General features: G+C 45.4%; 58 protein-coding genes, 2 tRNA genes and 2 rRNA genes (2 of these 62 running past the window's edge). 61 read left to right on the forward strand and 1 reads right to left on the reverse strand.

Annotated elements, in window-relative coordinates:
* The 12 genes from MHH76_RS00205 to rsmI form a co-directional block, all read left to right on the forward strand.
* Positions 1-312, forward strand: the 3' portion of a protein-coding gene (locus MHH76_RS00205; RefSeq protein ID WP_020449788.1) for a 5-bromo-4-chloroindolyl phosphate hydrolysis family protein. It extends 306 nt beyond the left edge of the window; 312 of the gene's 618 nt are visible here — the last part of the coding sequence; the start codon falls outside the window, past its left edge; the stop codon is at positions 310-312.
* A 16-nt stretch (positions 313-328) separates the two neighbouring features.
* Positions 329-1522, forward strand: coding sequence for a toxic anion resistance protein (locus MHH76_RS00210; protein WP_026579007.1), 1194 nt, complete (start codon positions 329-331; stop codon positions 1520-1522).
* A 139-nt stretch (positions 1523-1661) separates the two neighbouring features.
* Positions 1662-3104 carry an aminotransferase class I/II-fold pyridoxal phosphate-dependent enzyme gene (locus tag MHH76_RS00215; protein ID WP_020449790.1) on the forward strand — a complete coding sequence of 481 codons (1443 nt, stop codon included), beginning with the start codon at positions 1662-1664 and terminating at the stop codon, positions 3102-3104.
* The gene (gene tmk / locus MHH76_RS00220; protein WP_020449791.1) at positions 3101-3739 is read left to right on the forward strand and encodes a dTMP kinase; all 639 of its coding nucleotides are present in this window, start codon (positions 3101-3103) and stop codon (positions 3737-3739) included. Before MHH76_RS00215 ends, tmk begins: the two co-directional genes overlap by 4 nt.
* Before the next feature lie 74 nt (positions 3740-3813).
* Complete coding sequence (locus MHH76_RS00225) at positions 3814-4143, forward strand: cyclic-di-AMP receptor (protein ID WP_003178156.1); 330 nt, start codon at positions 3814-3816, stop codon at positions 4141-4143.
* A gap of 11 nt (positions 4144-4154) precedes the next feature.
* Positions 4155-4595 carry a YaaR family protein gene (locus tag MHH76_RS00230; RefSeq protein WP_020449792.1) on the forward strand — a complete coding sequence of 147 codons (441 nt, stop codon included), beginning with the start codon at positions 4155-4157 and terminating at the stop codon, positions 4593-4595.
* Positions 4596-4606: 11 nt separating this feature from the next.
* On the forward strand, positions 4607-5596 hold the full coding sequence (holB, locus tag MHH76_RS00235; protein WP_020449793.1) for a DNA polymerase III subunit delta': 990 nt from the start codon (positions 4607-4609) through the stop codon (positions 5594-5596).
* A gap of 2 nt (positions 5597-5598) precedes the next feature.
* Entirely contained in the window at positions 5599-6426 is an 828-nt protein-coding gene (locus MHH76_RS00240) for a stage 0 sporulation family protein (RefSeq protein WP_020449794.1), read from the forward strand.
* Positions 6427-6440: 14 nt separating this feature from the next.
* Positions 6441-6803 (forward strand): DNA replication initiation control protein YabA, encoded by a 363-nt coding sequence (gene yabA / locus MHH76_RS00245; RefSeq protein ID WP_020449795.1) that lies wholly within the window; start codon positions 6441-6443, stop codon positions 6801-6803.
* A gap of 64 nt (positions 6804-6867) precedes the next feature.
* Complete coding sequence (locus MHH76_RS00250; RefSeq protein ID WP_020449796.1) at positions 6868-7611, forward strand: tRNA1(Val) (adenine(37)-N6)-methyltransferase; 744 nt, start codon at positions 6868-6870, stop codon at positions 7609-7611.
* Positions 7598-7891, forward strand: coding sequence for a GIY-YIG nuclease family protein (locus MHH76_RS00255; RefSeq protein ID WP_023855982.1), 294 nt, complete (start codon positions 7598-7600; stop codon positions 7889-7891). The genes MHH76_RS00250 and MHH76_RS00255 overlap by 14 nt, the downstream gene beginning before the upstream one ends.
* Entirely contained in the window at positions 7866-8741 is an 876-nt protein-coding gene (gene rsmI, locus MHH76_RS00260; protein WP_025809575.1) for a 16S rRNA (cytidine(1402)-2'-O)-methyltransferase, read from the forward strand. Before MHH76_RS00255 ends, rsmI begins: the two co-directional genes overlap by 26 nt.
* A 49-nt stretch (positions 8742-8790) precedes the next feature.
* On the opposite strand, the gene MHH76_RS00265 is transcribed toward rsmI, so the two are convergent.
* A complete protein-coding gene (locus MHH76_RS00265) occupies positions 8791-9081 on the reverse strand; it encodes an AbrB/MazE/SpoVT family DNA-binding domain-containing protein (RefSeq protein ID WP_085959887.1) in 291 nt (96 codons plus the stop codon).
* Between the two features lie 507 nt (positions 9082-9588).
* Between MHH76_RS00265 and metG the strand changes: the two genes are divergently transcribed.
* From metG to MHH76_RS00510, 49 genes are all read left to right on the forward strand, one after another.
* Positions 9589-11577: a methionine--tRNA ligase gene (gene metG, locus MHH76_RS00270; protein ID WP_020449799.1), complete on the forward strand. Its 1989-nt coding sequence runs from the start codon at positions 9589-9591 to the stop codon at positions 11575-11577.
* Between the two features lie 83 nt (positions 11578-11660).
* The gene (locus tag MHH76_RS00275; RefSeq protein ID WP_020449800.1) at positions 11661-12428 is read left to right on the forward strand and encodes a TatD family hydrolase; all 768 of its coding nucleotides are present in this window, start codon (positions 11661-11663) and stop codon (positions 12426-12428) included.
* Positions 12429-12672: 244 nt separating this feature from the next.
* A complete protein-coding gene (locus MHH76_RS00280; protein ID WP_020449801.1) occupies positions 12673-13869 on the forward strand; it encodes a G5 and 3D domain-containing protein in 1197 nt (398 codons plus the stop codon).
* Positions 13870-14036: 167 nt separating this feature from the next.
* Positions 14037-14597: a ribonuclease M5 gene (gene rnmV, locus MHH76_RS00285; protein WP_020449802.1), complete on the forward strand. Its 561-nt coding sequence runs from the start codon at positions 14037-14039 to the stop codon at positions 14595-14597.
* Positions 14590-15468 carry a 16S rRNA (adenine(1518)-N(6)/adenine(1519)-N(6))-dimethyltransferase RsmA gene (rsmA, locus tag MHH76_RS00290; protein WP_020449803.1) on the forward strand — a complete coding sequence of 293 codons (879 nt, stop codon included), beginning with the start codon at positions 14590-14592 and terminating at the stop codon, positions 15466-15468. Before rnmV ends, rsmA begins: the two co-directional genes overlap by 8 nt.
* 159 nt (positions 15469-15627) lie before the next feature.
* Positions 15628-16509, forward strand: a complete 882-nt coding sequence (yabG, locus tag MHH76_RS00295; protein ID WP_023855980.1) for a sporulation peptidase YabG — start codon at positions 15628-15630, stop codon at positions 16507-16509.
* A gap of 224 nt (positions 16510-16733) precedes the next feature.
* Entirely contained in the window at positions 16734-16994 is a 261-nt protein-coding gene (locus tag MHH76_RS00300) for a Veg family protein (protein ID WP_003178187.1), read from the forward strand.
* A 156-nt stretch (positions 16995-17150) separates the two neighbouring features.
* Positions 17151-17336, forward strand: a complete 186-nt coding sequence (locus tag MHH76_RS00305) for a small, acid-soluble spore protein, alpha/beta type (protein WP_003178189.1) — start codon at positions 17151-17153, stop codon at positions 17334-17336.
* A 295-nt stretch (positions 17337-17631) separates the two neighbouring features.
* Positions 17632-18501 (forward strand): 4-(cytidine 5'-diphospho)-2-C-methyl-D-erythritol kinase, encoded by an 870-nt coding sequence (gene ispE / locus MHH76_RS00310; protein WP_025809574.1) that lies wholly within the window; start codon positions 17632-17634, stop codon positions 18499-18501.
* A 56-nt stretch (positions 18502-18557) separates the two neighbouring features.
* Entirely contained in the window at positions 18558-19391 is an 834-nt protein-coding gene (gene purR / locus MHH76_RS00315; RefSeq protein WP_020449806.1) for a pur operon repressor, read from the forward strand.
* Positions 19392-19408: 17 nt separating this feature from the next.
* Positions 19409-19786, forward strand: coding sequence for a 2-iminobutanoate/2-iminopropanoate deaminase (ridA, locus tag MHH76_RS00320; RefSeq protein WP_020449807.1), 378 nt, complete (start codon positions 19409-19411; stop codon positions 19784-19786).
* A 180-nt stretch (positions 19787-19966) separates the two neighbouring features.
* Positions 19967-20260, forward strand: coding sequence for a septation regulator SpoVG (gene spoVG, locus MHH76_RS00325; RefSeq protein WP_003178198.1), 294 nt, complete (start codon positions 19967-19969; stop codon positions 20258-20260).
* Between the two features lie 301 nt (positions 20261-20561).
* A complete protein-coding gene (gene glmU, locus MHH76_RS00330; protein WP_020449808.1) occupies positions 20562-21932 on the forward strand; it encodes a bifunctional UDP-N-acetylglucosamine diphosphorylase/glucosamine-1-phosphate N-acetyltransferase GlmU in 1371 nt (456 codons plus the stop codon).
* Between the two features lie 20 nt (positions 21933-21952).
* Complete coding sequence (locus tag MHH76_RS00335; RefSeq protein ID WP_020449809.1) at positions 21953-22903, forward strand: ribose-phosphate diphosphokinase; 951 nt, start codon at positions 21953-21955, stop codon at positions 22901-22903.
* 80 nt (positions 22904-22983) lie between these two features.
* Entirely contained in the window at positions 22984-23610 is a 627-nt protein-coding gene (locus MHH76_RS00340) for a 50S ribosomal protein L25/general stress protein Ctc (protein WP_020449810.1), read from the forward strand.
* Between the two features lie 116 nt (positions 23611-23726).
* Positions 23727-24293, forward strand: coding sequence for an aminoacyl-tRNA hydrolase (gene pth / locus MHH76_RS00345; RefSeq protein ID WP_020449811.1), 567 nt, complete (start codon positions 23727-23729; stop codon positions 24291-24293).
* A 56-nt stretch (positions 24294-24349) separates the two neighbouring features.
* Positions 24350-24580: an anti-sigma-F factor Fin family protein gene (locus MHH76_RS00350; RefSeq protein WP_003178210.1), complete on the forward strand. Its 231-nt coding sequence runs from the start codon at positions 24350-24352 to the stop codon at positions 24578-24580.
* A 64-nt stretch (positions 24581-24644) separates the two neighbouring features.
* Entirely contained in the window at positions 24645-28178 is a 3534-nt protein-coding gene (gene mfd, locus MHH76_RS00355) for a transcription-repair coupling factor (RefSeq protein WP_020449812.1), read from the forward strand.
* A 137-nt stretch (positions 28179-28315) separates the two neighbouring features.
* Complete coding sequence (gene spoVT / locus MHH76_RS00360) at positions 28316-28852, forward strand: stage V sporulation protein T (RefSeq protein ID WP_020449813.1); 537 nt, start codon at positions 28316-28318, stop codon at positions 28850-28852.
* Positions 28853-29076: 224 nt separating this feature from the next.
* Positions 29077-30669 carry a polysaccharide biosynthesis protein gene (locus MHH76_RS00365; protein ID WP_020449814.1) on the forward strand — a complete coding sequence of 531 codons (1593 nt, stop codon included), beginning with the start codon at positions 29077-29079 and terminating at the stop codon, positions 30667-30669.
* The gene (mazG, locus tag MHH76_RS00370) at positions 30659-32128 is read left to right on the forward strand and encodes a nucleoside triphosphate pyrophosphohydrolase (protein WP_020449815.1); all 1470 of its coding nucleotides are present in this window, start codon (positions 30659-30661) and stop codon (positions 32126-32128) included. The genes MHH76_RS00365 and mazG overlap by 11 nt, the downstream gene beginning before the upstream one ends.
* A 6-nt stretch (positions 32129-32134) precedes the next feature.
* The gene (locus tag MHH76_RS00375) at positions 32135-32398 is read left to right on the forward strand and encodes an RNA-binding S4 domain-containing protein (RefSeq protein ID WP_003178218.1); all 264 of its coding nucleotides are present in this window, start codon (positions 32135-32137) and stop codon (positions 32396-32398) included.
* A gap of 76 nt (positions 32399-32474) precedes the next feature.
* Positions 32475-32783 carry a sporulation protein YabP gene (gene yabP, locus MHH76_RS00380; protein ID WP_011197470.1) on the forward strand — a complete coding sequence of 103 codons (309 nt, stop codon included), beginning with the start codon at positions 32475-32477 and terminating at the stop codon, positions 32781-32783.
* A complete protein-coding gene (gene yabQ / locus MHH76_RS00385; protein ID WP_020449817.1) occupies positions 32780-33406 on the forward strand; it encodes a spore cortex biosynthesis protein YabQ in 627 nt (208 codons plus the stop codon). Before yabP ends, yabQ begins: the two co-directional genes overlap by 4 nt.
* 16 nt (positions 33407-33422) lie before the next feature.
* A complete protein-coding gene (locus tag MHH76_RS00390) occupies positions 33423-33800 on the forward strand; it encodes a septum formation initiator family protein (protein WP_020449818.1) in 378 nt (125 codons plus the stop codon).
* Between the two features lie 79 nt (positions 33801-33879).
* Entirely contained in the window at positions 33880-34278 is a 399-nt protein-coding gene (locus tag MHH76_RS00395) for a S1 domain-containing RNA-binding protein (RefSeq protein WP_003178226.1), read from the forward strand.
* Positions 34279-34428: 150 nt separating this feature from the next.
* Positions 34429-34502, forward strand: a tRNA-Met gene (locus MHH76_RS00400).
* 10 nt (positions 34503-34512) lie between these two features.
* Positions 34513-34584, forward strand: a tRNA-Glu gene (locus MHH76_RS00405).
* Positions 34585-34794: 210 nt separating this feature from the next.
* Positions 34795-37284, forward strand: a complete 2490-nt coding sequence (gene spoIIE, locus MHH76_RS00410; protein ID WP_020449819.1) for a stage II sporulation protein E — start codon at positions 34795-34797, stop codon at positions 37282-37284.
* A gap of 76 nt (positions 37285-37360) precedes the next feature.
* Positions 37361-38098 (forward strand): VWA domain-containing protein, encoded by a 738-nt coding sequence (locus MHH76_RS00415; protein WP_020449820.1) that lies wholly within the window; start codon positions 37361-37363, stop codon positions 38096-38098.
* A complete protein-coding gene (locus tag MHH76_RS00420; protein WP_020449821.1) occupies positions 38067-39101 on the forward strand; it encodes a serine/threonine-protein kinase in 1035 nt (344 codons plus the stop codon). Before MHH76_RS00415 ends, MHH76_RS00420 begins: the two co-directional genes overlap by 32 nt.
* Before the next feature lie 102 nt (positions 39102-39203).
* On the forward strand, positions 39204-40634 hold the full coding sequence (gene tilS / locus MHH76_RS00425) for a tRNA lysidine(34) synthetase TilS (protein ID WP_020449822.1): 1431 nt from the start codon (positions 39204-39206) through the stop codon (positions 40632-40634).
* A complete protein-coding gene (hpt, locus tag MHH76_RS00430; RefSeq protein ID WP_003178236.1) occupies positions 40618-41157 on the forward strand; it encodes a hypoxanthine phosphoribosyltransferase in 540 nt (179 codons plus the stop codon). The genes tilS and hpt overlap by 17 nt, the downstream gene beginning before the upstream one ends.
* Before the next feature lie 96 nt (positions 41158-41253).
* Positions 41254-43173 carry an ATP-dependent zinc metalloprotease FtsH gene (gene ftsH, locus MHH76_RS00435; RefSeq protein ID WP_020449823.1) on the forward strand — a complete coding sequence of 640 codons (1920 nt, stop codon included), beginning with the start codon at positions 41254-41256 and terminating at the stop codon, positions 43171-43173.
* Between the two features lie 200 nt (positions 43174-43373).
* Entirely contained in the window at positions 43374-44150 is a 777-nt protein-coding gene (locus tag MHH76_RS00440) for a type III pantothenate kinase (RefSeq protein ID WP_003178242.1), read from the forward strand.
* Between the two features lie 11 nt (positions 44151-44161).
* Positions 44162-45031 carry an Hsp33 family molecular chaperone HslO gene (gene hslO / locus MHH76_RS00445; RefSeq protein ID WP_020449824.1) on the forward strand — a complete coding sequence of 290 codons (870 nt, stop codon included), beginning with the start codon at positions 44162-44164 and terminating at the stop codon, positions 45029-45031.
* 52 nt (positions 45032-45083) lie between these two features.
* A complete protein-coding gene (locus MHH76_RS00450) occupies positions 45084-45974 on the forward strand; it encodes a peptidyl-prolyl cis-trans isomerase (protein ID WP_020449825.1) in 891 nt (296 codons plus the stop codon).
* A 75-nt stretch (positions 45975-46049) separates the two neighbouring features.
* Positions 46050-46973, forward strand: coding sequence for a cysteine synthase A (gene cysK / locus MHH76_RS00455; RefSeq protein WP_020449826.1), 924 nt, complete (start codon positions 46050-46052; stop codon positions 46971-46973).
* A 197-nt stretch (positions 46974-47170) separates the two neighbouring features.
* Positions 47171-48601 (forward strand): anthranilate synthase component I family protein, encoded by a 1431-nt coding sequence (locus MHH76_RS00460; protein WP_041817136.1) that lies wholly within the window; start codon positions 47171-47173, stop codon positions 48599-48601.
* Positions 48598-49182 carry an aminodeoxychorismate/anthranilate synthase component II gene (gene pabA / locus MHH76_RS00465; protein ID WP_020449828.1) on the forward strand — a complete coding sequence of 195 codons (585 nt, stop codon included), beginning with the start codon at positions 48598-48600 and terminating at the stop codon, positions 49180-49182. Before MHH76_RS00460 ends, pabA begins: the two co-directional genes overlap by 4 nt.
* Positions 49179-50048 carry an aminodeoxychorismate lyase gene (gene pabC / locus MHH76_RS00470; protein WP_020449829.1) on the forward strand — a complete coding sequence of 290 codons (870 nt, stop codon included), beginning with the start codon at positions 49179-49181 and terminating at the stop codon, positions 50046-50048. Before pabA ends, pabC begins: the two co-directional genes overlap by 4 nt.
* A 5-nt stretch (positions 50049-50053) precedes the next feature.
* Positions 50054-50911: a dihydropteroate synthase gene (gene folP, locus MHH76_RS00475; protein ID WP_020449830.1), complete on the forward strand. Its 858-nt coding sequence runs from the start codon at positions 50054-50056 to the stop codon at positions 50909-50911.
* Positions 50904-51266: a dihydroneopterin aldolase gene (gene folB, locus MHH76_RS00480; RefSeq protein ID WP_023855968.1), complete on the forward strand. Its 363-nt coding sequence runs from the start codon at positions 50904-50906 to the stop codon at positions 51264-51266. Before folP ends, folB begins: the two co-directional genes overlap by 8 nt.
* Positions 51263-51763, forward strand: a complete 501-nt coding sequence (folK, locus tag MHH76_RS00485) for a 2-amino-4-hydroxy-6-hydroxymethyldihydropteridine diphosphokinase (RefSeq protein ID WP_020449832.1) — start codon at positions 51263-51265, stop codon at positions 51761-51763. Before folB ends, folK begins: the two co-directional genes overlap by 4 nt.
* Entirely contained in the window at positions 51715-51924 is a 210-nt protein-coding gene (locus tag MHH76_RS00490; protein ID WP_031304995.1) for a helix-turn-helix transcriptional regulator, read from the forward strand. Before folK ends, MHH76_RS00490 begins: the two co-directional genes overlap by 49 nt.
* Before the next feature lie 16 nt (positions 51925-51940).
* A complete protein-coding gene (dusB, locus tag MHH76_RS00495; protein WP_020449833.1) occupies positions 51941-52942 on the forward strand; it encodes a tRNA dihydrouridine synthase DusB in 1002 nt (333 codons plus the stop codon).
* 84 nt (positions 52943-53026) lie between these two features.
* Complete coding sequence (lysS, locus tag MHH76_RS00500; RefSeq protein WP_026578986.1) at positions 53027-54526, forward strand: lysine--tRNA ligase; 1500 nt, start codon at positions 53027-53029, stop codon at positions 54524-54526.
* A 295-nt stretch (positions 54527-54821) separates the two neighbouring features.
* Positions 54822-56371 (forward strand): 16S ribosomal RNA (locus MHH76_RS00505).
* 170 nt (positions 56372-56541) lie between these two features.
* Positions 56542-57500, forward strand: a 23S ribosomal RNA gene (locus MHH76_RS00510) (it continues 1971 nt past the right edge of the window).
* The 16S and 23S rRNA genes sit together here, the layout of an rRNA operon.

A 57500-nucleotide genomic window follows, 5' to 3' on the forward strand; every position in this document is an offset into this window, starting at 1 on the left:
AATATAGAAATTCTCCGTATCGTCAGAAAAATTTACAGCATCACAAAGAACGAACCAAAGCGTTTTTACAAGGTTGAACGCTTTTATTATCAAAGCCTTGATTCAATTGTTGAACTGACGGAAAAGCATGCGTTTTTGGCGTCACAGCCAAAACGTAATGCGAAGATTGAAGTTTCTTTAAGCGAAACACGCATGATGATCGATAAGCTTGCCAAGCAATTGGAAGACGACCTTTATGACTTGCTGAAAACAGACATTGACCACTTGGAGTTTGAACTGGACGTCGCAAAGCATTCAATGAAAAAAGGCTGACGGAGGAAAGCTGAAAATGAGCGAATATAAACCATCGTTACACAAAACTGGCGCACAGCTTAAAATTGATGATTTGCTTTCCGATCCTTTTGGACAAGGAGAAAAGTCTGTTTCCGGCATGGAGGAAGAACACCGCGGGCAGCAAGTAAATCTGGTTGATACGTTATCCGAAGAAAAACGCCGGCAGGCATTCCAACTGGCCGAACAGATCGATCCAAAACAACATGACAGCATGACTCTGTATGGAACGCAAGCTCAATCCAAACTCTTGAATTTTTCACACGAGATGCTTGAGCACGTCCAAAAAAAAGATATTGGTGAAATTGGGCAGGTCTTAAGCGACCTAATGAAAAAGCTTGAACAGGTCAGCCCTGATGAATTGAAAACTGAAAAAAGGAACTTTTTTTCCCGTTTTTTCGGAAGAGTATCCCATTCTGTTCAAGAAGTCTTATCAAGGTATCAAAAAACCGGCGCCCAAATAGACAGAATCAGCGTAAAACTTGAGCATTCCAAAAGCGCGCTGATCAATGATAATAAGATGCTCGAACGGCTGTATGAAAAAAATAAAGAATATTATGAAGCGCTGAATGTCTATATTGCAGCCGGTCAGCTGAAGCTTGAAGAATTAAAACATCAAACCATACCCGAATTAAAAGAGAAATCGAAAACAGAACATCATCATATGGCCGTTCAGGATGTAAATGATATGATTCAGTTTGCCGACCGGCTGGAAAAGCGGGTTTATGATTTAACATTGAGCAGACAAATTACACTGCAGAGCGCCCCGCAAATCCGTTTGATCCAACACACAAATCAAGTGCTGGCGGAAAAGATCCAATCATCGATTATGACAGCAATTCCTCTTTGGAAAAATCAGGTTGCTATTGCGCTTACTCTGTTGAGGCAGCGCCGAGCCGTAGAAGCTCAAAAAAAGGTTTCAGCCACAACAAACGAACTGCTCTTGAAAAATGCCGAGATGCTGAAGGCCAACACGATCGAAACTGCCAAGGAAAATGAGCGCGGCTTTATCGATATCGAAACATTGAAACAAGTGCAGGACAATCTGATCGGAACGCTTGAGGAGACGCTTAAAATTCAAGAAGAAGGCCGTTCAAAGCGCCTTCAGGCAGAAGAAGAAATAAGGGCAATGGAAGATGGTCTCAAGGCTAAGCTGCTGGACATGAAAGAAAACCAAAACCGTTTATCATAAGCAAGATAAACATTTACCAAAACGTCCGCCCTTTATGTAATCCGCCTTGAAGGGTATAATAAATGCAGAATGTCATACCGTCACCAGGGAGCACGAGGGTGACGAAGAAAATAGAGAAGATGACTAAAGGATCGGTTATATGAAGACACCTTTATATACAGCATTGGTGAACCATGCTGAAGGACATCATTATTCTTTTCACGTTCCGGGACATCACAATGGAGATGTCTTTTTTGATGAAGCGAAAACCTTTTTCGAAACGATTCTCAAAGTTGATCTAACTGAACTGACGGCTCTGGATGATTTGCATGAGCCATCAGGCGTCATCAAAGAAGCGCAGGATTTAGTTTCGCGGCTTTATGGCGCGGAAGAAAGTTTTTTTCTCGTCAATGGTTCGACCATCGGGAATCTGGCGATGATCATGGCTGTTTGTCAGCCGGGTGACACGATACTTGTTCAGCGGAACTGCCATAAGTCTGTATTTCATGCGATTGAACTTTCAGGCGCCCATCCGGTTTTTTTGACGCCGGAAATTGATGAGGCGATGGCCGTTCCCACACATATACTGTACGAAACGGCAAAAGATGCAATTTCACAATATCCGCACGCTAAAGGAATCGTGCTGACATATCCCAATTACTACGGACATGCTGTTGATCTGAAGCCGATCATAGAAGAGGCCCATCAACACGACATTCCCGTTCTAGTCGACGAGGCTCACGGCGCCCATTTTGTGCTGGGCCATCCATTTCCCCAGTCGTCGCTGAAAGCGGGCGCCGATGTTGTCGTTCAGTCTGCGCACAAAACGCTCCCGGCGATGACAATGGGATCTTATCTGCATATTAACAGCCGCAGGATGAACAGGGACAGACTGGCATATTATCTCTCTGTACTTCAAAGCAGCAGTCCTTCTTATCCAATCATGGCATCTTTGGATATAGCCAGGGCATACGCCGAAAATATCTTGAAAACAAATCGAACAGCCGATATTGAGAAAGAGCTCCTCAACATGAGAGAAGCCTTTTCTCAAATAAACGGAGCCGAGATCGTCGAGCCGGCTGAAGCCGGTATCCAGCAAGATCCGCTTAAGCTGTCTGTCAGATCAGCGTATGGCCACTCCGGTTTTGAACTGAAATCCATATTTGAAGCAAACGGCATCCATCCTGAATTGGCAGATGAAAGGCAAGTCCTGTTGATCCTGCCGCTTGAAGCAAAAAACAAGCCTGCGCCGGAACTGATCAGCACAATCAGCAAAGAAATCAAAGATACAGCTGTTCAACACGATCATCCTGCCGGAATCGGAATCCCTTCTGAAAAAGTCACAGCTTTGCCTTACCGGAAAAGCAAGTTGTCAGCCTTCAAAAAAGAATCGGTTCCTTTTACGGAAGCCGCGGGCAGAATAAGCGCGGAACCGGTCATACCGTACCCTCCGGGTATTCCGTTGATTATGGCGGGTGAGAGAATAACAAAAGAGACGATCAGCCGGCTGACGCGGCTCGTCGACCTGAATGTACACATTCAGGGCAGCAATCAGCTCAAACAAAAGCAATTAACTGTATATATAGAAGAGGAGAAATCATGAACGGATTATTTATTACTTTTGAAGGGCCTGAAGGTGCGGGGAAAACGACAATCCTTCAGGCTGCGGCAGACCAATTGACGAAAAACGGCTATTCTGTTCTCGCGACAAGAGAACCGGGCGGCATTGAAATATCTGAACGAATTCGCGAGGTTATTTTAAATCCAAGTCATACGGCTATGGACCCGAAAACAGAAGCCTTATTATATGCAGCCGCAAGAAGGCAGCACCTTGTCGAAAAAGTAAAACCGGCGCTTGAAAAAGGAAAAATCGTCTTATGCGACCGGTTCATCGACAGTTCACTTGCTTATCAGGGGTATGCCAGGGGACTCGGCATTGATGAAGTATTTTCTGTTAATCAATTTGCGATCGGCAATATGATGCCTAATATGACGATTTATTTCGACATCGACCCGGAAGAGGGAATGAAGCGGATCAATATAAATCATGCCAGAGAGAAGAACCGGCTTGATCTGGAAAAACTCCATTTTCATCAGCTTGTTCAAAAAGGCTATAAAGAAGTTATGAACCGGTTTCCCGGCCGATTTCGGATCGTGGATGCCAGTCAGAATGTTGAACATGTGTTAAAAAGGGTAAATAACATCATTAAGGAAGCATTAAAAGAAAATCAGTTGTGACCTGTTTACCATTCATTGTTATAATGGTAGCAAGAGTATCCTTAAGTGTTTCCATCCAAAAGGGGGCTTTTCATATGAAGTTAATTATCGCTGTTGTTCAAGACCAAGACAGCAATAGGCTTTTAAAGGCGTTAACCGATCACAATTTTCGCGTGACTAAACTGGCGTCAACCGGCGGCTTTTTGAAATCGGGAAACACAACCTTCATGTTGGGTGTAGATGATATTCGAGTAGACAAAGCTTTAAGCTTGATAAAAGAAAACGGAAGCAAGCGCGATCAGCTGATTGCCCCTGTTTCTCCAATGGGCGGAAATGCCGATTCATATGTTCCTTATCCCGTTGAAGTTGAAGTGGGCGGAGCAACCGTTTTTGTACTGCCGATCGAGCAATTCCATCAATTTTAAGGGTTGAGGATATGAAAATAAGTCAAGAACTGCGTACAATGATAGAGAAACAGCAGACTCCGCCTGCAAGAGGAGAAAACGTTTCTGCTTCATTTAAAGAGAAGATGAATATACAAAGCGGCAAGCTACGAGTTGAACAGTTGACAATGCTTTTAACAGATATTGAAGCGTTCGGAAAACGCTTATCAAAGTCGAGGAACTTCAAGGATTTGGCCAGATTCAAAGGCTTGATCAAACGATTTGTAAAAGAGACCGTTGAAAACGGGCTGACGGTGGAGAATTCAAGAAGCTTCGATCTGTACGGAAACAGCCGGACATTGAGCATTGTAAAAGAACTGGACGAAAAGCTTGTGCAATTAACAGAGGACCTGATGGACCAAGAAAAATCTTCTATCGAACTTTTAGAACAGATTGGCGAAATCAAGGGTTTACTGATAAACCTTTACACATAGAGAGTGATGGTATGGCTACAACCTGGACAGAAATGCAGAAGCTTCAGCCACGGGTCATGAAGCTTTTGCAAAATAGTATAGAAAGAAACCGGCTTGCCCATGCCTATTTATTTGAAGGGCGCAAAGGGACGGGCAAATTAGACGCGGCAACCCTTCTGGCAAAAAGCTTTTTTTGCCTTGAAGACGGGGCGGAGCCATGTGAGTCGTGCCGGAACTGCCAGCGGATTGAATCAGGAAACCATCCGGACGTTCACGTCGTGCATCCGGACGGACTTTCGATTAAAAAGGGACAAATTCAGGCGCTTCAGGAAGAGTTTTCAAAGACCGGTTTGGAATCGCATAAAAAGCTGTACATTATCTCCCATGCCGATCAAATGACGGTCAATGCGGCGAACAGCCTTCTGAAGTTTTTAGAGGAGCCGAGCAGCGATACAATCGCTGTTCTTTTAACGGAACAGCCGCAAAAATTGCTCGATACGATCATATCGAGATGCCAAGTTTTATCCTTTCAGTCGTTGCAGCCCGAATCAATTGAAAAGGAACTGATCAAACAAGAGGTCTCACCGAATATTGCTGCCCTTTTGTCGAATATGACAAACAATTTATCGGAAGCGCTCGAATTGAGTCGAAATGATCAGTTTGCAGAGTCGCGAGCGAAAGTGATAAAATTGTATGAAGTCTTACACCAGCGAAAAGGACATGCTTTTTTCTATATTCAAGATCAGTGGATGCCCTTTTTCAAGGAGAAAGACCACCAAGAAATGGGTCTTGATATGCTTTTATTTATATATCGCGACGTGTTGTCCATTCAGTTGGGACATGAAGATAAAATACTATTTCAGGACTTATTCCAATCATTAAAACAGCATGCGCTGCAAACAACACAACAAAGAGTGACAAACCAGATACTTGCTGTTTTAGAAGCAAAAAAACGGCTTTATTCCAATGTGAATGCTCAAGGATTAATGGAGCACTTGGTTTTAATGCTGCAGGAGGGATAAGCTTGTACAACGTTATTGGTGTCCGTTTTAAAAAAGCGGGCAAAATATATTATTTCGATCCGAACGGATTTCAGATAGATAAAGACAGCTGTGTGATCGTCGAAACGGTTCGCGGTGTTGAATACGGGCAGGTTGTCATCGCCAACAAGAAAGTAGACGAGAACGATGTCGTGCTGCCTTTAAGAAAAGTGATCAGAGTTGCGGATGAGCGCGACCGCCTGATCGTTGAAGAGAATCAAGAAGCTGCGCTGTCCGCCTTTGATGTCTGCCAGAAAAAGGTTAACGAGCACGGCCTTGAGATGAAGCTGGTCGATGTGGAATTCACTTTTGACCGCAACAAAGTCATTTTTTATTTTACGGCTGACGGAAGAGTCGATTTTAGAGAACTCGTCAAAGATTTGGCGTCAATCTTTAAAACGAGAATCGAACTGAGGCAAATCGGCGTCAGGGATGAAGCGAAGATGCTGGGCGGCATCGGACCGTGCGGAAGAATGCTTTGCTGTTCCACATTTTTAGGTGATTTTGAGCCCGTGTCTATTAAAATGGCAAAGGATCAAAATCTGTCGCTGAATCCGACGAAGATTTCCGGACTATGCGGACGGCTGATGTGCTGTCTGAAATATGAAAACGATGAATACGAAACAGCAAAAGAACAGCTTCCGGATATTGGGGAAGTGATCGCCACGTCCAACGGCCCGGCAAAAGTCGTCGGCTTGAATATTCTTGAACGCATTCTCCAAGTTGAACTGACAGACTGTGACAAAGTCGTTGAATATACGTGGGATGAGCTGTTGCAAGAAGGTGTCGTATCTGCACAAACCACAGATTAACGAGGTGTGAAACCTTGGATAAAAAAGAATTGTTTGATACAGTGATAAGTTTAGAAGAACAAATCGGGTCCCTTTACCGCCAGCTTGGAGATCTCAAGCAGCATATCGGGGAAATGATTGAAGAAAACAATCATTTACAGCTTGAAAACGAGCATTTGCGCAAGAGGCTGGAGGAAACGGATCAAAGGCTAAAAAACGCAAAATCCGATGAAAAAGAGATAAAAGCAGAAAAGACAGGGCATGCTGATATTGGAGAAGGCCATGATAATTTGGCGCGCCTGTATCAGGAGGGTTTCCATATTTGCAACATCCATTACGGAAGTGTTCGCAAAGAAGGAGACTGCCTGTTCTGCCTCTCGTTCTTAAATAAAAAATAAGAAAGGCTTCCGGCGGAACGGAAGCCTTTTTAACGGTACAATGTGTTTAGGAAAGGGAAAAGACATGATTCAATTAAAAGACGATGAACGACTGGATTATTTACTTGCAGAAGATATGAAAATCGTGCAAAGCCCGACAGTTTTTGCGTTTTCCTTAGACGCCGTTCTGCTGTCGAAATTTGCATATGTTCCGATACAAAAAGGAAACATCATTGATCTGTGCACAGGGAACGGGATTGTTCCGCTGCTTCTCAGCACCCGCACAAAAGCCGCGATCACCGGGGTGGAAATTCAGGAAAGGCTGTATGACATGGCTCTCCGCAGCGTGGAATACAACAACCTGCAAAAACAGATTCATCTCATCAGGGACGACTTGAACAATATGCCGCAGGTGCTCGGATATAATAAAGCTGATGTCGTCACATGCAATCCTCCTTATTTCAAGACGCCGCAAAAAACGGAGCAAAACTTAAATGAACATCTGGCCATTGCCAGACATGAAATTTACTGCACGCTTGAAGACGTCGTTCGCGTCAGCAGCAAGCTGTTAAAGCAGGGCGGCAAACTCGCTCTCGTTCACCGGCCGGGGAGGCTGCTCGAAATCTTTGAATTGATGAAGGCCTTCCAAATCGAGCCGAAGCGCGTCCAGTTTGTTTACCCGAAAAAAAGTAAAGAGGCCAACACCATTTTAGTGGAAGGAATAAAAGACGGCCGGCCTGACCTGAAAATTCTGCCTCCTTTATTCGTATATGATGAACAAGATCAATATACACCTGAAATAAGGAAGATTTTATATGGAGACGAGTAGCCATTATTTTTATGTGCTTTCGTGCCGGGACGGTAGCTTGTACGCCGGCTATACAAACAATATCGAGAAGCGCCTGAAAACCCATAATGAAGGGAAAGGCGCGAAGTATACGAGGGCAAGGCTGCCGGTAAAACTCCATTATGCAGAGTGCTTTTCAACAAAGCGAGAGGCGATGCAGGCCGAATACTATTTTAAAAAATTATCGAGAAAGAACAAAGAACGTTATATAGAAGAAAAAAGACGGGAGGGTGTTGATTATCAACCGGCAAAAGAGCTTTGACCAAAAATCAGACATGGGCATGTTATATCTCGTTCCGACACCCATCGGCAATTTGGAGGATATGACATTTCGAGCGGTTTCTGTGTTGAAAGAGGCGGACATTATCGCTGCGGAGGATACGAGGCAGACGAAGAAATTGTGCCATGTATACGAAATCGAGACACAGCTTGTCAGCTACCATGAACACAATAAAGAAAGCAGCGGACACAAAATTTTGGAATGGCTGAAAGAAGGTAAAAATGTCGCGCTGGTCAGTGACGCCGGAATGCCGACAATATCTGACCCCGGGGCTGAAATCGTCCGCGATTTTATTGAAATGGGCGGCTATGTCGTGCCTTTGCCCGGTGCAAATGCCGCTTTGACCGCACTGATAGCCTCAGGCATTGCGCCGCAGCCGTTTTTCTTTTTCGGTTTTTTGGACCGTAACAAACGGGAAAGGAAAAAACAGCTCGAGGCTTTGAAAAACAGACAGGAGACGATGATTTTTTACGAGTCCCCGCATCGGCTGAAAGAAACCTTGTCAGCCATCAGAGAGGTATTCGGCAACCGGCAAATCGCATTGACAAGGGAACTCACGAAAAAATTTGAAGAGTTTATCAGAGGTTCGATCGAAGAAGCACTCACATGGGCTGAACAGGAACAGGTGCGCGGAGAGTTTTGCCTTGTGGTCGAGGGAAGCCGTGAAGAAACGATCGAAGAATCGTTCTGGTGGGAGAATCTTTCAGAAAAAGAACATGTCGAGCATTATATCAGCGAAGGATATCATTCAAAAGAAGCCATTAAAAAAACCGCGGTAGACCGCGGCGTTCCGAAACGGAAGATTTATGACGCTTATCATATTCAAAACTAAAAAAACCGCCCTTGCTTCGGCAAGAGCGGTTTTTGTATAATCAAAATAATTATTTTTGAGATTGAAGTTGTGCTTGAATTTCGTTAATGATTTGCTCAGCGCCTTCAGGGCTAAGAACCAATTTACCGCCTGCAAGTTTAAGGTTGTCATCAGAAACTTCACCTGTAACTTGGCAAGTCATGTTTGGTTTATATTTTTTCAAGATGATTTTTTCGTCATCTACATAGATTTCAAGAGCGTCTTTTTCCGCGATTCCAAGCGTACGGCGAAGTTCGATCGGAATCACCACGCGTCCTAGCTCATCAACTTTACGTACAATACCTGTAGATTTCATATTCATTCTCCTCCCGAAAGATTGTTATTTTTATAGGTGTTTATTATCTTCGTCATTATTCGACAAAATCCTTACAGTCCTAGCATAACAAGGTTTCCAATAAACGTCAATCATTTTCTTTTCTATTGTTTGTAAAAATTAGATCATATAGTCAAAAGACCTTGGAAGAACTGATGTAACAAGGGAAATGAAGATGATAAAACAGTAGGATCAATCAAAAAAAAGCCCTTAAATCAAGACTTTCGAACTAAGGTTTTTCCTCATATCGATTATATACGACATTATTCGACAATGAAAGCATTTTTTTGTCGAAGTATAATATTTCTTTCTGTTAAAAAATTTGTAATCGACCGTATTCATGATGGATCGACAATGTATATTTTCTTGAACTTGAAGGCTAAGATGGTATCATATAAAGAGGGATTATATATTGAGTATATACTGAATGAATACACATGCCGCTCTCGTCCTTTGGGCGGGAGTTTTTTGACATTTTAATTGGGAGGTTCCATCATGCCGCAAGAAAAAAATACGTTTTACATCACTACACCCATTTATTACCCAAGTGGAAAGCTACATATTGGACATGCCTACACAACCGTTGCCGGTGATGCGATGGCTCGGTATAAAAGACTGAGAGGCTTTGATGTCAGGTACTTAACAGGTACAGATGAGCACGGACAAAAAATCCAGCAAACGGCGGAGAAGGAAAATATTACTCCGCAGGAATTGGTCGATCGTGCGGCAGAAGACATTCAGCAGCTTTGGAAAAAGCTCGACATATCCAATGACGATTTCATACGGACGACAGAGGAACGTCATAAAAACGTGATCGAAAAGGTTTTTCAGAAGCTGCTTGACAATGGTGATATATATCTTGATGAATATGAAGGCTGGTACAGCATACCTGACGAAACGTTTTACACCGAAACCCAGCTCGTTGATGTTGAGCGAAACGAAAAAGGCGAGGTAATCGGAGGAAAAAGTCCTGACAGCGGCCATCCCGTTGAGTTAATCAAAGAGGAATCTTACTTCTTCCGCATGGGAAAATATGCGGACCGGCTGCTCGCTTTCTATGAAGAAAATCCTGAATTCATTCAGCCTGAATCCCGCAAAAATGAAATGATCAACAACTTTATTAAACCGGGTCTTGAGGATTTGGCTGTTTCCCGGACGACGTTCGACTGGGGAATAAAAGTGCCCGGCAACCCGAAGCATGTCATCTATGTTTGGATAGACGCGCTGTTTAATTACATTACGGCACTTGGCTTTAATACGGCAAACGATGAAAATTATCAAAAATATTGGCCGGCAGACGTTCATCTTGTCGGTAAAGAGATCGTCCGTTTCCATACCATTTACTGGCCGATTATGCTGATGGCATTGGACCTTCCGCTGCCGAAAAAAGTTTTTGCCCACGGATGGCTGCTGATGAAAGACGGAAAAATGTCTAAATCAAAAGGAAATGTGGTCGATCCAGTCACATTAATCGACAAATACGGACTTGATGCATTGCGTTATTATCTTCTCCGCGAAGTGCCGTTCGGTTCTGACGGCGTATTTACACCGGAAGGATTTGTCGAGCGGATTAACTATGATTTAGCGAATGATTTAGGCAACCTGTTAAACAGAACGGTCGCCATGGTCAACAAATACTTTGACGGCCGGGTTCAGTCATACGAAGGCCCGGTTACCGCTTTTGACGAACAGTTGTCATCATTCTCACAAAAGACAATTGAAGCGTACGAACAGGCGATCGAAAATATGGAGTTTTCTGTAGCGCTTTCTTCATTGTGGCAGTTTGTCAGCAGAACGAATAAATACATTGACGAGACAGCCCCATGGGTACTGGCAAAAGATAAGGACAAAGAAAAAGATCTTCAATCGGTCATGTACCATTTGGCAGAGTCGTTGCGCATCACTGCTGTATTGCTGCAGCCGTTCTTAACACAGACGCCTGAAAAGATTTTTGCACAGCTCGGTGTTACGGATGCGTCATTGAAAACCTGGGACAGCATTAAAAGCTTCGGCCAGCTGAAATCGGTCAAAGTTCAAAAAGGAGAACCGTTGTTCCCGCGTCTTGAAGCGGAAGATGAAGTCGCTTATATCAAATCAAAAATGCAGGGAACGGCTCCAAAAGAAGAACCGAAACAAGAGGAAAAAGCAACTGAAAGGCTTCCGGAAATCACGATAGACGATTTTATGAGCACGGAGCTGAGAGTGGCTGAAGTCATCCATGCCGAACCCGTCAAAAAAGCGGACCGTCTGTTAAAGCTTCAGCTTGATTTGGGCTTTGAAAAACGCCAGGTCGTTTCAGGAATTGCCAAGCACTACAAACCTGAAGAGCTTGTCGGCCGGAAAGTCATTTGTGTAACAAACTTAAAACCGGTCAAACTAAGAGGAGAACTTTCTCAAGGCATGATATTGGCTGGAGAAGACAACGGCGTTCTGTCGCTTGCAGCGGTAGACAGTTCATTATCAAACGGAACGCGAATCAAATAAATGTTGGCAAAGGGTGTTCCACGTGTAACATTTCGTCGAACACCTTTTGTTTTTCGACAATATCTAAAAAAGGTGGCATTTTGATGTTATTTGATACACATGCACATTTAAATGCCGAGCAATTTAATGAGGATTTGGAAGAAGTCATTGCTCGGGCAAAGGAAGAAAAAGTGGAGCACATTGTTGTTGTGGGATTCGATCGTCCGACGATTAAGCGCGCAATGGAATTGATTGAAGCATACGATTTTATTTATGCTGCCATCGGGTGGCATCCGGTTGATGCAATTGATATGACCGATGAAGATTTGGCTTGGATCAAAGACCTCTCTGCCCATGAAAAAGTTGTGGCGATCGGTGAAATGGGACTTGATTATCATTGGGATAAGTCGCCGAAGGACGTTCAAAAAGAGGTGTTCAGAAAACAGATTGCTTTGGCAAAAGAAGTCGGCTTGCCAATCGTGATTCACAACCGTGATGCAACAGAGGATGTCGTTTCTATTTTGCGGGAAGAAGGGGCCGAGGAAGTCGGCGGGATCATGCACTGTTATACCGGAAGCGCCGAAATTGCACAAGAGTGCATAAATATGAATTTCTACCTATCTTTCGGCGGTCCCGTCACATTTAAAAATGCCAAAAAGCCGAAGGAAGTGGTCAAACAAATACCAAATGACCGACTTTTAATTGAGACGGACTGCCCGTATTTAACGCCGCATCCATACAGAGGAAAGCGGAATGAACCAAGCTATGTGAAGCTTGTCGCCGAACAGATTGCTGAATTGAAAGGGATGACTTATGAAGAAATAGCGGCCATCACCACAGAAAATGCAAAAAAACTTTTCGGCATCAGCTGACACGATTTGATATCGAGCCTTGTTCAAGCTTGTCTCTTCGGGGGACGGTTCTAAAAAGTTCTACATGTCTGTTTGCACTCATAGGATATCTTTGTCGACAAGTCTTTCTTTCTTTTATGAGGTGGTTTTCCCATAATAAAAGAGATGGCGGGCTTGCGGAGAAATAGAGAGGAGGGTTGACAGGCTTGTAGATACTCTATATAATCTCCCCGAGGAGAAGGAGGCGTTTTTCATCATACAAAAAATGAAAAAGCTGTTTTCCGTAAAGCTTAGCAAAAGCAGATGGATACTGATTGCTGCTGGACTGCTTGTCGCAGGAAGCGGAACTGCTTACGGAGCACATGAGCTCGCTAAACAGCAAGTCACCATTTCGATAAACGGGAAAAAGCAGGATGTTCGCACGAATGCGGAAACCGTAGGTGAACTGCTGAAAAGCTTAGACATCGAGACGAGGAAAGAAGATCACATCTCTCCCGCTGAAGATACAAAATTAACGGCGAACACGAATGTTGAGTATGTTGCCGCAAAACCTGTTCATTTCGCGGTCGACGGACAGGAAAAAGAAATCTGGACAACAGCGGGTACTGTCGGCAAACTGCTGAAAGATTTAAATCTAGAGTTGGCGGAACACGATCAAATTGAACCCTCAGTTGATAAAGAAATAACGAAAGACATGAAGCTGACTTTGCAAAGGGCTTTTAAAGTAACCGTAAAGGATGCCGGTAAAGATAAAGATATATGGACGACTTCGACTACGGTCGCTGACTTTTTAAAACATCATAAGATCAGCATAAAAGGCGATGATGAAGTTAAGCCTGCGCTTGATAAAAAGCTGACAAAAGATCAGGCGATTCACATTACTCGTATCAAAAAAGTCACCGATGTAGTGGAAGAGAACATCCCTTTTGAAGTCCGCAAAAAAGAGGACGATTCACTTGAAAAAGGGAAAGAAAAAGTTGTACGGGACGGTAAACATGGCAAGCTTAAAAAGCACTATGCCGTTGTTATGAAAAACGGCAAGGAAGTTTCCAGAGAACTGGTTAAAGAGGAAACAGCCGCTGAAAGCAAAGCCAAAATTATTGCTGTCGGTACAAAGCAAGCCGCAGTGGCTACAGTCAGCGCGAATGTATCGCGCGGAAATCAATCCTCAGGAAAAGAATTTTATGTATCCTCTACAGCTTATACGGCAAGCTGCAACGGATGCTCTGGCCACACTGCGACCGGCGTTAACTTGAAAAATAATCCGGGTGCTAAAGTGATCGCTGTCGATCCGAGCGTCATTCCGCTGGGTTCTAAAGTACATGTAGAAGGATATGGCTACGCGGTTGCAGCCGATACAGGCTCAGCCATCAAAGGCCGTAAAATCGATGTATTCTTTCCGAGTAAGTCTACAGCTTACCGCTGGGGTAACAAAAGAGTTAAAATCAAGGTGTTGAACTAAATATCATTTATTACGCTTCTTATATAAGCAGAGGGATTTTGCGCCCTCTGTTTTTTTGGTTATAATAGATCCATCTTGTTTTCTAATTAATTAGACGGTTTTATTACAAAAAGGTTTCAATAATTTTAAAAATGTAATAAAAGGTTTTTCACTATACGGAGGAAGAAATGAAGATTAAAGAAATCATTGTTGTCGAAGGCCGTGATGACACAGCAAAAATCAAATCGGCTGTTGATGCTGATACGATTGAAACGAACGGATCTGCCATAGGGGAAGACGTCATCAAACGGATTCGGCTTGCCCAGGAAACGCGCGGGGTCATTATTTTAACCGATCCTGATTTCCCGGGGGAAAAAATCAGAAAAACGATTGCAGAAAAAGTCCCCGGCTGCAAGCATGCATTTTTACCCAAGCATTTGGCAAAGCCTAAAAATAAGCGCGGAATCGGTGTTGAACATGCTTCGCTTGAGGCAATCCGCGAATGCTTAAAAACCGTTCAGGAGGAAATGGAGGCGACGGAACCTGAGATTGAGGCTCGGGATTTAATCGAAGCCGGCCTGATCGGGGGCCCTCTGGCAAAACAAAGGCGGGAGCGGCTCGGCGAGATATTGAATATCGGCTATACAAATGGGAAACAGCTTCAAAAGCGGCTGCAAATGTTTCAGATCAAAAAGAGTGATTATTTAAGCGCACTGGATGTTGTGCTGCGGGAGGAAGAGCATGAATAAAGATATCGCCACCCCAATTAGAACTAAGGAAATTCTCAATAAATACGGATTTTCATTCAAAAAAAGCCTGGGGCAGAACTTCTTGATTGATACGAACATATTGGACAGAATTGTCGACCATGCGGGAGTGACGGAGCGTACCGGCGTGATTGAAATCGGTCCGGGGATCGGGGCATTGACCGAGCAGCTGGCAAAGCGTGCGAAGAAAGTGACGGCCTTCGAAATCGACCAAAGGCTCCTGCCGATTTTAAAAGATACGCTTTCTCCGTATGATAATGTGACTGTCATTCACCAGGATGTCCTGAAAGCCGATGTCCGGGCGGTAATGGACGAGCAGTTTCAAGACTGCGATGAGGTGATGGTTGTCGCCAACCTCCCGTATTACGTCACGACTCCGATCATCATGAAGCTTTTAGAAGAAAATCTGCCGCTGAAAGGGATCGTCGTCATGCTTCAAAAAGAGGTGGCGGACCGAATGGCTGCGAAACCTTCTACAAAGGAATACGGGTCCCTTTCCATCGCGGTTCAGTTTTATACCGAAGCCAAAACGGTCATGAATGTGCCAAAGACTGTATTTGTCCCTCAGCCTAACGTGGATTCCGCGGTCATCAGGCTGACGCTGAGGGGAGAACCGGCTGTCGCGGTTCAAGATGAAGCCTTTTTCTTTCAAGTCGTAAAATCCAGCTTTGCACAGCGCCGAAAAACGCTTTTCAACAACCTCGTTAACAACCTGCCGAATGGCAAAGAGAATAAATCAAAAATTGAAAGAGCGCTTCAGGATTCACAAATCGACGGAAAACGACGCGGAGAATCGCTGAGCATTGAAGAGTTCGCCGTCTTATCTGACCGCTTGAGAGCAGTCCTTCTTTAATGGAGGGCTTTTTTTATTTGAAGCCGGGCTTTAAGCCTGATCAGGCTTGTCATCCGTTCACCACTTGAAGGGCGGGCACATAGGCTAAAGAAGCACCTTTACTTTTCATTGCTTTATATTCATCAGGATGGGGCTTAGTCTATGTGTGGAGTGAAAAGCATGCAATTTAAAATAGGCGATATGGTCGTCAGAAAATCTTATCGAAGAGATATCTTATTTCGAATTATACGAATTGATCAATCGGCAAATGGAGAACCTGTGGCCGTTTTGCACGGAGATGAGGTCAGATTAATCGCTGACGCATATTTAACGGACTTGGAGATGGTCCGCGAGGCTGAGCGGCAGATGAGAAAGCGGGAAGAAGAATCGAGAATGAAGGAATCCCTCGATCTTCTCCGCCAGGATTACAAACTCCTTCACAATAAACATGAGTACCGCGCCACAAACCAATATAACAATCAACAGCAGTACTTTCATATGCCTGGAAGAGTCCTTCATTTAGACGGGGATTCGGCTTATTTAAAAAAATGTCTGGCGCTCTATGAAAAGATCGGGGTTCCTGTATACGGCATTCATTGTTATGAAAAGAAAATGTCATCGGTCATCGAGGAACTGATCGATGAGTACCGCCCGGATCTTCTCGTCATCACCGGACACGATGCCTATTCTAAGCAGAAGGGTGATATTAACAATCTGGATGCCTACAGGCATTCAAAAGATTTTATCGAAACCGTTCAAAAAGCGAGAAAAAAAATTCCCCATCTTGATCAGCTTGTCATTTTTGCAGGCGCATGCCAGTCCCATTTTGAATCACTGATCAGAGCCGGTGCAAATTTTGCAAGCTCTCCGTCAAGAGTCAACATCCATGCGCTTGATCCGGTCTATATAGTCGCAAAAATCAGCTTCACTCCGTTTATGGACCGCATTAACGTCTGGGAAGTGCTCAGAAACACCCTGACGAGGGAAAAGGGACTCGGAGGCATTGAGACGCGAGGCGTATTGAGAATCGGAATGCCATATAAAACAAAAGAAAACGATTAAACGAGCCCGCCGGATGGCGGGTTTTTGCCATACAGCCGAATGTTTTTACCTTTTTTTAAAAAAACATACATAATGAAACGAAAAATGAGGAAAATAAGGGAAAGTCGGCGTATAATTTGTCACAAATATTTTATTGACAGAGGCTTATGAACGTTGATATAATTTAAATTTTATTTGACAAAAATGGGCTTCTGGTGTATACTGAATATAGTGAGGTGGATGCAATGGCGAAAACGTTGTCCGATATTAAAAGATCGCTTGATGGACATTTGGGAAAAAGGCTGACGTTAAAAGCAAACGGTGGCCGCCGAAAAACGATTGAGCGTTCGGGCATTTTAGCTGAGACGTACCCTTCTGTTTTTGTGATACAACTAGACCAAGACGAGAATTCGTTTGAAAGAGTTTCATACAGTTATGCGGATATTCTTACTGAGACGGTTGAATTGAGATTTTCTGATGATAAAACCAGCTCAGTAGCCCTTTAATAAGCAGCGGACTTTATGTTTGCTGCTTTTTGTTTTGCCTTTTTTTATCCAGAATTTTTCGGGGAAGTTCTGCCCAAATCGAGCAAAGCTAATACATGTCACTTGTTTTATGATGAGTCAGACGGATGGTATGATACTTGAAAGGGGCTGTTTCGCATGGGCAGACGTCGAAGCATCATGTCAGAGGAATTCAAAAATGAATTGGCTAAGGATCTTGGATTTTACGACACGGTAAAAACCGAGGGCTGGGGCGGAATTCGGGCCAGAGACGCCGGTAACATGGTGAAGAGGGCCATTGAATTAGCCGAACAGCATATGGCTCAAAACCAGCAAAATCATTAAAACAGTGACATACGGAGGGCGCTTCTGTCCTCCGTTTTTTTCATTGATCTGCATTCAGCCGATCAGGTGCTGCAAACGCCTTGAGGATTCGCTGAAGGGGGCAATCGCGATCTGCGGGAATGACCGCATGCTAAGAGCGCGGCGTCTTGCACGGGCGCATGCATTTGTACTTGTAAGGATGACCGCATGCTAAAGGCGCGGCGTCCTGCGCGGGCGCATGCATTTGTACGTCCTGTACTTCAAAATATGTTACAATGTGGATACTTATGTTTAGATGGAGAAGTAGGTGAATGGATTGCGTATTTTAGAGAAGGCGCCGGCTAAAATTAATTTGTCGCTCGACGTTCGCCGCAAACGTCCAGATGGGTATCATGAAGTAGAGATGGTCATGACGACAATTGATTTGGCGGATCGGATTGAATTAACCGAGCTGGCAGAAGATAAAGTAACGGTTTCCTCGCATAACCGCTTTGTTCCCGACGATCAGCGAAACCTTGCTTATCAGGCTGCAATGCTCATGAAAGAACGATACGGCATTAAAAAAGGTGTTTCTATATTTATTACGAAAGTGATTCCCGTTGCTGCGGGGCTTGCGGGAGGAAGCAGCGATGCGGCTGCCGTCTTCAGAGGGCTGAACCGGCTGTGGGATTTGAAGCTTTCGATGAATGAACTGGCTGAGCTTGGCGCTGAGATCGGATCTGATGTCTCCTTTTGCGTACATGGAGGAACGGCTCTTGCAACGGGAAGAGGAGAGAAAATCCGTCATATCGAGACTCCGCCGCACTGCTGGGTTGTGCTGGCAAAGCCGACGATCGGCGTATCAACTGCAGAAGTGTACAAGCAGCTGAAAGTCGATGAGATTGAACATCCGGATGTTCAAGGTATGATTTCTGCGATCGAAGAGAAGAATTTTCAAAAAATGTGCGACAAACTCGGCAATGTTCTCGAATCTGTTACATTGAATATGCATCCCGAAGTCGCGATGATCAAAAATCAAATGAAGCGGTTTGGCGCCGATGCTGTGCTGATGAGCGGGAGCGGCCCCACTGTGTTCGGATTGGTTCAATACGAATCAAAAGTACAAAGAATCTATAACGGATTAAGAGGGTTTTGCGATCAGGTTTATGCGGTGCGGATGATCGGAGAACAAAATGAACTTGATTAAATCCGTATGTTAAGTTATATTATTTTTAAAAATATTCGGATTTTGGAGGTAAGTGCATGAAGTTTCGTCGAAGCGGCAGATTGGTGGATCTGACAAATTATTTGTTGACCCATCCGCATGTCTTAGTGCCATTAACCTTCTTTTCAGAACGGTATCAATCTGCTAAATCATCCATTAGTGAAGATTTAACCATTATTAAGCAGACCTTCGAGCAGCAGGGGATCGGGACGCTTCAGACCGTGCCGGGAGCAGCAGGCGGCGTTAAATACATTCCAAAGGTAAAACGCGATGAAGCGGAGGAATTTGTAAAGTCGCTCGGTGAGTCATTGATCGATTCGGAACGGATATTGCCCGGCGGATATTTGTATTTAACCGATATCCTTGGCAAGCCCTCTGTATTAACGAAGGCCGGCAAGATTTTTGCTTCAGCTTTTTCAGACAGGGAGATCGATGTCGTGATGACGGTGGCGACAAAAGGAATTCCTCTGGCATATGCGGTAGCCAGCTACCTTGATGTGCCGACGGTGGTCGTCAGAAAAGACAATAAGGTAACTGAAGGTTCAACGGTCAGCATTAACTATGTGTCTGGATCTTCCAACCGCATTCAGACGATGTCTCTTGCAAAACGCAACTTGCAGACGGGCTCGCGCGTTTTGATTATAGACGACTTTATGAAAGCGGGAGGAACGATCAACGGTATGATCAATCTTCTCGAGGAATTCAATGCCCATGTAGCAGGCATCGGTGTTCTTGTGGAGGCTCAGGGAGTCAAGGAGCGGCTGGTCGATGAGTACATGTCCCTTTTGACTCTTTCTGAAATTGATATGAAGGAAAAAAAGGTGGAAATCCAAAACGGAAACTTTCAGCGTTTTTTTGCAGACAATGAATAGGAAATGGGGAGTTTGAGATGACAAAGGTTGTTCAGACAAAAGAAGCACCGGCGGCGATCGGACCGTATTCACAAGGAATTGTTGTCAATAATATGTTTTACAGTTCAGGGCAAATTCCACTGACCCCGTCGGGTGAAATGGTGACTGGAGACATCACAGAACAGACGCATCAAGTTTTCCGCAATTTAAAAGCCGTGCTGAAAGAAGCGAACGCCTCTCTGGAGACTGTCGTCAAAGCAACTGTGTTTTTGGCGGATATGAATCAGTTCGCAGAGGTGAATGAAGTTTACGGACAGTACTTCGATACCCACAAACCGGCGAGATCATGTGTTGAGGTGGCAAGGCTGCCGAAAGACGCGCTCGTTGAAATAGAAGTCGTCGCATTAGTAAAATAGAAAAAACTCCGAAAAGATGGTTTTGGTCTCCAAAATCATCTTTTTTGTTTGGAAAATTTGTCAATTCAGTGTTTTTTTATCCCAATATTACAAAAATATTTTTAATTATGCAGGAAAACAAAAAAAACCGTTGAATAGTTACACTAATGTTTTTATATTGGGAAAAGGTGGTGAACTACTGTGGAAGTTACCGACGTAAGATTACGCCGCGTGAATACCGATGGTCGCATGAGAGCGATTGCATCCATCACGCTGGATCACGAATTTGTAGTGCATGATATTCGTGTAATTGATGGAAACAATGGTCTTTTCGTTGCGATGCCAAGTAAGCGTACACCTGATGGAGAATTTCGTGATATCGCTCATCCAATCAACTCAAGCACCCGCGGAAAAATTCAGGACGCGGTGTTAAATGAATATCATCGTTTGGGTGACGTTGAGGAAATAGAATATGAAGAAGCTGGAGCTTCTTAAAAAAAGAAGGGCTTATGGATAAGCCCTTTTTGTTTTGAAAAAAAATAATCTTATCATAATAAAATGACAATATATGGTTTGTGATTGCGTATAACAGAAACAGGAGGTAAAACATATGGCGGTTTGAGAATCCCATCCCGAAGGAATCAATTTGTCTCCCTGATCAGTGAATCCTAAATATACTCTGAATATCCAAAATATGCTGTCTTGATTTTCCGATTTCTCATTTTGGCTTGCTTGAAATCAACTCATATTTAGGATATATTTTTCTATGGATAATAGGGATAATGGAGGCCAATACATGGATAAGCGGTTTGCAGTTGTGTTAGCAGCTGGTCAAGGAACAAGAATGAAATCAAAGCTTTATAAAGTTCTTCATCCGGTTTGCGGAAAACCTATGGTCGAGCATGTTGTCGACGAAGCTCGCAAGCTATCATTAGAAAAACTTGTCACAATAGTTGGACATGGAGCCGAAGATGTCAAAAAACACCTCGGGGAAAAAAGCGAATATGCCCTGCAGGCTGAACAGCTCGGAACAGCCCATGCCGTTAAGCAGGCCAAGTCGATTCTTGGAAGCGAAAAAGGAACGACTATCGTCATTTGCGGAGATACACCGCTTTTAACTGCCGAAACGATGGAAGCCATGCTCAATGAGCACCAGAAAAAAGCAGCAAAAGTGACGATTTTAACCGCTGTAGCGGAGGATCCGACAGGCTACGGACGCGTTATTCGCAATGAAAACGGCGATGTTGCAAAAATTGTCGAACATAAAGATGCAACAGACGAGGAAAGACTTGTCAAAGAAATTAACACAGGAACTTATTGTTTTGACAACGAAGCTCTTTTTCAAACGATCGAGCAGGTTTCCAATGACAACGTACAAGGGGAATATTATCTTCCGGATGTCATTGAGATCTTGAAAAATCAAGGTGAGACTGTAGCCGCTTATCAGACTGGCAACTTCCAGGAAACGCTCGGAGTCAATGACAGAGTCGCCCTTTCACAAGCGGAAATTTATATGAAGCAGCGGATCAATAAACGCCACATGGGAAACGGCGTAAGCTTAATCGACCCCGACAACACATATATTTCACCGGAAGCCGTCATCGGCAGAGATACCGTGATTTATCCCGGCACCGTTATTAAAGGGCGGGTTGTCATCGGTGAGGACGCGGTCATCGGACAGAACAGCGAACTCGAAAACAGTACGATCGGCAGCAGAACGGTTATTAAGCAGTCCGTTGTCGTGAACAGTGAAGTCGGTGACGATGTTACAATTGGACCGTTTGCTCATATCAGACCCGATTCAAAGATCGGCAATGAGGTAAGGATCGGGAATTTCGTCGAAGTGAAAAAATCGGAATTTGGTGATCGCAGCAAAGCATCTCATTTAAGCTACATAGGGGACGCGGAAATCGGAACGGATGTCAATCTCGGCTGCGGGTCGATTACCGTAAATTATGATGGGAAACATAAGTTCAAAACGAAGATTGAAAATGGGGCATTTATCGGCTGCAACTCCAATTTGGTCGCTCCGGTGACAATCGGCGAAGGCGCATACGTAGCTGCGGGTTCAACGATTACCGACGATGTACCAGGCAGGGCTTTGTCTATTGCCAGAGCAAGACAAGTCAACAAAGAAGACTACGCTGAGAACATACACAAAAAATAATCCTAAATCGGAGGTTTACCATGTCTAAATATGAAGACGACAATTTGAAGATTTTTTCTTTAAACTCAAATCCGGGTCTTGCGAAGGAAATCGCAGATATCGTCGGAGTTGAGCTGGGAAAGAGTTCTGTTAAACGCTTTAGCGACGGTGAGGTTCAAATTAATATTGAAGAAAGCATCCGCGGCTGCGACTGCTATGTCATCCAATCGACAAGCGCACCGGTGAACGAGCATATTATGGAGCTTTTGATTATGGTAGATGCGCTGAAACGCGCATCGGCGAAAACGATTAATATCGTGATGCCTTACTACGGCTATGCCCGTCAGGACCGTAAAGCCCGTTCCCGTGAGCCGATCACAGCCAAACTGGTGGCAAACCTGCTGGAAACCGCCGGAGCTACCCGTGTGATTGCACTTGATCTTCACGCGCCGCAAATCCAAGGTTTCTTTGATATACCGATCGATCATTTAATGGGTGTTCCGATTTTAGGTAATTATTTTGAAGAGAAAAATTTCAAGGATGTCGTGATCGTGTCCCCTGACCACGGCGGTGTGACGCGTGCCCGCAAATTGGCGGACCGCTTGAAAGCGCCGATTGCGATTATCGATAAACGCCGACCTAAGCCGAATGTAGCCGAGGTTATGAATATCATCGGACATATTGAAGGGAAAACAGCCATTTTAATTGATGATATTATTGATACGGCAGGAACGATTACGCTTGCGGCTAATGCGCTCGTCGAAAGCGGCGCAGAGGAAGTGTATGCATGCTGTACACATCCGGTTCTTTCCGGTCCGGCGATCGAAAGAATCGACAATTCGAAAATTAAAGAGCTCGTTGTGACCAACAGCATTGAGCTTCCTGAAGAAAAGAAAATCGCGAAGTTCAAGCAGCTTTCTGTTGCACCGCTTCTGGCAGAAGCGATTATTCGTGTGCATGAAAAACAATCTGTCAGCTTCCTGTTCGATTAATTTGCTGATTCTGGTTTAAAGTTTTGTCGTTATGGGTATGGTTTTAGAAAGACCAATCTAACGATAGGATGGTGCTGAACATGGCAATTTTAAAAGCGGAAGAAAGAACGGATTCCAGACGGTCTTCTTTAAGAAAGATCCGGCAATCCGGGTATGTGCCGGGTGTCATTTACGGAAGAAACCTGGAAAACAAATCCGTTGCGTTAGACAGTATTGAGCTTTTAAAAATTTTGCGAGCTGAGGGCAAAAATACGATTATCAACTTGGATATAAACGGAGACCAGCACTCTGTTATGGTGACTGAGCTGCAGACGGATCCATTAAAAGATTCAATTGTACATGCCGATTTTAAAGTGGTTGATATGGAAGCGGAAATGGAGGCGACGGTTCCTGTAAACCTTACGGGTGAAGCAGAGGGGATTAAACAGGGCGGTGTTCTTCAGCAGCCGCTTTACGAGCTGTCTGTCACAGCGAAGCCGAAGAACATTCCGCAAACGATCGAGGTCGATATTTCCAGTCTCGAAGTCAACGATGTTCTAACCGTCGGCGATATTCCGTCTAAAGGCGATTATTCATACAACCATGAGCCTGATGAAGTTGTTGCATCCATTCTTCCTCCTCAAAAGCAGGAAGAAACGGAAGCCGAATCAGCCGCTCAAGACGTTGAGGAACCAGAAAAAGGCACTGAAGAGGAAAAAGAAGAATAAGTACGTAAGACGTAATCCTCCCGCGGTTACGTCTTTTGTGCTAGAATGAGGGGAAATTAGGATGCTCCCCCTCAGTATGCTGAGGCAGGGTTTTGCTTAAGGGAGGATATAGAATAATGCTTGTGTTTGCAGGATTGGGCAATCCGGGTAAAACATATGAAAATACGAGACATAATGTAGGATTTATGACGATCGACGAGCTTTCAAAAGAGTGGAACATTCCGCTTGATAAAACAAAGTTCAACGGTCAATACGGAATCGGATTTGTTTCCGGCAAAAAGGTTCTACTTGTTAAGCCGCTTACATATATGAATTTATCGGGAGAATGTTTGAGGCCGCTTTTGGACTATTATGAGATCCCTGTTGACAATTTGAAAGTGATTTACGATGACTTGGATCTTCCGACCGGAAGAATCCGTCTGAGGACGAAAGGAAGCGCAGGAGGCCATAACGGCATCAAATCGATGATTCAGCATCTGGGAACAACTGAGTTTAACCGGATCAGAATCGGAATCGGCCGTCCGGTCAACGGCATGAAAATCGTCGATTATGTGCTTGGCGCTTTTACAGATGAAGAAGAGCCGGTGATACAAGAGGCCGTCAGACAATCGGCCAAGGCCTGTGAAGCTTCTCTGGAAAAACCTTTTTTAGAAGTCATGAATGAATTTAATGCTAAGGTATAAGGCAGAAGGGAACGGAACATACTAGTTTTAAAAAGACTCGGTATGGAGGTTCCTTTATGGCTTTACATTATTATTGCCGGCATTGCGGCGTTAAAGTCGGAAGTCTTGATCATTCTTATGTAAACAGTGAACAGTTAGGCTTTAACCACTTAACAAACGATGAAAGAAACGATATGATTTCTTATATGGATAATGGGGATTTACACGTGAAGACGATATGTGAAGATTGTCAAGAAGCGCTTGAGCGAAACCCGGATTATCACCAATATCATTCGTTTATTCAATAAATAGCTTTGGTGTAGAGACTAGACCAAAGCATTTTTCTATTTGAGGAAGAGAGGAGGGGCTCATTTGAACAATATTCAATCCTATATCACAAAAAGCGATGATTTTAAATCCATCGTCAACGGCTTGAACGAAGGGCTGAAGGAACAGCTGCTTGCGGGGCTCTCCGGATCTGCCCGGTCGTTATTTACAGCCGCTCTTACAAAAGAAACGAGACGGCCGGTATTTTTAATTACGCATAACCTTTATCAGGCTCAAAAAATTACAGATGACTTGACAGGGCTGATAAAAGATCAGCCTGTCCTTTTATATCCTGTCAACGAATTGATTTCTTCTGAAATTGCGGTGGCAAGCCCTGAGCTGCGCTCGCAAAGGCTTGATGTCTTAAATCGGCTTGCAAGCGGTGAAACGCCTATCGTTATTGCTCCGGCAGCAGCCGTCAGAAGAATGCTGCCCCCTGTCGAAGTATGGCAAAACAGTCAGATTCGCATTGAGACGGGGCGCGACATCGACCCGGAACAGCTGCTTCAGAAGCTTGTTCAAATGGGGTATGAGCGTACGGATATGGTGGCGGCTCCAGGCGAATTCAGTATTCGCGGGGGGATTATCGATGTCTATTCATTGACCGAAGAAAACCCTGTCCGGATTGAATTGTTTGATACAGAAGTTGACTCGATTCGTATATTCAATACGGATGATCAGCGCTCACTGGAAACGCGCGATGAAGTAACGATCGGCCCTGCGAAGGAACTGATCGTGCGGGATGAAGATCGGCAAAGAGCGCTTGAACAAATCGATAAAGGTCTTGCCAACAGTCTTAAAAAGCTGAAGCTTGATAAACAAAAGGAAATTCTCGATCAAAATATAGCGGAAGATAAAGAGCGGCTCAAGGAAGGTCATATCGGCCAGGAAATGGTTAAATACCTTTCTTATTTCTATGAGAGGCCTGCTAGTTTACTAGATTATTTCCCGAAAAATACTTTGCTGATACTAGATGAGATCAGCCGTATTCATGAAATGGAAGACCAGCTTCAAAAGGAAGAGGCAGAATGGATTACGAGCCTGCTGGAAGAAGGGAAAATCCTTCATGATACAGCAATGTCATTTCCTTTTCACAGCCTCATTTCAAAACAGTCCCGCCCGATTTTGTATTACTCGCTGTTTTTAAGGCATGTGCAGCACACCAGTCCGCAAAACATCGTCAATGTTTCAAGCAAGCAAATGCAGAGCTTTCACGGACAAATGAATGTGCTCAAAAATGAGATTGAACGGTTTAAGAAATCGAAATATACAACGGTTTTTCTAGGGGACAGCAAAGAACGCGTCGAAAAACTTGCGTCTGTATTGTCCGATTATGAGATCGAAGCCGCCCAGGCCGACCAGGATGCAGCGCTTGCCCAAGGCCAGATTTACATTATGGAAGGCGGTCTTCAATCCGGCTTTGAACTTCCGATGATCAAGCTGGCCGTCATTACCGAAGAAGAACTGTTTAAAAAGCGTGTCAAAAAGCAGGCGCGCAAACAAAAACTGACCAATGCCGAACGGATCAAAAGCTACTCGGAGCTTCAGATCGGCGATTATGTCGTCCATGTGAACCACGGTATCGGAAAGTATTTAGGGATTGAAACGCTGGAGATCAACGGCATTCATAAGGATTACCTGAATATTCACTACCAGGGAAGCGACAAGCTTTACGTACCGGTTGACCAAATTGATCAGGTGCAAAAATACGTCGGTTCCGAAGGCAAAGAGCCGAAGCTTTATAAACTCGGGGGAAGCGAATGGAAACGGGTTAAGAAAAAGGTTGAAAGCTCTGTCCAGGATATCGCCGATGACTTGATCAAGCTTTATGCCGAAAGGGAAGCAAGCAAAGGTTACGCGTTTTCTCCCGACCATGAAATGCAGCGTGAGTTTGAAGCCGCATTTCCTTATCAGGAGACAGAGGACCAGCTGAGATCGATCCATGAGATTAAAAGAGACATGGAAAAAGAAAGACCGATGGATCGGCTCCTTTGCGGCGATGTGGGCTACGGCAAAACGGAAGTGGCGATCCGCGCCGCCTTTAAAGCGATTGCAGACGGAAAACAGGTCGCGATCCTCGTGCCGACTACGATCCTCGCACAGCAGCACTATGAAACGATATTGGAACGTTTCCAGGACTACCCGATTAATATCGGTTTGCTCAGCCGGTTCCGGACGAGAAAAGAAGCAAATGAAACGATCAAGGGCTTAAAAAACGGAACGATTGACATCGTAATCGGCACTCACAGGCTGTTGTCCAAGGATGTCGTGTACAAAGATCTTGGACTGCTTATCATCGATGAAGAACAAAGGTTTGGTGTCACGCACAAGGAAAAAATTAAACGCATTAAAGCGAATGTCGACGTTTTGACGTTAACGGCAACTCCGATACCTCGAACCCTTCATATGTCCATGCTCGGTGTCAGAGATTTGTCAGTCATTGAAACGCCTCCGGAAAACCGCTTCCCTGTACAGACGTACGTTGTCGAATACAACGGGGCCCTAGTCAGAGAAGCGATAGAACGCGAGCTGGCCAGGGGCGGTCAGGTTTACTTCTTGTACAACCGGGTGGAGGATATTGAAAGAAAAGCGGAAGAAGTCTCGATGCTTGTGCCTGATGCCAAGGTGACGTATGCCCATGGGAAGATGACAGAAAACGAACTCGAATCGGTCATGCTGAATTTCTTAGAGGGAGAATCGGATGTGCTCGTCAGCACAACGATTATTGAAACGGGCGTTGATATTCCAAACGTCAATACCCTAATTGTATTTGACGCAGATAAGATGGGGCTTTCCCAGCTGTACCAGCTGAGGGGCCGTGTCGGGCGCTCAAACCGTGTAGCTTACGCTTACTTTACGTACCGGAAGGACAAAGTCCTTACGGAAGTGGCCGAAAAAAGGCTTCAGGCGATTAAAGAATTTACAGAACTCGGGTCAGGATTTAAAATCGCGATGCGCGATTTAACGATCCGCGGCGCCGGAAACCTTTTAGGTGCGCAGCAGCACGGGTTCATTGATTCTGTCGGTTTTGATTTATATTCGCAAATGCTCAAGGAAGCAATAGAAGCTCGCAAGGGAGATGTACCGCAAGCTGAAAAATTTGAACCGGAAATCGATTTGGAGCTTGACGCATATATTCCGCAGACTTATGTGACAGACGGCAAGCAAAAAATAGATATGTATAAACGGTTCAGAGCGATTTCAACCATTGAAGAAAAGAGCGAGCTTCAAGACGAGATGATCGACCGCTTCGGCGAATACCCGAAAGAAGTCGAATATTTATTCGCCATCGCAGAGGCGAAGGTATATGCCATCACCGAACGCGTCGAGCTGATCAAGCAGGATAAAGACGCCGTCAGACTGACGATTGACGAAAAAGCTAGTGCCGAAATAGACGGCCAAAAACTGTTTGAACTCGGCAGTAAGTACGGCAGACAGATCGGCCTCGGGATGGAAGGAAAGAAATTGAAAATTTCGATTCAAGTGAAAAACCGAAATCCGGAAGAGTGGCTGGAAACGCTTCTCGAAATATTGAAAGGCCTTCAAAACGTTAAAAAGCAAACGATCGCTTCATCATAAAAATTTGTTGTTTCTCGCGTATATTACATTTGATGTGAAGGATACTAAAACCAATCAAGAGTGGAGAGTGTTACATAAGTACACAGCTCTGTTTATATCCACCAGATATATCATCAAATGAAAGAGAGGCAGCAGAGATGAAAGCAACTGGTATCGTACGTCGAATTGATGATTTAGGCCGGGTCGTGATCCCGAAGGAAATCCGCAGAACTTTGCGCATTCGTGAAGGAGACCCTTTGGAAATATTTGTGGACCGGGATGGGGAGGTTATTTTAAAAAAATATTCTCCGATCAGCGAGCTCGGCGACTTTGCAAAGGAGTATGCTGATGCGCTTTATGACAGCATGGGCCATTCCGTGCTGATTTGCGACCGGGATGTGTATATCGCAGTATCCGGGGGGTCTAAAAAAGACTATTTAAACAAATCGATCAGCGACATGGTCGAAAAGGCGATGGATCAGCGAAATTCTGTTTTGGAAGGAGACGCCAAGACAATTCAGCTTATTGATGGTATTGACGAAGAGGTTGCTTCTTATACCGTCGGTCCGATTGTTGCAAACGGCGATCCGATCGGAGCGGTTGTCATTTTTTCGAAAGACCAGTCAATCGGAGAAGTGGAACATAAAGCGGTTGAAACCGCCGCTGGTTTTTTGGCCCGTCAAATGGAACAATAGGTCTCATTCCTTTTATTTTGACATTCCTGCTCGAACGAGCTGGAATGCCGAAAGCGTTTTTCTCAGCTTGAATCAGCATCAGCAGTTGGAACAGCACCTTTTGGGCTGTTCTTTTTTAGTTCACAGTTGCAGGCGGGGTATGAGTCTTGAATATGGTATAATAAGCACGTTTCGTGCGCTTTTTAGAAAGCTGAGAGAAAGCGCATTGGAAGGAGCTTAAAGGAATGGGGTTTTTAAAAGGCCAAAGACAATGGATTTGGCAAGGCGCCTTTGTTTTATCATTGGCGGGGATATTATCAAAGATATTAAGCGCTGTATATAGAGTGCCTTTTCAAAATATAGTTGGAGATGTCGGTTTTTATATTTTTCAGCAGGTGTATCCGATGATCGGAATATCTGTGATGCTTGCCACCTCCGGGTTCCCGGTCATCATTTCAAAGTTGTTGAATGATTACGGGACGGCAAACCGGGCAAAAATTCTCCGGGTGTCTATGTTTTTTTTGTCGGTCGTGGGCCTTGGCTTTTTTCTTCTCTTGTTTGCCGGAGCCGAAGCCATCGCAGGGTTTATGGGTGATCCCGCCCTTGCCGGGGTGATCCGCGCCGTGTCGTTTTCTTATTTGCTGCTGCCGCTCGTGTCTTTGCTTAGAGGCTATTTTCAAGGAGGCGAACGGATGCTTCCGACGGCACTTTCTCAAATTGGAGAGCAGACACTCCGGGTCGGGGCGATCCTCATTTTGACGTGGTGGCTCGTCAAAAACGGCTTTTCCTTATATGACGCCGGGGCAGGGGCTGCCTTTGGCTCCCTTGTCGGCGGCCTTGCGGCGTTTTTCATTCTCGCCGTGTTTTGGGCCAAGCGTGAAAAGCAACCCGCTGCCGCCGGGATAGAGGCCGGTACAGGCGATATTTTGAAACAGCTGTGTCTGCATTCGGTTACGATTTGCACGGCCGGCCTCATGCTGATTCTCATCCAGCTCGTCGACGCATTGAACTTGTATTCATTGCTGGCCGGACAAGGAATGGACGAACTTCAGGCGAAACATACAAAAGGGGTGTATGACAGAGGACAGCCGCTTTTGCAGCTTGGAACCGTTTTTGCTGCGAGCATTGCGACAGCTCTTGTCCCGTCCCTTACAAAAGCGAAGAAAAATGGAGAAACGGCGGTTCTGGAGGAAAAGATCCGTTATTCGCTAAAAATGAGCTTCGTCATCGGCATTGGAGCAGCCGCCGGTCTGATATGCATTTTGGAGCCGGTGAATGTCATGCTGTTTAAGAACAGCGATGGAACGGCTGCGCTGCAGATTTTCAGCGTGTCGATTCTGTTTGCATCGTTGGCGATCACGATGACTGCTGTTTTGCAAGGACTCGGCAATACATGTCTTCCAGCTGTTTCCGTCTGCTGCGGCTTTTTTGTGAAAGCCGTATTGAACGAGTTCCTGATCCCCGGTTTCGGCATTTCCGGCGCCGCTTTTGCGACTATGATGTCATTCGCTGCTGTCGCTGGACTCAATTTTTTTCAGCTGAAAAGGAAAGGCTGGATCAAGTTGCCGGAATACAGGATAGCGGGAGTTTTGCTGTCGGCTGTGATCATGTCGGCCGCTCTGGCGGTGTGGCTTTTTGCTTTTGAAGCGGCCATACCTCATGAAAACAGATGGATCGCGGCGGCGGAAAGTCTTAGCGCCGTATTCGTCGGCGGCATTGTCTTTTTGTCCGGTATCTTCACATTACGCGTGTTTTCAGAAAAAGAACTTGAGCTTGTACCTTTTGGCAGCAAGCTCCTGACAATAAAACGAGAAAGGGGCGGCAGACATGGCCGGTAAAATCACGGTAGTCGGCCTGGGGGCAGGCGATATGAATCAATTAACCCTCGGTGTATATAAACGGCTCACACAAGCGGAGGTTCTTTATGTCAGGACGAAAGACCATCCGTTAATAGAAGACCTGAAAAAAGAAATAGCTGAGATTCATTTTTTTGATGAGGTCTATGAAAAGCATGATCAATTCGAAGATGTTTACGAGGAGATCGTAGAGCGGCTGTTTGAGGAGGCGAAGCAGCGCGATGTGCTCTATGCCGTTCCGGGCCATCCGTTCGTCGCTGAAAAAACGGTTCAGCTTTTGCTTGAGAGGCGGGGCGCTCATCAGGCCGATGTCGTTGTCGAGGGAGGCCACAGCTTTATTGATGCGACATTAAATGCTTTGCAGATCGATCCGATTGACGGGTTTCAGTTTGTCGACGCCGTCCGGTTTTCCGCTGACGAAGTCGAGCTCCGTCATCATTTGATTATTTGCCAGGTATATGATCAAATGACGGCATCAGAGGTCAAACTGACGTTGATGGAAAAGCTCCCTGATGACTATGAAGTCGTCATTGTCACAGCGGCCGGAAGCAGTATGCAAGACATTCGGACAGTGCCTCTTTACGAATTGGACAGAAGTGTCGGTATCAATAATTTAACGAGCGTCTACGTTCCGCCGGTCAAAGACGAGGAGGTTCTGTACCAGGAATTTTCGATGTTCCGCAGCGTCATCAGGAAGCTGCGCGGACCGGACGGCTGCCCGTGGGATCGGAAACAAACCCATGAATCGCTCAAAAAATACTTAATTGAAGAATGCTATGAGGTGCTCGAGGCGATTGATGAAGAAGATCCCGACCACCTTGTTGAGGAGCTCGGCGATGTGATGCTCCAAGTTCTGCTGCATGCGCAGATCGGCGAGGATGACGGTCTTTTTACAATTGACGATGTGATTCGCGGCATTACGGCAAAAATGATCAGAAGGCATCCGCATGTCTTCGGAGAAGTATCTGTTCGTGATGAGGCCGACGTCATGGTAAACTGGGAAGAGATCAAGAAACAGGAGAAACAAGCGGACGATCCATCCCTTCTCGACGACATTCCAAAGCCGCTGCCTGCTTTGTCAAAAGCGAACAAGCTTCAGAAAAAGGCGGCAAAGACCGGATTCGACTGGTCGAATGTCCAGGATATTTGGGATAAAGTTCACGAGGAAATGAAAGAATTTTCTTCAGAAATTTCCGAAGCCGAACAGTCCAGCAAAAAAATGAAAGAAGAGTTCGGCGACCTTTTATTCGCTCTCGTCAACATCGGCCGGTTTTATAAAATTGAACCGGAAGAAGCCCTGGCGATGACAAATGCCAAGTTTTACAGAAGGTTCACGCATATTGAACAATCTGCAAAGCGCATGGGCAAGGATCTGGAAAGTATGACGCTTGAAGAAATGGACGAATTGTGGAATGAAGCGAAAGACATTGAAAGGAGCTGACAAGTGATGAGACTCGACAAATTTCTCAAAGTATCAAGGCTGATTAAAAGACGGACGCTTGCAAAAGAAGTGGCTGACCAGGGAAGAATTTCGATCAATGGCCAGCAGGCGAAAGCAAGCTCTGTTGTCAAAGCGGGAGACGAGCTTGCGGTGCGTTTTGGCCAAAAGCTTGTAACCGTCAAAGTCAATGAATTGAAGGATACGACAAAAAAAGAAGAAGCCGCTGATATGTATACCGTTCTCAAAGAAGAGAAGCTGGGAGGAGAATAGGCTTGTTCTAAAAAAATCCCCCGTCTCATACAATGCAGTATCGAATCTTTAGTATGAGGATATGGGGGATGAATCGATGAATGTATATTATGATCAGCACAACCCTTCCGGCGGGGCATCTGGTCCTGAACATAATGTGACGATGAAGGGCCGCAAGCTGCTGGATATATCCGGTGTCAAACAGGTCGAGAGCTTTGACAATGAGGAATTCTTACTTGAGACGGTCATGGGCATGCTGGCAGTCAGAGGCGAAAACCTGCAGATGAAGAATCTCGATGTGGAAAAAGGCGTTGTCTCCATCAAGGGAAGAGTGCTTGATCTCGTCTATTTGGATGAGCAGCAGGGGGAGAAAGCTAAAGGATTTTTTAGCAAGTTGTTTAAATGACGCTGACCACTCAGTTCTATACGATGCTGGCCATGGCCGGAATGGGGGCATGGCTTGGCGCTTCCCTTGACACCTACACCCGTTTCGTTGTCCGCTCGAAAACAGCAAGGTGGCTGTTGTTTCTCCATGACTTTTTGTTTTGGGTGGTACAAGGTCTCCTTTTTTTCTATGTTTTGCTGAGCGTGAATGAAGGGGAATTCCGAATTTATATCTTTCTGGCGGTCATGCTTGGATTTGCCGCTTATCAAAGCCTTTTTAAGCAGATCTATATCAAGCTTTTGGAATGGATGATTTCCTTTTTCATATTCATCTCCAGGCTGGTCTCAAAGATGATGCAGATGATGGTGTTTCGGCCTGTTGTATGGACGTTTCAAGCTATTTTTGCCATCATTCTTTTTACAATGAGAAATATCTATGTTCTTTTTCGTTTTTTTGCGGTATGTTTATATAAGATATTAAAATTTGCAGGATATCCGATTTATTTTATACTATATCAATGCTGCAGGCTTCTTCCCGCCCCGGTTCGGGGATTGTTGAGACGCTTTTTGCAAAAAGGAGCAGGATTTTTCGAAAAGGGGAAGAAACTATTCATAACAATTAAGGCAAAACTTTTAAAAAAATGAGGGGAGGCCGTCTGGAATGAATGATCCCATGAGACGCAACATATCGCAAATACAGAACGAATACAAAGAGCAGATGGAGCGAAAACAGCAGCAGCTGAAAAGAAAAAGACGCGGTCTATACAGACGGTTGATGGTTTTCGGCGCCGTTGTGCTGCTGTCGGCGATTGTGATTGTCAGTTCTCTTTGGTCGCAGACTTCGGATATCAGCGCGAAGCAAGAGAAGAAAGAAGACCTTTTGAAACAATTGGAACAACTGGAAGCAAAAAAATCGGATTTGAAAGATGAGATTGTGAAATTAAAGGATGAGGACTACGTTGCAGAGCTTGCCAGAAAGGATTATTACCTCTCAAAAGATGGCGAAATCATCTTCAAGTTTGAAGATAAGAGCAAGTAGCCTTGTTGACACTTATTTTTTTCTTTATGTATAATTAAACAAATGATCTTTTTTAAGTCTAAGGAGGAGCACTTTTTTTATGTCGATTGAAGTTGGCAGCAAGTTGCAAGGGAAAGTAACAGGTATTACAAATTTCGGAGCGTTTGTTGAACTGCCTGGAGGATCAACAGGTCTTGTTCATATTAGCGAAGTAGCCGATAACTACGTGAAGGACATTAATGATCATCTGAAGGTTGGTGATCAAGTAGAAGTTAAAGTCATCAATGTTGAGAAAGATGGGAAAATCGGCTTGTCGATCAAAAAGGCTGTAGACCGTCCTCAATCATCAAGACCTGCGAGACCTAAAAATGATTTCCGCTCTAAAGAAACGTTTGAACAGAAAATGAATAAGTTTTTAAAAGACAGTGAAGATCGCTTATCGTCTCTAAAACGCAACACGGAATCAAAACGTGGAGGGCGCGGAGCAAGAAGAGGTTAACTTGCTGCTTTCTATATATACGAAAGGCATTCGTCTTATCCCAACGGATGCCTTTTTATTGTCTTATAAAATTTTTATTAAAATTTCTATTGACGGATAGGACAATCCTTTGTATTATAGAACTTGTGCGTTAAAAGAAATCAACAACATGGCGGTGTAGCTCAGCTGGCTAGAGCGTACGGTTCATACCCGTGAGGTCGGGGGTTCGATCCCCTCCGCCGCTACTTATATGAAGGCCCGTTGGTCAAGTGGTTAAGACACCGCCCTTTCACGGCGGTAACACGGGTTCGAATCCCGTACGGGTCATTCCGGAAACCGGCTTCTTCTGAAGCCGGTTTTTTTGCTGCATAAAAATACGCAAAATAACGGGAATGGACTCGACTTATCAAGAGTGATTGAAGCATGCTACAAAAAGCGTCGAACAGTTCTTTGAATTCATTACCTTCTTTTGACAAAATCCTATTTCATCTTTCGTTATAATGGCAAGCAACGAATAAACGAGTGGGAGATGAGAGCATGGAAAAAGCGGAAAGAAGAGTGAACAGCCCAATAGCTGGACCTGTTGTTCAAAAATTGTATTCATGGATTGGCAGCACGACGAAGCTTGTAATGCAGCATTTATATTCCCTCTTTTTTTATAAAGGGCTGATCTATATGATCATCGGTTTTTTATTGGGACGAGCCTTCATTCTGTCAGAGGTCATTCCCTTTGCCCTTCCATTTTTCGGAGCGATGCTTTTAATTAAAAAAGATAAAGCTTTTCTTGCATGCCTGGCACTTCTTGCCGGGGCTCTGAGCATATCGCCTCAGCATTCGCTGTTCGTGCTTGCGGCTCTGTTTGCATTTGCGATATGTTCCAAAATGACGTCTCTTATTATAAAAGATCGCGTCAGAACGCTGCCTGTCGTCGTCTTTTTAGCGATGGCTGTGACAAGATGCGGATTCGTATATGCCGAATACGGAACGGTTTCGGGTTATCACTATATTATGGCTTTTGTTGAAGCCGGGTTATCGTTTATCCTCACACTGATTTTTTTGCAAAGCCTGCCGATTGTTACATCAAAGCGGGCGAAACAGTCGCTGAAAATTGAAGAGATCATTTGTTTTATGATTTTAATCGCTTCTGTTCTCACAGGTTTGACAGGCGTTTCTTTTCAAGGCATGCAGGCTGAACTGATATTGGCCCGTTATGTCGTGCTCGCTTTCGCGTTCATCGGGGGCGCGAGCATCGGCTGTACAGTCGGTGTTGTGACCGGGCTGATCCTCAGCCTTTCAAATATCGGCAATTTATATCAGATGAGCCTGCTGGCTTTTTCAGGCCTTCTCGGCGGTTTGTTAAAAGAAGGAAAAAAGTTCGGTGCTGCGGTCGGCTTATTGATCGGATCTCTATTGATTTCTCTGTACGGAGAAGGTTCAGCTGAACTTGTGCCGACGCTTTATGAATCACTGATTGCAATCGGTCTGTTCCTTTTAACCCCTCAGTCGATTACGAAAAAAGTGGCTAAGTATATACCGGGAACGACTGAACACGCTCAGGAACAGCAGCAATATGCAAGAAAAATCCGCGATGTCACCGCGCAGAAGGTCGATCAGTTTTCGAGTGTTTTTCACGCATTATCCGAAAGCTTCGCTACCTTTTATCATTCGGTTCCGGATGATGAAGGAAAAGAAAAAGAGATCGATCTGTTTTTGAGCACTGTAACAGAACACTCCTGCCAGTCCTGTTATAAAAAAAACAAGTGCTGGGTTCAGAACTTTGATAAAACATATGACTTGATGAAACGAGTTATGCAGGAAACAGAAGAAAAGCAATATTTTAAAAACCGCAAGCTGAAAAAGGAGTTTCATCAGCACTGCTCCAAATCAAAGCAAGTAGAAGCGCTGATGGAAGACGAGCTGTCTCATTTTAGGGCAAACCAGACATTAAAACAAAAGGTGCATGACAGCAGGCGTCTCGTCGCAGAGCAACTGCTCGGGGTTTCTCAGGTCATGGCGGACTTTTCTCGGGAAATAAAAAGGGAGAGGGAGCAGCATTTTATTCAAGAAGAACAAATTCGGGATGCGCTGCAGCATTTCGGCATTGAAATTCAACAAGTCGAAATTTACAGCCTAGAGCAGGGAAATATCGATATCGAAATGAGTATCCCGTATTGCAACGGCCACGGGGAGTGTGAAAAAATCATCGCTCCGATGCTGTCCGATATTTTGGAAGAACAAATTATCGTCAAAGCGGAACAGTGCGCCGGCCATCCGAATGGATATTGTCATGTTGCTTTCGGTTCGGCGAAGTCATACAGGGTGGTGACGGGAGCCGCACATGCAGCAAAAGGAGGAGGGCTTGTCTCCGGCGACAGCTACAATATGATGGAGCTCGGCACCGGCAAATATGCGGCCGCCATCAGCGATGGTATGGGAAATGGCGCAAGGGCCCATTTTGAAAGCAATGAGACGATCAAGCTGTTGGAAAAGATTCTTCAGTCGGGCATCGACGAAAAAGTGGCGATTAAAACGATCAACAGCATTCTTTCATTAAGGACGACAGATGAAATATATTCGACATTGGATTTATCGGTCATCGATCTTCAGGATGCGAGCTGCAAGTTTTTGAAAATCGGCTCCACCCCGAGCTTTATTAAAAGAGGCGATCAGATTATCAAAGTGCAGGCCAGCAATCTGCCGATCGGCATCATTACAGAATTCGATGTTGATGTAGTCAGCGAGCAATTAAAAGCGGGAGACCTTTTGATCATGATGAGCGACGGAATCTTTGAAGGGCCTAGACATGTTGAAAATCATGATCTGTGGATGAAGCGTAAATTGAAATCTCTGAAAACCGAGGAGCCGCAGGAAATCGCCGACTTGATCATGGAAGAAGTGATTCGGACAAGGTCGGGTCTGATTGAGGACGATATGACGGTGATTGTTATCAAGCTGGACCATAATACGCCAAAGTGGGCCTCCATTCCGGCGCCGTCTTTTTTCCAAAAGAATCAAGAGATTTCTTAGCCTTCGTATAAATCAAATTTCTTCTGGCGATGATGGAACTAAATCAAGATATCTTTGTCCAGGAGGAATAAAAACGATGAAAAAGGGGCACTTGAATCAAATCCTGCTTTTGACGGACGGCTGTTCAAACCGCGGCGAAGACCCGCAGGCCATGGCCGCCTTTGCGAAGGAGCAGGGAATTACCGTGAATGTGATTGGGATTATGGACGAGCATGAAATGGATCAGGAGGCGATGAAAGAAGTTGAAGGGATCGCCCTCGCAGGCGGGGGAGTTCACCAGGTTGTTTACGCGTCGCAGCTGTCGCAGACTGTTCAAATGGTGACAAAAAAGGCGATGACGCAAACCCTTCAAGGCGTTGTCAATAGTGAGCTCAAACAAATTCTCGGCAAGCATACCGAAATGGATGAACTGCCTCCTGATAAACGCGGTGAAGTTATGGAAGTCGTAGATGAGCTCGGCGAGACCGTACATCTTCATGTATTGGTTCTTGTCGATACAAGCGCGAGCATGAATCCGAAGCTGCCGACTGTTAAAGAAGCATTGATAGACCTTTCCATCAGTCTCAATTCAAGAATCGGCGAAAATGAATTTGCGATGCTTATATTTCCCGGGAAAAAACAAGAGGTCGAGCTTGTGCTTGATTGGACCCCGAAGTTTGAATCTCTTTCTTCAATATTTTCCAAGCTTTCAGCCGGCGGCATTACGCCGACAGGACCCGCAATACGAGAGGCGATTCAGCATTTTAACAAAATCGGCTCAAGAAGGAGAATGTTAGAAGACGATGAAAAACACTTCGACGAGTTTGGCGGCTAGTCTAAAGCCGGGTGCAGCCGTTGTTGGAAAGTGGAACAATCATTCCTACAAGATCATCAGACAGCTTGGAAAAGGGGCGAATGGCGTTGTATATCTGGCCGATTCGGGAAAGGGCCGCGTTGCATTAAAAGTGAGCGATGACAGCCTGTCCATTACCTCGGAAGTGAATGTTCTGAAATCTTTCTCAAAGGCCCAGGCAAAAGCAATGGGGCCTTCTTTTTTTGATGTGGATGACATGATGGTTGCGGGTGCGGGCAAAAAACTTTCATTTTATGTCATGGAATATATTGAAGGTCCGCTTCTTTTAAGATATGTAAACGAAAAAGGCGAGGAATGGATACCGGTGCTAATCAGCCAGCTTCTCTCAAGTTTGTCGGCCATTCATCGCGAAGGATGGGTGTTTGGAGATTTAAAGCCCGAGAATTTAATCGTGACGGGCCCGCCGCCGCAAATCCGCTGCATTGATGTGGGCGGGACGACAAAAGAAGGCCGGGCAATCAAGGAATATACAGAGTTTTTTGACAGAGGCTATTGGGAATTTGGAACCCGTAAGGCTGAGCCTTCGTATGATCTGTTTTCAGTCGCCATGATTATGGTGAACTGTGCGGTGAAAAAAGAATTTAAAAAGACAGCAAGACCTCAGGAACAGCTTATGTCAGTCATCGACGGACAGCCGTTTTTAAAGCGGTATAAGCCGGTTCTTGCTTCTGCTTTAAAAGGAAGCTATCGAACAGCTGATGAAATGAAGGGAGACCTCCTGGCAATCGGACGGCCGGCCAGAATGCAAAGCAGCCGCCAGTCGAGAACCGCCCGCTCTTCATCGGCATCCGCCCCGTCTCAAGGCCCGCGGCATAAGCGGGGGACGCCTCAGCAGCAAATGTTAAGAAGCGGGCGCAGAAAGCAAAGAAACAGTTCTAAATCCGGCGGTGTTTTTGAAACGCTGCTGATCGTCGTAAGCGTTCTTGCCCTTTACTTTGCGTATATCGTTCTCTTTTTTATTTAGCTCTGCTTTGCTGGCGGATAGCTCTTCTTTGCAGGGACCGATTGAAAGTGTTAGGATATTTATATCTTTTGAAATACACCCTGCTCTTAGTGGGAGGACATTGTGAAAAGTATTGAAGATTTCATGAGAAAATACGAACTGTCATTTGATGGAGCGACACTGGTTGCAGGCGTCTCCGGCGGGCCTGATTCGATGGCGCTGCTGCATGCTCTGCAACGTACGGTTCCTGCCTCGGCGACGCTGATTGCCGCACACGTCGATCATATGTTCAGAGGCGAAGAGTCTGAGCATGATATGCGGTTCGTTCAGGACTACTGCGAGGCGGAAGGCATACAATGCGAGGCGGTGCAAATCGATGTCCAGACATTTGCCGCGGAAAACAATCTGAATAAACAGGCTGCTGCGAGAGAATGCCGGTATGCGTTTTTTCAAGAATTAATGAAAAGGCGCCGGGCTGAATACCTGGTTCTGGCTCATCATGGCGATGATCAGGTGGAAACGATGCTGATGAAGATGGCAAAAGGCACTGTCGGGCTCGGGCTTGCTGGAATTCAGCCAAAGCGCCGTTTTGACAGCGGCTGGCTGCTTAGGCCGTTTCTAAGGCTGTCAAAGGATGATCTTTTGGCTTACTGCAAAGAGAATCGAATACCGTATAGAACCGATCCGAGCAACAGTGAGGATGATTACACAAGGAACCGGTTCAGGCACCATGTTCTCCCTTTTCTGAAGAAAGAGTCGGAAGATGTCCATAAAAGGTTTCAATCCGTCAGTGAATTCCTGACAGAAGACGAATTATACTTACAGGCATTAACGAAAGACAAAATGAATACAGTAATCACAAGCAAGTCAAGTTCCGGTGTCGAAATCAGCATCGATCGGCTTCTTGCGCTCCCTATGCCTTTACAAAGAAGGGGAGTTCATCTAATATTAAACTATCTTTATGAAAACGTTCCATCAGCGTTTTCAGCCCATCATATTCAAGTGTTTCTGGATTGGATTTCACAAGGTGGACCATCCGGTTCCCTTGATTTTCCGAATGGGCTAAAAGTTGCAAAATCTTATCATACATGTTTGTTTACATTTCAGCGTTTACAATGTGAAAATGTTTCCTATCATTATGAAATAAGCGGGGCAGACGAAGAAGAACTGAAGCTTCCCGACGGCTCCTCCCTTCATGTGAGCGGACCCGGTTCAACCCGGAAGCTGCAAGGAAACGATGTTTTTGCAACAAGTCCCAAGCAGGTTCAATTCCCCCTTTATGTACGGACAAGGCAAAACGGAGACCGAATCAAACTTAAAGGGATGAACGGCTCAAAAAAGGTTAAAGATATATTTATTGATGAAAAAGTGCCTCTTGCGAAAAGAGACAGCTGGCCCATTGTAACAGACGCGGTTGGAAACATTATTTGGATACCTGGTCTGAAAAAAACCATTTTTGAGGAACTTGATGTTACAAACAATGATCGCATTGTATTACAATATAGACAGCATGAAAAGTGTAGGGGGCTAGCAAAGAATGAAACAGGATATTGAAAATATCTTGATCTCAGAAGAAGAGATCCAAAAGAAAGTCAAGGAGCTGGGCGCAACTCTGACAGAAGAGTACAGCGGCAAGTTTCCGCTGGCAATCGGTGTGTTAAAGGGAGCCATGCCGTTTATGGCTGATCTTTTGAAGCATATTGATACATATTTGGAAATGGATTTCATGGATGTATCAAGCTACGGCAGTTCAACGGTTTCTTCCGGAGAGGTAAAAATCATTAAAGATTTGGACACATCTGTAGAGGGCCGTGACATCTTAATTATTGAGGATATCATCGACAGTGGGCTGACCTTGAGTTATCTTGTAGAGCTTTTCCGATACCGCAAAGCAAAATCGATTAAGATCGTAACCCTTCTTGATAAACCAAGCGGACGAAAAGCGGATATCAAAGCGGATTACGTCGGCTTTGAAGTTCCCGATGCATTCGTTGTCGGATATGGTCTCGATTATGCTGAACGCTATCGTAACCTTCCGTACATCGGAGTGCTGAAACCTGCGGTTTATGAGAGCTGATTCGGGCTTGTTAGCGAAAGGGATATCTGTTGTATTGGAACGATTTTCTATGATACTATTGAACATAGTTGTGCTTACTGTGGGAGGAGGTAAGGAATGAATCGGGTCTTCCGTAATACCATTTTTTATTTACTTATTTTATTAGTTGTGATCGGAGTTGTGAGCTACTTCCAAACCGCAAATCCGAAAACAGAAAATATGACGTATAGTGACTTTGTTTCAAACCTAGATAAAGGGAAGGTTGAAAATGTCTCCATCCAGCCTGTCAGGGGCGTGTACGAGGTTCGGGGACAGCTGACGACCTATGAGAAAGATCAATATTTCCTGACCCATGTTCCTGAAGGAAAAGGGGCAGATCAAATCATTGATCAAGTGAAAAAAACGAAGATACAAGTAGAACCTGCACAGGAAGCAAATGGATGGATGACGTTCTTTACCACCATCATCCCTTTTGTTATTATCTTCATTCTTTTCTTCTTCCTGCTTAATCAGGCTCAAGGCGGCGGAAGCCGTGTTATGAACTTTGGAAAAAGCAAGGCGAAGCTCTATACAGAAGAAAAGAAGCGCGTCAAATTCAAAGATGTGGCAGGAGCGGATGAAGAAAAGCAAGAGCTTGTGGAAGTCGTTGATTTCCTCAAGGATCCCCGCAAGTTCGCTGAACTCGGAGCAAGGATTCCGAAAGGCGTGCTTTTGGTCGGACCTCCGGGTACCGGTAAAACATTGCTGGCGAAAGCTTGTGCCGGAGAAGCAGGGGTGCCTTTCTTCAGCATCAGCGGTTCTGACTTCGTTGAAATGTTCGTCGGGGTTGGTGCATCACGTGTTCGCGACTTATTCGAAAACGCTAAGAAAAATGCACCGTGTCTGATTTTCATCGATGAAATTGATGCTGTCGGACGCCAGCGGGGAGCAGGTCTTGGTGGAGGGCACGATGAACGTGAACAGACGCTCAACCAGCTTCTTGTTGAAATGGACGGATTCAGCGCCAATGAAGGAATCATCATTATCGCTGCGACAAACCGCGCCGATATTTTAGACCCTGCATTGCTGCGTCCGGGACGTTTTGACCGTCAAATTACAGTTGACCGCCCAGATGTTAAAGGCCGTGAAGCTGTACTTCAAGTACACGCAAGAAACAAGCCTCTTGATGAATCCGTAAACTTAAAAGCGATCGCGATGCGGACGCCTGGATTCTCAGGTGCAGATCTTGAAAACCTTTTAAATGAAGCGGCTCTCGTAGCAGCGCGTCAAGATAAGAAAAAGATCGATATGCGAGACATCGATGAAGCGACAGACCGCGTCATCGCCGGACCTGCAAAGAAAAGCAGGGTCATTTCGAAAAAAGAACGCAATATCGTGGCTTATCACGAGGCGGGACACACTGTAATCGGACTTGTCTTGGATGAAGCGGATATGGTGCATAAAGTAACGATCGTACCGCGCGGCCAAGCGGGCGGATACGCCGTTATGCTTCCTAAGGAAGACCGTTATTTCCAAACCAAACCCGAACTTCTCGATAAGATCGTCGGCTTGCTTGGAGGCCGTGTAGCTGAAGAGATCATCTTCGGTGAGGTCAGCACGGGTGCCCATAACGACTTCCAGCGCGCTACAGGCATTGCCAGACGAATGGTAACTGAATTCGGTATGTCTGAAAAGCTCGGTCCTCTTCAATTCGGACAATCGCAAGGCGGGCAAGTGTTCTTGGGACGCGATTTCAACAATGACCAAAACTACAGCGACGCGATTGCGTATGAAATCGATAAAGAAATTCAGCGCTTCATTAAGGAATGTTATGAACGTGCAAAAACAATCCTTACTGAAAATCGCGACAAACTTGAGCTGATCGCTCAAACATTGCTGGAAGTTGAAACGCTCGACGCTGAGCAAATCAAACATTTGTCTGAGCACGGAAGACTTCCTGATCGCACATATTCGGATGATCAGGAAAAGACAGACGATGTGAAAGTCAACATCAATAAACGAGATGACGAAGAAAAAAACGAGGATGAGAAAGAGTAACGACTCATTTCCGCCTCTTCAGGAAAACTGCCAAGCTCTGCTTTTGGCAGTTTTCTTTTTTTATGGTTAAAAAACCTCTTTGGAAAATCTTTGTTCACTACGATTTGATTCGTTTACAAACAGAATCGGCATCGTGTATTGTATGATGGTAGAATGTTTTATGCCCAAGTAAGAGAAACTAGTCAAAAGTGGTGATCAGAATGTTGCTTGTTATAGATGTGGGAAATACAAACACCGTCCTTGGCATCTACCACGAAGGAGAGCTCGAATATCATTGGCGGATTGAGACAAGCCGCCATAAAACGGAAGATGAATTCGGCATGCTTCTTCGTTCTTTATTTGATTATGTCGGACTGATGTTTGACCAGATCGAAGGAATTATTATTTCATCAGTTGTACCTCCGATCATGTTCTCCCTCGAAAGAATGTGTATTAAATATTTTCAGATCGAGCCTCAGATTGTCGGTCCGGGAATGAAAACAGGATTAAACATAAAATACGATAATCCGAAAGAAGTCGGAGCAGACCGCATTGTAAATGCAGTGGCGGCTATTCATCTCTATGGGAGCCCCCTGATTGTCGTTGATTTTGGAACCGCTACGACGTACTGTTATATTAACGAGCGCAAGGAGTACATGGGCGGTGCGATCGCGCCGGGCATCACGATTTCAACTGAAGCGCTTTATTCGAGAGCTGCCAAGCTTCCCAGAATTGAAATTGCACGGCCCGATCATATTGTCGGCAAAAGTACGGTCAGCGCGATGCAGTCCGGAATCCTTTACGGCTACGTCGGACAGGTTGAAGGCATTGTCAAACGGATGAAATGGCAGTCCAAGAAAAATCCGAAAGTCATTGCGACGGGAGGTCTTGCTTCCTTGATAGCAGACGAATCGGACTGCATCGATATCGTTGACCCGTTCCTTACATTGAAGGGACTAGAGCTTATTTATGAACGGAATCGTGTTGAAAGTGTATAGGAGGATGAGGTATGGATTATTTAGTGAAAGCCATCGCATATGACGGCAAAGTGAGAGCATATGCAGCGAATACAACAGAAACGATTCATGAAGCCCAAAGAAGGCATAACACATGGCCTACCGCTTCCGCCGCTTTAGGAAGAACGATGACGGCGGCTGTCATGCTCGGTGCCATGCTGAAAGGCGAAGACAAGCTTACCGTCAAGATTGAAGGAGGCGGACCTATCGGCGCGATTGTCGCTGACGGAAATGCAAAAGGAGATGTCAGGGGCTACGTGTCCAATCCGCACGTTCATTTTGACTTAAATGAACACGGCAAACTGGACGTCAGAAGAGCCGTCGGTACGTCCGGCACACTAAGCGTAGTAAAAGATCTCGGTCTCCGCGATTTATTTACAGGCCAGGTTGAGATCGTTTCCGGAGAAATCGGCGAGGATTTTACATATTATCTCGTATCTTCTGAACAGGTTCCTTCTTCGGTGGGGGTAGGGGTGCTCGTCAACCCCGACAATACGATTTTAGCTGCAGGCGGATTTATCCTTCAGCTGCTGCCGGGCACGGACGATGAAACAATCACGAAGCTTGAAACAAACCTTTCTCAAGTGGAGCCCATTTCAAAGCTGATTCAGAAAGGTTTGACACCTGAGGAAGTGCTGGCTGCGGTATTGGGAGAAGAACCGGAAATACTGGAAACCGTTCCTGTCCGGTTTACATGCAATTGTTCAAAAGAGCGTTTCTCAGGAGGCATCATCGGTCTTGGCAAAGATGAAATTCAACAGATGATTGATGAAGATGGCCAAGCTGAGGCTCAATGCCATTTTTGCAATGAAAAGTATCTGTTTACAAAGGAAGAGCTTGAAGCGCTTCGAGATGAAATATAAGCCCGCTATGCAGTAGCGGGTCTTTTACAATGGGGAAAGGGGAGACACCATATTGAAATCAAGAACACTTTGGCCGATTATTTTAGGTGCGATCTTTGTCAACTGTATCGTGATCGCGTATGTTTTGACGAAATCGCAGACTGCTTCTTCACCGTCCGCTCAAGAAGTCATTGCACATATCGGAAAAAACGGCATCACGCGTGAAGAATGGCTGAGCGAAATGGAAGAGCGCTATGGAAAATCAACGCTTGAAGATATGATCAACGACCGCGTTGTTACCCAAATGGCCGAAAAAAATAAGATCAAAGTGTCTGATGAAGACATTGAAAGAGAATTTCTGCTGATTAAAGCTGTATACAATTCCTTCTACGAAGACGAAGCCACAACAGAAAAAGAATGGAAAGAGCAGATCAAGCATAATATTCTTCTAGAAGAGCTCCTGACAAAAGATATTGTCATTTCTGACAGCGAATTGAAGTCATTCTATAACAAAAATAAGGACTTATATAAATTCGATGATTCTTATCGCCTCAAGCATATCGTTGTCAAAGATAAAGACGAAGCAGAACAAGTTCTTAAAGAGCTGAAGGAAGGATCCAGCTTTGAAGCGGCCGCGGCTGAACATTCGATTGACCGGTATACGTCTCCTTACGGCGGCGACCTCGGGTTCGTCAATGATCAGCACGAAAACATTCCGGCCGAATATTTAGAGAAAGCTGAGCAGCTAAAGGAAAATCAATGGGTGGATGAACCGATTAAAACGAGCCAAGGCTATGCAATCATCCAGCTCAAAGAAAAGCTCCCGGGGCAAGCTTTCACTTACAGCGAAGTGAAAAATCAAATCAGAAGGCAGATCGCGATGGATCAATTAGGCGACAAAGCTTCGGTGAAGACACTTTGGAAAGATGCGAAAGTATCTTGGTTTTATGACGATAAAAAATAAAGATTGACAAAATATTTTGATATTGATAAATTAGATATAATCCCAATAAAATTACTCGGAAATTGAGGTGTTCAAATGGTTCGCGTTGCAAACTCTGTTTATGACTTAATCGGAAATACACCTGTCGTTAAATTAAATCGACTAGTTGATGAAGACAGTGCTGAAGTATATGTGAAACTGGAGTATATGAACCCTGGAAGCAGCGTAAAAGACCGGATTGCGCTTGCCATGATAGAAGATGCTGAAGAGAAAGGCCTTCTGAAAGAAGGAGATACACTGATTGAACCGACCAGCGGAAATACGGGAATCGGACTTGCCATGGTCGCTGCAGCGAAGGGCATCAAAGCGATTCTTGTTATGCCTGATACAATGAGTTCTGAGCGCCGCAACCTTCTGCGTGCATATGGAGCTGAGCTTGTGCTGACTCCGGGTGCTGAAGGAATGAAAGGCGCGATTAAAAAAGCGGAAGAACTGGCTGAGGAGCACGGCTATTTTATGCCTCAGCAATTTAACAACCCTGCGAACTCAGAAGTTCACCGCCGCACAACGGGAAAAGAAATCGCCGAACAATTCGGAGACGGTTTAGATGCATTCATTGCAGGTATCGGAACCGGCGGAACGATAACAGGTGCCGGAGAAGTCCTGAAAGAAAAAAATCCGTCCATCAAGATTTTCGCGGTGGAACCGACTGATTCTCCTGTTCTTTCCGGAGGAAAACCAGGTCCGCACAAAATTCAGGGAATCGGAGCGGGATTCGTTCCGAAAATCTTGAATACGGAAATTTACGATGAAATCATCACAGTGAAAAACGAAGAAGCCTTTGAATTTGCCCGTAAAGCGGCGAGAGAAGAAGGAATTCTCGGAGGAATTTCTTCGGGTGCTGCGATCTGTGCTGCTCTTCAAGTCGCTAAAAAGCTTGGGAAAGGCAAAAAAGTTCTCGCTGTTCTTCCTAGTAACGGAGAGAGATACTTAAGCACGCCTCTTTATCAATTTGAATAGGCTCCAGTTGAAACAGAAGGCTGCCGACAATGTCGGCGGCCTTTTGTTTTTCGCGGGCGAAGCCTTTTAAAAGCTCGGTCTCCTTGAGTGAACATGCTCAAGGACTTTTTTCTATATTGGAAATGAAATTCTCTTTTCCTAGAAAAAAGATATGCATTACAATAAGGACATTAGACTAACGGCAGAGGAATGATATGATGAGACAACGAAGGCCTGTAGCCAGAGCGTTCCCATTTTCCAATCAACGGTTTTTAGAGCAATTTGAAAGCCTGTCGAAAGGAAAGCAATACCGCGTTCTGCTCGAAAGTGCGAGAGGCGGAGAATACAGCATAGCCGGGCTCGACCCTGTCGCAATAGCAAAAGGGAAAGACGGCATCACGACGATTCAATACAAAGGGGACATCATATTCAAAGAGGGGGATCCGTTTCAGCAGTTTTCTCAGTGGTTTGAAACGCTGAAAACGGAGACGGTTGCAGATTTTCCCGACTTTCAGGGCGGGGCTGTCGGTTTTCTAAGCTATGACTATGCCCGATATATTGAGAAATTCAAAATCCTGTCTATCGATGATCTGCAAACGCCGGATTTATTCTTTCTCGTATTTGATGATATAGCCGTCTATGATCATAAGCAGCAGCAGCTTTGGGTGATTACCCACACCGTTGAAGAATCGCCGGCCGCTTCGGAAGAGAAACTGGACAGGCTTGAGCAAATGTGGAAGACGGAACATCCGAAGACCGCTGGCGGTCATCAAACAAATGATAATAAAAGCCCGTCATTCGCAGCTTCATTTACAGAAGCCGGCTTTTCTCAGGCCGTTGAGAAGGTGAAGCAATACATTGCAAGCGGCGACGTATTTCAGGTGAACCTTTCTGTTCGCCAGTCGGAGCGCCTGTCTGCGCCTCCTTATGAGGTATACAAAATGTTAAGAGAAATCAACCCTTCGCCGTACATGTCCTACTTGGAAACCCCGGATTTTCAAATCATCTGCGGGTCGCCCGAACTGCTCATTAAGAAAAAGGGCACCAGGCTTGAGACAAGACCGATTGCCGGGACGAGATCCCGCGGGGCGGATGAAGCGGAGGATGAAGCGCTCGCGAACGAACTGATCATGAATGAAAAAGAGCGCGCCGAACATGTGATGCTCGTTGATTTAGAGCGTAATGACCTCGGCAGGGTCTCCAAGTACGGTTCGGTCAGGGTCGATGAATTCATGGTGATTGAGAAGTATTCCCATGTCATGCATATCGTCTCTAATGTGTGCGGGGAACTAAGGGACGAATGCGATGCCGTGGATGTCATCCATGCCGTGTTTCCCGGCGGTACGATTACAGGAGCGCCGAAAGTTAGAACGATGGAAATTATAGAGGAGCTTGAGCCGACGAGACGGGGGCTTTATACTGGTTCTATAGGATGGTTCGGATATAATCAGGATATGCACTTTAATATCGTTATCCGAACGATATATGTGAAAGCGGGCCAGGCGTTCATGCAGTCCGGAGCTGGAATCGTCATCGATTCCAACCCTAAGCATGAATATAAAGAGTCAATTAAAAAGGCCCTGGCGATGAAAAAGGCGCTGCAGTTGAGTGAAGAAGAGAAAAAAGAGCAGAGGAGAGCTGAGATATGATTCTAATGATCGACAATTACGATTCATTTACGTACAATTTGGTTCAGTATTTAGGTGAGCTTGGCGAGGAGTTAGTCGTCAAGCGGAACGATGAGATCACGCTTCAGGAAATAGAGGATATGTCGCCTGACTTTTTGATGATATCTCCCGGTCCTTGCAGTCCGGATGAGGCCGGGATCAGCCTTGAAGTGATCCGCCATTTTGCCGGGAAGATACCGATTTTCGGGGTCTGTCTCGGACATCAGTCGATCGCCCAGGTTTTCGGAGGCGATGTCGTCAGGGCGGAACGGTTAATGCATGGGAAAACTTCCGAGATCTTGCACGACGGGTTGACGGTCTTTAAAGACTTGGAACATCCGCTCACGGCCACGAGGTATCATTCGTTGATCGTCAAACCGGATACGCTGCCCGGTTGTTTTGTGACATCGGCTTGGACGGAAGAAGGGGAGATTATGGCCATCAGGCATAAAGAACTGCCTATTGAAGGCGTTCAGTTCCATCCGGAGTCGATTATGACTGCCTCCGGAAAAGAAATGCTGAAGAATTTTATTGAGACTTACCGAAAGAAAGTGAACACATGATCATTTACCTGAACGGTCAATATGTGAAGGAGGAGGAAGCAAGACTTTCTCCTTTTGACCATGGTTTTTTATACGGAATCGGGGTATTTGAAACGTTCCGCCTTTATGAAGGGGAGCCCTTCCTTTTAGACTGGCATATGGACAGACTGAACAACGCTTTGGAACAGCTGAGAATTGAGCTTGAGCTGACAAAAAGCGAAGTGCTTGCCATTCTTGACAGGCTGCTTCAGTTGAATCAGCCCCCAAATCTGGATGCCAAGGTCCGGTTAAATATATCTGCCGGTCCCGGTGACTCAGGTCTTTTTCCTGATTCATACAAAAAACCCGGTGTTATGGTGATGATGAATCCTTTTCATCCTGAATCGGTTCCGGTTGAAAAGGAGGGTGTCATTTTACAGGTCCGACGCAATACGCCAGAAGGTCCGTTCCGCTTGAAATCACATCACTTTTTAAATAATCTGTTCGGAAAAAGAGAGCTCGGACCAGACGCTGCCAAAGAAGGGATTTTTCTTACCGAAGGCGGAGCTGTAGCCGAAGGGATCATTTCCAACATTTTTTGGGAAAAAGACGGTTGTGTGTATACACCTTCTCTTGATACCGGCATATTAGGCGGCGTCACCCGGCGTTATGTCATCGAGCGCCTTGCAGATATGGGAATCGAAGTTATGCAGGGGGTATACCCTTTAAAGGAGCTTCTCTTTGCGGACGAAGCATGGATGACCAATTCCGTTCAGGAAATCGTTCCATTCCGGAGAATCGGCAGCACTCAATTTCCGGGAAAGGATGGAAATTTGTCGAAACGTCTGCAAGAGGCATACACTAACGATAGAAAAGCAGCAAAAGACTATATTTCAATTAAAGGGTGAAGGATATGGCGCTTCAAACAGCGGTGCGTTCAAAGAAGTTGACCGCAAAGCAATACACATTGTCTTATGAAGATAAAACATTGATCATGGGGATTTTAAATGTGACGCCCGATTCTTTTTCAGACGGCGGAAAATATAACAGCATCGACCGCGCCGTTATTCATGCAAAGCAAATGATCGAAGACGGCGCCCATATCCTTGATATCGGAGGAGAATCAACGAGGCCGGGGGCGGAAAAGGTTTCTCTTGATGAGGAGCTGTCAAGGGTCATACCTGTAATTGAAAAACTTGTTCAGGAAATCGACGTGCCGATTTCTGTTGACACTTATAAAGCAAAAGTGGCGGATGAAGCCCTTAAGGCCGGTGCAGCGATTATCAATGATGTCTGGGGAGCAAAAGCAGACCATGACATGGCCCGGGTTGCGGCCGCTCATAATGTGCCGATTATCTTGATGCATAACCGCGAGGAACGGAATTATAAGGACTTGATCCCGGACATGCTGTCTGATTTGATGGAATGTGTGAGCATTGCAAAATCAGCAGGCGTTCAAGATCATCACATCGTACTTGATCCGGGTATCGGCTTTGCCAAAACGTATCATGACAATCTGGCGGTCATGAACCAGCTTGAGAAATTCAGCGAACTCGGATACCCGGTTTTATTGGGGACGTCACGCAAAAAATTTATCGGCCGCGTTCTGGATCTGCCGCCTGAGGAGAGGGCGGAAGGCACGGGCGCGACGGTATGCCTCGGTATTCAAAAAGGGTGCGATATCGTCAGGGTGCATGACGTCAAGCAAATTTCCAGGATGGCAAAAATGATGGATGCCATGATTGATAAAGGAGGCGTTTATCATCGATAAAGTGTATGTAGAGGGCATGGAGTTTTACGGATATCACGGTGTTTTCAAAGAAGAAAACAAACTTGGCCAAAGATTCCGCGTTGATCTGACAGCATTTCTAGACTTAAGCGAAGCCGGAAAAACGGATCGTATTGATGCCACCATTAATTATGCTGATTTGTATAAGCTGTGCAAAGAGGTTGTGGAGGGAGAGCCGGTCAACCTTGTGGAGACCCTCGCAGAAACGATTGCCGCAAAAGTGCTGAAGCATTTTGAAGCGGTTCAGGAATGCACGGTCAAAGTCGTCAAGCCTGACCCGCCTATACCGGGACACTATAAATCGGTGGCCATCGAGATGACGAGGAAACGACAATGAACAATTCGGCATATATAGCGCTCGGCTCGAATATCGGCCAGCGGGAAGAATATTTAAAAAAAGCTGTCTCTCTCCTCCATCAACATCCGTCTGTACAGGTGACAGACATCTCGTCGATTTATGAAACAGATCCTGTCGGGTATACAGACCAAGATCTATTTTTAAACATGGCTGCAGCTGTTAAAACATCTCTTTCACCGTTTGAATTGCTTGATTTGACTCAGCGTATTGAAAAAGAACTCGGCCGCAAACGCGACATCAGATGGGGGCCGAGAACTGCAGACCTTGACATTTTGTTGTATAATCGTGAAAATATTGAGACAGAGCAACTTATCGTTCCTCATCCTAGAATGCATGAACGTTTGTTTGTGCTCATCCCGCTGCTGGAGATTTATCCCGAGCTTGAGGGAGCTGTCAATCATGCGAAAAATCAAGAAGGTGTAAGAGTATGGAAGCAGAAATCTGGGGTAGACGAATTCGTGCATATCGAAAGCTGAAGGGTTATACTCAAGAAGGGTTTGCAAAAGCATTGGGTATATCCGTTTCTGTGCTTGGTGAAGTAGAACGCGGGAATCGTATGCCGTCGGAGAGCATGCTCAGGGATGTAGCCAATACTTTAAATATAACAGTGGAGGAATTATCTCCATCAGAAGAATAAGAAAGGAGGACTAAAAATGTTTAAAATCGGTGATATAGAATTAAAAAACAGGGTTGTGCTTGCGCCGATGGCCGGTGTCTGCAACTCCGCCTTCCGCTTGACGGTTAAGGAATTCGGAGCGGGTTTGGTCTGCGCCGAAATGGTCAGCGATAAAGCGATCCTTTACAATAATGCAAAAACGATGGGAATGCTTTATATCGATGAACGTGAAAAACCGCTCAGCCTGCAGATCTTCGGCGGCGAAAAAGAAACGCTTGTCGAAGCGGCGAGGTTTGTTGACCAAAACACAACTGCGGATATTATTGATATAAACATGGGATGTCCGGTGCCAAAGATTACAAAATGTGATGCAGGAGCCAAATGGCTGCTTGATCCGAATAAAATTTATGAAATGGTTTCTGCAGTAGTGGAGGCTGTTGACAAGCCGGTGACCGTAAAAATGAGAATGGGCTGGGATGAAGACCATATCTTTGCCGTTGAGAATGCGAAAGCTGTAGAGCGCGCAGGCGGAAAAGCGGTCGCTCTTCACGGGCGGACCCGCGTGCAAATGTACGAAGGAACGGCAAATTGGGATATTATCAAAGAAGTGAAGCAGTCCGTTTCAATACCGGTAATCGGAAACGGTGATGTCAAAACTCCGCAAGATGCAAAACGCATGCTTGATGAAACAGGGGTTGACGGTGTCATGATCGGCCGTGCAGCGCTGGGTAACCCGTGGATGATTTACCGTACGGTTCACTATTTAGAAACAGGCGAATTGAAAGATGAGCCGAAAGTGCGTGAGAAAATGTCTGTCTGCAAACTTCACCTTGACCGATTAATCGGACTGAAAGGCGAAAATGTTGCGGTTCGCGAAATGAGAAAGCACGCAGCCTGGTATCTAAAAGGCATAAGAGGAAACGCAAAGGTCCGGAATGAAATTAATCATTGCGAAACGAGGGATGAGCTCGTTCAGCTTTTAGACGCGTTTACGATTGAAGCCGAGGCAAAAGAGCTTCAGGATGCAAAAGTAGGATAAATCCGACCTCTGCTCACTGCCAGTTTTCACTGGCAGTTTTTCTGCTTTTTTCCTGAAAGACTAAAAGTAACGGAGTGATATATGATGAGTCATGAAGAGCATAACCATGAAGAATTAAACGACCAGCTGCAAGTCAGACGCGATAAAATGAATCAATTGAGAGAAAACGGGAAAGATCCTTTCGGGCAGCGTTTTGACCGCACCCATCAATCAACTGATCTCATTGAATCATATAATGAATTCTCAAAAGAAGAATTAGAGGAAAAAGCAATTGAAGTGACGATTGCCGGCCGGATGATGACAAAGCGTGGAAAAGGAAAAGCGGGATTCGCGCACATTCAGGATTTAAAGGGCCAGATTCAGATCTATGTCAGGAAAGACAGTGTCGGTGAAGAGCAGTACGAATGGTTTAAAAGCTCTGACCTCGGGGACATTGTCGGCGTTACAGGCGTCATGTTTAAAACGAATGTTGGCGAATTGTCTGTCAAAGCTACATCCTTTGATTTATTAACAAAAGCACTTCGTCCGCTTCCGGACAAATATCACGGATTAAAAGACATCGAACAGCGCTACCGTCAGCGTTATTTGGACTTGATCGTAAACCCGGAAAGCAAAAATACGTTTATTACGCGCAGCAAAATCATTCAATCGATGAGAAGATACTTAGATGACCACGGATACTTAGAAGTTGAGACGCCTACGATGCACGCGATTCCGGGCGGAGCGTCTGCCCGTCCGTTCATTACGCATCATAATGCGCTTGATATGCCGCTTTACATGAGGATCGCTATCGAGCTCCATTTGAAAAGGCTGATTGTCGGCGGATTGGAAAAAGTCTATGAAATCGGACGTGTATTCAGAAATGAAGGAGTTTCCACACGGCACAATCCTGAATTTACGATGATCGAACTTTACGAAGCTTATGCTGACTATAAAGATATTATGAGCTTGACGGAAAACCTTATCGCTCATATTGCACAAGAAGTGCTTGGCACTACAACCGTTCAATACGGAGATTATGAAGTTGACCTCAAGCCTGAATGGAAGAGACTTCATATGGTCGATGCTGTTAAAGAAGCCACCGGTGTAGACTTCTGGAAAGAAGTATCGGTAGAAGAAGCAAGAGCATTCGCGAAAGAACACGGAATTGAAATTTCTGAAAGCATGTCAGTAGGACATATCATTAATGAGTTCTTCGAGCAAAAAGTTGAAGAAACGTTGATTCAGCCTACTTTTATATACGGACACCCTGTGGAGATTTCTCCGCTTGCTAAGAAAAACCCTGAAGACCCTCGATTTACAGACCGTTTTGAGCTGTTTATCGTCGGCCGTGAACACGCGAATGCATTTACTGAATTAAATGATCCTATCGACCAAAAAGAACGCTTTGAAGCTCAATTAAAAGAACGTGAAGAAGGAAACGATGAAGCGCATATGATGGATGAAGACTTTGTCGAAGCACTGGAGTACGGAATGCCTCCTACCGGCGGTCTTGGAATCGGCATTGACAGACTGATTATGCTTTTGACGAATTCTCCTTCAATCAGGGACGTTTTACTATTCCCGCAAATGAGACATCGTTAAATGACATTTGGGCAGCAGCCGTGTAACAAGCGGCTGCTGCGTATTTAAAACAAATTAAATTTTTTCTCAAAAAAGTATTGCACAATCATAAATACGGTGGTATATTATTATTCGTTGCCGCAAAACGGCGGCGAAAGAAAAAAAGAACTTAAAAAAAGTTCTTGACTTAATATCCGAGATTGGATATAATATAAAAGTCGCTTTAATAATGATCTTTGAAAACTAAACAAGACAAACGTACCTGTTAATTCATTAAATAAATCGTACATGCGAATGTGCGTAGTCATTATCAAACTTCATGGAGAGTTTGATCCTGGCTCAGGACGAACGCTGGCGGCGTGCCTAATACATGCAAGTCGAGCGGACAGATGGGAGCTTGCTCCCTGATGTTAGCGGCGGACGGGTGAGTAACACGTGGGTAACCTGCCTGTAAGACTGGGATAACTCCGGGAAACCGGGGCTAATACCGGATGCTTGATTGAACCGCATGGTTCAATTATAAAAGGTGGCTTTTAGCTACCACTTACAGATGGACCCGCGGCGCATTAGCTAGTTGGTGAGGTAACGGCTCACCAAGGCAACGATGCGTAGCCGACCTGAGAGGGTGATCGGCCACACTGGGACTGAGACACGGCCCAGACTCCTACGGGAGGCAGCAGTAGGGAATCTTCCGCAATGGACGAAAGTCTGACGGAGCAACGCCGCGTGAGTGATGAAGGTTTTCGGATCGTAAAACTCTGTTGTTAGGGAAGAACAAGTACCGTTCGAATAGGGCGGTACCTTGACGGTACCTAACCAGAAAGCCACGGCTAACTACGTGCCAGCAGCCGCGGTAATACGTAGGTGGCAAGCGTTGTCCGGAATTATTGGGCGTAAAGCGCGCGCAGGCGGTTTCTTAAGTCTGATGTGAAAGCCCCCGGCTCAACCGGGGAGGGTCATTGGAAACTGGGGAACTTGAGTGCAGAAGAGGAGAGTGGAATTCCACGTGTAGCGGTGAAATGCGTAGAGATGTGGAGGAACACCAGTGGCGAAGGCGACTCTCTGGTCTGTAACTGACGCTGAGGCGCGAAAGCGTGGGGAGCGAACAGGATTAGATACCCTGGTAGTCCACGCCGTAAACGATGAGTGCTAAGTGTTAGAGGGTTTCCGCCCTTTAGTGCTGCAGCAAACGCATTAAGCACTCCGCCTGGGGAGTACGGTCGCAAGACTGAAACTCAAAGGAATTGACGGGGGCCCGCACAAGCGGTGGAGCATGTGGTTTAATTCGAAGCAACGCGAAGAACCTTACCAGGTCTTGACATCCTCTGACAACCCTAGAGATAGGGCTTCCCCTTCGGGGGCAGAGTGACAGGTGGTGCATGGTTGTCGTCAGCTCGTGTCGTGAGATGTTGGGTTAAGTCCCGCAACGAGCGCAACCCTTGATCTTAGTTGCCAGCATTCAGTTGGGCACTCTAAGGTGACTGCCGGTGACAAACCGGAGGAAGGTGGGGATGACGTCAAATCATCATGCCCCTTATGACCTGGGCTACACACGTGCTACAATGGGCAGAACAAAGGGCAGCGAAGCCGCGAGGCTAAGCCAATCCCACAAATCTGTTCTCAGTTCGGATCGCAGTCTGCAACTCGACTGCGTGAAGCTGGAATCGCTAGTAATCGCGGATCAGCATGCCGCGGTGAATACGTTCCCGGGCCTTGTACACACCGCCCGTCACACCACGAGAGTTTGTAACACCCGAAGTCGGTGAGGTAACCTTTTGGAGCCAGCCGCCGAAGGTGGGACAGATGATTGGGGTGAAGTCGTAACAAGGTAGCCGTATCGGAAGGTGCGGCTGGATCACCTCCTTTCTAAGGATATTATACGGAATATAAGACCTTGCGGTCTTATAGACAGGTGCGTTTAGATCTTGTTTAGTTTTGAAGGATCATTCCTTCAAAACGTGTTCTTTGAAAACTAGATAACAGTAGACATCACATTCAATTAGTAAGCAAGATATCACGTAGTGATTCTTTTTAACGGTTAAGTTAGAAAGGGCGCACGGTGGATGCCTTGGCACTAGGAGCCGATGAAGGACGGGACGAACACCGATATGCTTCGGGGAGCTGTAAGCAAGCTTTGATCCGGAGATTTCCGAATGGGGAAACCCACTGCTCGTAATGGAGCAGTATCCATATCTGAATTCATAGGATATGAGAAGGCAGACCCGGGGAACTGAAACATCTAAGTACCCGGAGGAAGAGAAAGCAAATGCGATTCCCTGAGTAGCGGCGAGCGAAACGGGAACAGCCCAAACCAAGAGGCTTGCCTCTTGGGGTTGTAGGACACTCTGTACGGAGTTACAAAGGAACGAGGTAGATGAAGAGGTCTGGAAAGGCCCGCCATAGGAGGTAACAGCCCTGTAGTCAAAACTTCGTTCTCTCCTGAGTGGATCCTGAGTACGGCGGAACACGTGAAATTCCGTCGGAATCCGGGAGGACCATCTCCCAAGGCTAAATACTCCCTAGTGACCGATAGTGAACCAGTACCGTGAGGGAAAGGTGAAAAGCACCCCGGAAGGGGAGTGAAAGAGATCCTGAAACCGTGTGCCTACAAGTAGTCAGAGCCCGTTAACGGGTGATGGCGTGCCTTTTGTAGAATGAACCGGCGAGTTACGATCCCGTGCAAGGTTAAGTTTGAAAAGACGGAGCCGCAGCGAAAGCGAGTCTGAATAGGGCGCATGAGTACGTGGTCGTAGACCCGAAACCAGGTGATCTACCCATGTCCAGGGTGAAGTTCAGGTAACACTGAATGGAGGCCCGAACCCACGCACGTTGAAAAGTGCGGGGATGAGGTGTGGGTAGGGGTGAAATGCCAATCGAACCTGGAGATAGCTGGTTCTCTCCGAAATAGCTTTAGGGCTAGCCTCAAGGTAAGAGTCTTGGAGGTAGAGCACTGATTGGACTAGGGGCCCCTACCGGGTTACCGAATTCAGTCAAA

The organism is Bacillus sp. FSL L8-0193, from assembly GCF_037976065.1.
GTDB lineage: Bacteria > Bacillota > Bacilli > Bacillales > Bacillaceae > Bacillus > Bacillus paralicheniformis.

Excerpts from the sequence above, each read along its gene's own strand:
- MHH76_RS00210 (WP_026579007.1), top strand. The coding sequence starts at position 329 with ATGAGCGAATATAAACCATCGTTACACAAAACTGGCGCACAGCTTAAA.
- MHH76_RS00215 (WP_020449790.1), top strand. The coding sequence starts at position 1,662 with ATGAAGACACCTTTATATACAGCATTGGTGAACCATGCTGAAGGACAT.
- tmk (WP_020449791.1), top strand. The coding sequence starts at position 3,101 with ATGAACGGATTATTTATTACTTTTGAAGGGCCTGAAGGTGCGGGGAAA.
- MHH76_RS00225 (WP_003178156.1), top strand. The coding sequence starts at position 3,814 with ATGAAGTTAATTATCGCTGTTGTTCAAGACCAAGACAGCAATAGGCTT.
- MHH76_RS00230 (WP_020449792.1), top strand. The coding sequence starts at position 4,155 with ATGAAAATAAGTCAAGAACTGCGTACAATGATAGAGAAACAGCAGACT.
- holB (WP_020449793.1), top strand. The coding sequence starts at position 4,607 with ATGGCTACAACCTGGACAGAAATGCAGAAGCTTCAGCCACGGGTCATG.
- MHH76_RS00250 (WP_020449796.1), top strand. The coding sequence starts at position 6,868 with ATGATTCAATTAAAAGACGATGAACGACTGGATTATTTACTTGCAGAA.
- MHH76_RS00255 (WP_023855982.1), top strand. The coding sequence starts at position 7,598 with ATGGAGACGAGTAGCCATTATTTTTATGTGCTTTCGTGCCGGGACGGT.
- MHH76_RS00265 (WP_085959887.1), bottom strand. The coding sequence starts at position 9,081 with ATGAATATGAAATCTACAGGTATTGTACGTAAAGTTGATGAGCTAGGA.
- metG (WP_020449799.1), top strand. The coding sequence starts at position 9,589 with ATGCCGCAAGAAAAAAATACGTTTTACATCACTACACCCATTTATTAC.
- MHH76_RS00275 (WP_020449800.1), top strand. The coding sequence starts at position 11,661 with ATGTTATTTGATACACATGCACATTTAAATGCCGAGCAATTTAATGAG.
- MHH76_RS00280 (WP_020449801.1), top strand. The coding sequence starts at position 12,673 with ATGAAAAAGCTGTTTTCCGTAAAGCTTAGCAAAAGCAGATGGATACTG.
- rnmV (WP_020449802.1), top strand. The coding sequence starts at position 14,037 with ATGAAGATTAAAGAAATCATTGTTGTCGAAGGCCGTGATGACACAGCA.
- rsmA (WP_020449803.1), top strand. The coding sequence starts at position 14,590 with ATGAATAAAGATATCGCCACCCCAATTAGAACTAAGGAAATTCTCAAT.
- yabG (WP_023855980.1), top strand. The coding sequence starts at position 15,628 with ATGCAATTTAAAATAGGCGATATGGTCGTCAGAAAATCTTATCGAAGA.
- MHH76_RS00300 (WP_003178187.1), top strand. The coding sequence starts at position 16,734 with ATGGCGAAAACGTTGTCCGATATTAAAAGATCGCTTGATGGACATTTG.
- MHH76_RS00305 (WP_003178189.1), top strand. The coding sequence starts at position 17,151 with ATGGGCAGACGTCGAAGCATCATGTCAGAGGAATTCAAAAATGAATTG.
- purR (WP_020449806.1), top strand. The coding sequence starts at position 18,558 with ATGAAGTTTCGTCGAAGCGGCAGATTGGTGGATCTGACAAATTATTTG.
- ridA (WP_020449807.1), top strand. The coding sequence starts at position 19,409 with ATGACAAAGGTTGTTCAGACAAAAGAAGCACCGGCGGCGATCGGACCG.
- glmU (WP_020449808.1), top strand. The coding sequence starts at position 20,562 with ATGGATAAGCGGTTTGCAGTTGTGTTAGCAGCTGGTCAAGGAACAAGA.
- MHH76_RS00335 (WP_020449809.1), top strand. The coding sequence starts at position 21,953 with ATGTCTAAATATGAAGACGACAATTTGAAGATTTTTTCTTTAAACTCA.
- MHH76_RS00340 (WP_020449810.1), top strand. The coding sequence starts at position 22,984 with ATGGCAATTTTAAAAGCGGAAGAAAGAACGGATTCCAGACGGTCTTCT.
- pth (WP_020449811.1), top strand. The coding sequence starts at position 23,727 with ATGCTTGTGTTTGCAGGATTGGGCAATCCGGGTAAAACATATGAAAAT.
- MHH76_RS00350 (WP_003178210.1), top strand. The coding sequence starts at position 24,350 with ATGGCTTTACATTATTATTGCCGGCATTGCGGCGTTAAAGTCGGAAGT.
- spoVT (WP_020449813.1), top strand. The coding sequence starts at position 28,316 with ATGAAAGCAACTGGTATCGTACGTCGAATTGATGATTTAGGCCGGGTC.
- MHH76_RS00365 (WP_020449814.1), top strand. The coding sequence starts at position 29,077 with ATGGGGTTTTTAAAAGGCCAAAGACAATGGATTTGGCAAGGCGCCTTT.
- mazG (WP_020449815.1), top strand. The coding sequence starts at position 30,659 with ATGGCCGGTAAAATCACGGTAGTCGGCCTGGGGGCAGGCGATATGAAT.
- MHH76_RS00375 (WP_003178218.1), top strand. The coding sequence starts at position 32,135 with ATGAGACTCGACAAATTTCTCAAAGTATCAAGGCTGATTAAAAGACGG.
- yabP (WP_011197470.1), top strand. The coding sequence starts at position 32,475 with ATGAATGTATATTATGATCAGCACAACCCTTCCGGCGGGGCATCTGGT.
- yabQ (WP_020449817.1), top strand. The coding sequence starts at position 32,780 with ATGACGCTGACCACTCAGTTCTATACGATGCTGGCCATGGCCGGAATG.
- MHH76_RS00390 (WP_020449818.1), top strand. The coding sequence starts at position 33,423 with ATGAATGATCCCATGAGACGCAACATATCGCAAATACAGAACGAATAC.
- MHH76_RS00395 (WP_003178226.1), top strand. The coding sequence starts at position 33,880 with ATGTCGATTGAAGTTGGCAGCAAGTTGCAAGGGAAAGTAACAGGTATT.
- spoIIE (WP_020449819.1), top strand. The coding sequence starts at position 34,795 with ATGGAAAAAGCGGAAAGAAGAGTGAACAGCCCAATAGCTGGACCTGTT.
- MHH76_RS00415 (WP_020449820.1), top strand. The coding sequence starts at position 37,361 with ATGAAAAAGGGGCACTTGAATCAAATCCTGCTTTTGACGGACGGCTGT.
- MHH76_RS00420 (WP_020449821.1), top strand. The coding sequence starts at position 38,067 with ATGAAAAACACTTCGACGAGTTTGGCGGCTAGTCTAAAGCCGGGTGCA.
- hpt (WP_003178236.1), top strand. The coding sequence starts at position 40,618 with ATGAAACAGGATATTGAAAATATCTTGATCTCAGAAGAAGAGATCCAA.
- ftsH (WP_020449823.1), top strand. The coding sequence starts at position 41,254 with ATGAATCGGGTCTTCCGTAATACCATTTTTTATTTACTTATTTTATTA.
- MHH76_RS00440 (WP_003178242.1), top strand. The coding sequence starts at position 43,374 with ATGTTGCTTGTTATAGATGTGGGAAATACAAACACCGTCCTTGGCATC.
- hslO (WP_020449824.1), top strand. The coding sequence starts at position 44,162 with ATGGATTATTTAGTGAAAGCCATCGCATATGACGGCAAAGTGAGAGCA.
- cysK (WP_020449826.1), top strand. The coding sequence starts at position 46,050 with ATGGTTCGCGTTGCAAACTCTGTTTATGACTTAATCGGAAATACACCT.
- MHH76_RS00460 (WP_041817136.1), top strand. The coding sequence starts at position 47,171 with ATGAGACAACGAAGGCCTGTAGCCAGAGCGTTCCCATTTTCCAATCAA.
- pabA (WP_020449828.1), top strand. The coding sequence starts at position 48,598 with ATGATTCTAATGATCGACAATTACGATTCATTTACGTACAATTTGGTT.
- pabC (WP_020449829.1), top strand. The coding sequence starts at position 49,179 with ATGATCATTTACCTGAACGGTCAATATGTGAAGGAGGAGGAAGCAAGA.
- folP (WP_020449830.1), top strand. The coding sequence starts at position 50,054 with ATGGCGCTTCAAACAGCGGTGCGTTCAAAGAAGTTGACCGCAAAGCAA.
- folK (WP_020449832.1), top strand. The coding sequence starts at position 51,263 with ATGAACAATTCGGCATATATAGCGCTCGGCTCGAATATCGGCCAGCGG.
- MHH76_RS00490 (WP_031304995.1), top strand. The coding sequence starts at position 51,715 with ATGGAAGCAGAAATCTGGGGTAGACGAATTCGTGCATATCGAAAGCTG.
- dusB (WP_020449833.1), top strand. The coding sequence starts at position 51,941 with ATGTTTAAAATCGGTGATATAGAATTAAAAAACAGGGTTGTGCTTGCG.
- lysS (WP_026578986.1), top strand. The coding sequence starts at position 53,027 with ATGAGTCATGAAGAGCATAACCATGAAGAATTAAACGACCAGCTGCAA.